General features: G+C 63.2%; 51 protein-coding genes and 4 pseudogenes (1 of these 55 only partly in view). 35 read left to right on the forward strand and 20 right to left on the reverse strand.

The genetic code is table 11. The features are described from left to right. Positions 1–123: 123 nt before the first annotated feature. The 9 genes from ACR9YP_RS01040 (at position 124) to ACR9YP_RS01080 (ending at position 9,288) form a co-directional block, all read left to right on the forward strand. Positions 124–1,140, forward strand: a complete 1,017-nt coding sequence (locus ACR9YP_RS01040) for a TRAP transporter substrate-binding protein (protein ID WP_438104554.1) — start codon at positions 124–126, stop codon at positions 1,138–1,140. A 246-nt stretch (positions 1,141–1,386) separates the two neighbouring features. Then, entirely contained in the window at positions 1,387–1,896 is a 510-nt protein-coding gene (locus tag ACR9YP_RS01045) for a TRAP transporter small permease (protein WP_128936689.1), read from the forward strand. Between the two features lie 2 nt (positions 1,897–1,898). Continuing rightward, positions 1,899–3,218, forward strand: coding sequence for a TRAP transporter large permease (locus tag ACR9YP_RS01050; protein ID WP_091890463.1), 1,320 nt, complete (start codon positions 1,899–1,901; stop codon positions 3,216–3,218). A gap of 215 nt (positions 3,219–3,433) precedes the next feature. Then, a complete protein-coding gene (locus ACR9YP_RS01055) occupies positions 3,434–3,892 on the forward strand; it encodes a DUF3237 domain-containing protein (protein ID WP_438104552.1) in 459 nt (152 codons plus the stop codon). A 244-nt stretch (positions 3,893–4,136) separates the two neighbouring features. Beyond that, entirely contained in the window at positions 4,137–4,946 is an 810-nt protein-coding gene (locus tag ACR9YP_RS01060) for a crotonase/enoyl-CoA hydratase family protein (RefSeq protein ID WP_438104551.1), read from the forward strand. Continuing rightward, the gene (locus tag ACR9YP_RS01065) at positions 4,943–6,826 is read left to right on the forward strand and encodes a feruloyl-CoA synthase (protein WP_474218821.1); all 1,884 of its coding nucleotides are present in this window, start codon (positions 4,943–4,945) and stop codon (positions 6,824–6,826) included. Before ACR9YP_RS01060 ends, ACR9YP_RS01065 begins: the two co-directional genes overlap by 4 nt. A gap of 25 nt (positions 6,827–6,851) precedes the next feature. Then, positions 6,852–7,613, forward strand: a complete 762-nt coding sequence (locus ACR9YP_RS01070; RefSeq protein WP_438104547.1) for an SDR family NAD(P)-dependent oxidoreductase — start codon at positions 6,852–6,854, stop codon at positions 7,611–7,613. Between the two features lie 12 nt (positions 7,614–7,625). Then, positions 7,626–8,045 carry an acyl-CoA thioesterase gene (locus tag ACR9YP_RS01075; RefSeq protein WP_130220568.1) on the forward strand — a complete coding sequence of 140 codons (420 nt, stop codon included), beginning with the start codon at positions 7,626–7,628 and terminating at the stop codon, positions 8,043–8,045. 91 nt (positions 8,046–8,136) lie between these two features. Next, positions 8,137–9,288 (forward strand): ABC transporter substrate-binding protein, encoded by a 1,152-nt coding sequence (locus ACR9YP_RS01080; RefSeq protein WP_438104545.1) that lies wholly within the window; start codon positions 8,137–8,139, stop codon positions 9,286–9,288. Between the two features lie 265 nt (positions 9,289–9,553). Here ACR9YP_RS01080 and ACR9YP_RS01085 read toward each other — a convergent pair whose 3' ends face one another. Both ACR9YP_RS01085 and ACR9YP_RS01090 read right to left on the reverse strand, forming a co-directional pair. After that, positions 9,554–10,282, reverse strand: coding sequence for a glutathione S-transferase family protein (locus ACR9YP_RS01085; RefSeq protein ID WP_438104543.1), 729 nt, complete (start codon positions 10,280–10,282; stop codon positions 9,554–9,556). 36 nt (positions 10,283–10,318) lie between these two features. Next, positions 10,319–10,579 (reverse strand): hypothetical protein, encoded by a 261-nt coding sequence (locus ACR9YP_RS01090; protein ID WP_438104541.1) that lies wholly within the window; start codon positions 10,577–10,579, stop codon positions 10,319–10,321. A 113-nt stretch (positions 10,580–10,692) separates the two neighbouring features. On the opposite strand from ACR9YP_RS01090, the gene ACR9YP_RS01095 reads away from it, so the two are divergent. Together ACR9YP_RS01095 and ACR9YP_RS01100 are read left to right on the forward strand one after the other, a co-directional pair. Further along, positions 10,693–11,391, forward strand: a complete 699-nt coding sequence (locus ACR9YP_RS01095; protein ID WP_091890491.1) for a helix-turn-helix transcriptional regulator — start codon at positions 10,693–10,695, stop codon at positions 11,389–11,391. Between the two features lie 5 nt (positions 11,392–11,396). Continuing rightward, positions 11,397–11,720 carry a YkgJ family cysteine cluster protein gene (locus ACR9YP_RS01100; RefSeq protein WP_370987924.1) on the forward strand — a complete coding sequence of 108 codons (324 nt, stop codon included), beginning with the start codon at positions 11,397–11,399 and terminating at the stop codon, positions 11,718–11,720. On the opposite strand, the gene ACR9YP_RS01105 is transcribed toward ACR9YP_RS01100, so the two are convergent. Then, positions 11,717–12,115, reverse strand: a complete 399-nt coding sequence (locus ACR9YP_RS01105; protein ID WP_176945723.1) for a hypothetical protein — start codon at positions 12,113–12,115, stop codon at positions 11,717–11,719. The genes ACR9YP_RS01100 and ACR9YP_RS01105 overlap by 4 nt on opposite strands. Positions 12,116–12,394: 279 nt before the next feature. Continuing rightward, a complete protein-coding gene (locus tag ACR9YP_RS01110) occupies positions 12,395–12,742 on the reverse strand; it encodes a DUF3307 domain-containing protein (RefSeq protein ID WP_176945729.1) in 348 nt (115 codons plus the stop codon). A 401-nt stretch (positions 12,743–13,143) separates the two neighbouring features. Here ACR9YP_RS01110 and ACR9YP_RS01115 point away from each other — a divergent pair, with 401 nt between their 5' ends. The 4 genes from ACR9YP_RS01115 to ACR9YP_RS01130 all read left to right on the forward strand — a co-directional run bounded on the left by ACR9YP_RS01115 (position 13,144) and on the right by ACR9YP_RS01130 (position 16,978). After that, positions 13,144–14,589 carry a TAXI family TRAP transporter solute-binding subunit gene (locus ACR9YP_RS01115; RefSeq protein ID WP_438104539.1) on the forward strand — a complete coding sequence of 482 codons (1,446 nt, stop codon included), beginning with the start codon at positions 13,144–13,146 and terminating at the stop codon, positions 14,587–14,589. Between the two features lie 125 nt (positions 14,590–14,714). Then, positions 14,715–14,933, forward strand: coding sequence for a hypothetical protein (locus tag ACR9YP_RS01120; RefSeq protein ID WP_128955591.1), 219 nt, complete (start codon positions 14,715–14,717; stop codon positions 14,931–14,933). Between the two features lie 143 nt (positions 14,934–15,076). Beyond that, positions 15,077–16,183 carry a cyclic nucleotide-gated ion channel gene (locus tag ACR9YP_RS01125; RefSeq protein ID WP_438104538.1) on the forward strand — a complete coding sequence of 369 codons (1,107 nt, stop codon included), beginning with the start codon at positions 15,077–15,079 and terminating at the stop codon, positions 16,181–16,183. Between the two features lie 12 nt (positions 16,184–16,195). After that, a complete protein-coding gene (locus tag ACR9YP_RS01130) occupies positions 16,196–16,978 on the forward strand; it encodes an enoyl-CoA hydratase/isomerase family protein (protein ID WP_474218822.1) in 783 nt (260 codons plus the stop codon). A 219-nt stretch (positions 16,979–17,197) separates the two neighbouring features. Here the strand turns inward: ACR9YP_RS01130 and ACR9YP_RS01135 are convergent, their stop codons facing one another. After that, positions 17,198–17,842, reverse strand: coding sequence for a glutathione S-transferase family protein (locus ACR9YP_RS01135; RefSeq protein ID WP_474218823.1), 645 nt, complete (start codon positions 17,840–17,842; stop codon positions 17,198–17,200). An 85-nt stretch (positions 17,843–17,927) separates the two neighbouring features. Here ACR9YP_RS01135 and ACR9YP_RS01140 point away from each other — a divergent pair, with 85 nt between their 5' ends. Both ACR9YP_RS01140 and ACR9YP_RS01145 read left to right on the forward strand, forming a co-directional pair. After that, entirely contained in the window at positions 17,928–18,908 is a 981-nt protein-coding gene (locus tag ACR9YP_RS01140; protein WP_474218824.1) for a helix-turn-helix transcriptional regulator, read from the forward strand. A gap of 136 nt (positions 18,909–19,044) precedes the next feature. Next, positions 19,045–19,293 carry a hypothetical protein gene (locus ACR9YP_RS01145; RefSeq protein ID WP_128936708.1) on the forward strand — a complete coding sequence of 83 codons (249 nt, stop codon included), beginning with the start codon at positions 19,045–19,047 and terminating at the stop codon, positions 19,291–19,293. A 56-nt stretch (positions 19,294–19,349) separates the two neighbouring features. Here the strand turns inward: ACR9YP_RS01145 and ACR9YP_RS01150 are convergent, their stop codons facing one another. The 3 genes from ACR9YP_RS01150 to ACR9YP_RS01160 all read right to left on the reverse strand — a co-directional run bounded on the left by ACR9YP_RS01150 (position 19,350) and on the right by ACR9YP_RS01160 (position 22,267). Then, the gene (locus ACR9YP_RS01150; RefSeq protein WP_438104531.1) at positions 19,350–20,297 is read right to left on the reverse strand and encodes a fatty acid desaturase; all 948 of its coding nucleotides are present in this window, start codon (positions 20,295–20,297) and stop codon (positions 19,350–19,352) included. Between the two features lie 14 nt (positions 20,298–20,311). Next, positions 20,312–21,328: an alpha/beta fold hydrolase gene (locus ACR9YP_RS01155; protein ID WP_438104529.1), complete on the reverse strand. Its 1,017-nt coding sequence runs from the start codon at positions 21,326–21,328 to the stop codon at positions 20,312–20,314. Between the two features lie 135 nt (positions 21,329–21,463). After that, a complete protein-coding gene (locus tag ACR9YP_RS01160; RefSeq protein ID WP_438104528.1) occupies positions 21,464–22,267 on the reverse strand; it encodes an MBL fold metallo-hydrolase in 804 nt (267 codons plus the stop codon). Positions 22,268–22,453: 186 nt separating this feature from the next. On the opposite strand from ACR9YP_RS01160, the gene ACR9YP_RS01165 reads away from it, so the two are divergent. Then, a complete protein-coding gene (locus ACR9YP_RS01165) occupies positions 22,454–23,650 on the forward strand; it encodes an MFS transporter (RefSeq protein WP_438104526.1) in 1,197 nt (398 codons plus the stop codon). A gap of 291 nt (positions 23,651–23,941) precedes the next feature. On the opposite strand, the gene ACR9YP_RS01170 is transcribed toward ACR9YP_RS01165, so the two are convergent. Continuing rightward, positions 23,942–25,555, reverse strand: a complete 1,614-nt coding sequence (locus ACR9YP_RS01170; protein ID WP_438104524.1) for an acyl-CoA synthetase — start codon at positions 25,553–25,555, stop codon at positions 23,942–23,944. A gap of 115 nt (positions 25,556–25,670) precedes the next feature. Beyond that, positions 25,671–26,438, reverse strand: coding sequence for a FadR/GntR family transcriptional regulator (locus ACR9YP_RS01175; RefSeq protein WP_438104523.1), 768 nt, complete (start codon positions 26,436–26,438; stop codon positions 25,671–25,673). 169 nt (positions 26,439–26,607) lie between these two features. Here ACR9YP_RS01175 and ACR9YP_RS01180 point away from each other — a divergent pair, with 169 nt between their 5' ends. From ACR9YP_RS01180 to ACR9YP_RS01195, 4 genes and pseudogenes are all read left to right on the forward strand, one after another. Next, positions 26,608–27,813 carry an ABC transporter substrate-binding protein gene (locus ACR9YP_RS01180; RefSeq protein ID WP_438104521.1) on the forward strand — a complete coding sequence of 402 codons (1,206 nt, stop codon included), beginning with the start codon at positions 26,608–26,610 and terminating at the stop codon, positions 27,811–27,813. A gap of 249 nt (positions 27,814–28,062) precedes the next feature. Next, a pseudogene (locus ACR9YP_RS01185) lies at positions 28,063–29,131 on the forward strand (HlyD family secretion protein). After that, entirely contained in the window at positions 29,128–31,902 is a 2,775-nt protein-coding gene (rbbA, locus tag ACR9YP_RS01190) for a ribosome-associated ATPase/putative transporter RbbA (protein ID WP_474218825.1), read from the forward strand. The pseudogene ACR9YP_RS01185 and the gene rbbA overlap by 4 nt, the downstream one beginning before the upstream one ends. Positions 31,903–31,904: 2 nt before the next feature. Continuing rightward, positions 31,905–33,017 (forward strand): ABC transporter permease, encoded by a 1,113-nt coding sequence (locus ACR9YP_RS01195; RefSeq protein WP_438104516.1) that lies wholly within the window; start codon positions 31,905–31,907, stop codon positions 33,015–33,017. Between the two features lie 16 nt (positions 33,018–33,033). Here the strand turns inward: ACR9YP_RS01195 and ACR9YP_RS01200 are convergent, their stop codons facing one another. The 3 genes from ACR9YP_RS01200 to ACR9YP_RS01210 all read right to left on the reverse strand — a co-directional run bounded on the left by ACR9YP_RS01200 (position 33,034) and on the right by ACR9YP_RS01210 (position 38,159). Further along, on the reverse strand, positions 33,034–33,522 hold the full coding sequence (locus tag ACR9YP_RS01200; protein ID WP_438104515.1) for a DUF2059 domain-containing protein: 489 nt from the start codon (positions 33,520–33,522) through the stop codon (positions 33,034–33,036). Positions 33,523–33,558: 36 nt separating this feature from the next. Continuing rightward, positions 33,559–34,776, reverse strand: coding sequence for an OpgC domain-containing protein (locus ACR9YP_RS01205; RefSeq protein ID WP_370987908.1), 1,218 nt, complete (start codon positions 34,774–34,776; stop codon positions 33,559–33,561). A 326-nt stretch (positions 34,777–35,102) separates the two neighbouring features. Then, positions 35,103–38,159: an ATP-binding protein gene (locus ACR9YP_RS01210; RefSeq protein ID WP_474218826.1), complete on the reverse strand. Its 3,057-nt coding sequence runs from the start codon at positions 38,157–38,159 to the stop codon at positions 35,103–35,105. A 167-nt stretch (positions 38,160–38,326) separates the two neighbouring features. Between ACR9YP_RS01210 and ACR9YP_RS01215 the strand changes: the two are divergent. Beyond that, positions 38,327–38,614, forward strand: a pseudogene (locus ACR9YP_RS01215) (transposase); the annotation flags it as partial. Between the two features lie 143 nt (positions 38,615–38,757). Here ACR9YP_RS01215 and ACR9YP_RS01220 read toward each other — a convergent pair. The 3 genes from ACR9YP_RS01220 to ACR9YP_RS01230 are packed head-to-tail and all read right to left on the reverse strand — an operon-like array spanning position 38,758 to position 41,057. Beyond that, positions 38,758–38,997, reverse strand: a complete 240-nt coding sequence (locus tag ACR9YP_RS01220) for a hypothetical protein (protein ID WP_474218827.1) — start codon at positions 38,995–38,997, stop codon at positions 38,758–38,760. Beyond that, positions 38,994–40,187: an IS91 family transposase gene (locus ACR9YP_RS01225; RefSeq protein WP_474218828.1), complete on the reverse strand. Its 1,194-nt coding sequence runs from the start codon at positions 40,185–40,187 to the stop codon at positions 38,994–38,996. The genes ACR9YP_RS01220 and ACR9YP_RS01225 overlap by 4 nt, the downstream gene beginning before the upstream one ends. Positions 40,188–40,196: 9 nt before the next feature. After that, a complete protein-coding gene (locus tag ACR9YP_RS01230; protein WP_249757261.1) occupies positions 40,197–41,057 on the reverse strand; it encodes a tyrosine-type recombinase/integrase in 861 nt (286 codons plus the stop codon). Between the two features lie 106 nt (positions 41,058–41,163). Here ACR9YP_RS01230 and ACR9YP_RS01235 point away from each other — a divergent pair. From ACR9YP_RS01235 to ACR9YP_RS01290, 12 genes and pseudogenes are all read left to right on the forward strand, one after another. Further along, a pseudogene (locus ACR9YP_RS01235) lies at positions 41,164–41,967 on the forward strand (IS5 family transposase); the annotation flags it as partial. Continuing rightward, on the forward strand, positions 41,967–42,311 hold the full coding sequence (locus tag ACR9YP_RS01240; RefSeq protein WP_474217814.1) for a hypothetical protein: 345 nt from the start codon (positions 41,967–41,969) through the stop codon (positions 42,309–42,311). The pseudogene ACR9YP_RS01235 and the gene ACR9YP_RS01240, both read left to right, overlap by 1 nt. A gap of 195 nt (positions 42,312–42,506) precedes the next feature. Beyond that, positions 42,507–43,001 (forward strand): hypothetical protein, encoded by a 495-nt coding sequence (locus ACR9YP_RS01245; protein WP_474218829.1) that lies wholly within the window; start codon positions 42,507–42,509, stop codon positions 42,999–43,001. Positions 43,002–43,307: 306 nt separating this feature from the next. Next, positions 43,308–43,949 (forward strand): annotated as a pseudogene (locus tag ACR9YP_RS01250) (thermonuclease family protein); the annotation flags it as partial. Between the two features lie 780 nt (positions 43,950–44,729). Beyond that, positions 44,730–45,593, forward strand: a complete 864-nt coding sequence (locus ACR9YP_RS01255; protein WP_370987905.1) for a DUF6662 family protein — start codon at positions 44,730–44,732, stop codon at positions 45,591–45,593. An 18-nt stretch (positions 45,594–45,611) separates the two neighbouring features. Further along, a complete protein-coding gene (locus tag ACR9YP_RS01260) occupies positions 45,612–46,067 on the forward strand; it encodes an FMN-binding protein (RefSeq protein WP_370987904.1) in 456 nt (151 codons plus the stop codon). Positions 46,068–46,069: 2 nt separating this feature from the next. Continuing rightward, positions 46,070–46,885, forward strand: a complete 816-nt coding sequence (locus tag ACR9YP_RS01265) for an FAD:protein FMN transferase (protein ID WP_438104508.1) — start codon at positions 46,070–46,072, stop codon at positions 46,883–46,885. Between the two features lie 51 nt (positions 46,886–46,936). Then, the gene (locus ACR9YP_RS01270; protein WP_438104506.1) at positions 46,937–47,392 is read left to right on the forward strand and encodes a cytochrome b/b6 domain-containing protein; all 456 of its coding nucleotides are present in this window, start codon (positions 46,937–46,939) and stop codon (positions 47,390–47,392) included. A gap of 132 nt (positions 47,393–47,524) precedes the next feature. After that, positions 47,525–47,818 carry a hypothetical protein gene (locus ACR9YP_RS01275; protein WP_370987901.1) on the forward strand — a complete coding sequence of 98 codons (294 nt, stop codon included), beginning with the start codon at positions 47,525–47,527 and terminating at the stop codon, positions 47,816–47,818. Between the two features lie 31 nt (positions 47,819–47,849). Then, a complete protein-coding gene (gene copC, locus ACR9YP_RS01280; protein ID WP_128936731.1) occupies positions 47,850–48,224 on the forward strand; it encodes a copper homeostasis periplasmic binding protein CopC in 375 nt (124 codons plus the stop codon). Between the two features lie 2 nt (positions 48,225–48,226). Further along, on the forward strand, positions 48,227–49,138 hold the full coding sequence (gene copD / locus ACR9YP_RS01285; protein WP_438104503.1) for a copper homeostasis membrane protein CopD: 912 nt from the start codon (positions 48,227–48,229) through the stop codon (positions 49,136–49,138). A gap of 871 nt (positions 49,139–50,009) precedes the next feature. After that, positions 50,010–50,420, forward strand: coding sequence for a hypothetical protein (locus ACR9YP_RS01290; protein ID WP_474218830.1), 411 nt, complete (start codon positions 50,010–50,012; stop codon positions 50,418–50,420). Positions 50,421–50,836: 416 nt separating this feature from the next. Here the strand turns inward: ACR9YP_RS01290 and ACR9YP_RS01295 are convergent, their stop codons facing one another. The 4 genes from ACR9YP_RS01295 to ACR9YP_RS01310 all read right to left on the reverse strand — a co-directional run. Next, the gene (locus ACR9YP_RS01295) at positions 50,837–51,937 is read right to left on the reverse strand and encodes an alpha/beta fold hydrolase (RefSeq protein WP_474220984.1); all 1,101 of its coding nucleotides are present in this window, start codon (positions 51,935–51,937) and stop codon (positions 50,837–50,839) included. Positions 51,938–52,083: 146 nt separating this feature from the next. Next, complete coding sequence (locus ACR9YP_RS01300; protein ID WP_474220986.1) at positions 52,084–52,251, reverse strand: integrase core domain-containing protein; 168 nt, start codon at positions 52,249–52,251, stop codon at positions 52,084–52,086. A 269-nt stretch (positions 52,252–52,520) separates the two neighbouring features. Then, on the reverse strand, positions 52,521–53,699 hold the full coding sequence (locus tag ACR9YP_RS01305; protein WP_474218831.1) for an MFS transporter: 1,179 nt from the start codon (positions 53,697–53,699) through the stop codon (positions 52,521–52,523). Positions 53,700–53,864: 165 nt separating this feature from the next. After that, positions 53,865–56,753 carry the 3' portion of an efflux RND transporter permease subunit gene (locus ACR9YP_RS01310; protein WP_474218832.1) on the reverse strand. Its footprint extends 249 nt past the window's final position, so only the last 2,889 of its 3,138 coding nucleotides appear in the window; its start codon lies off the right edge, out of view; its stop codon occupies positions 53,865–53,867.

Here is a 56,753-nt window from a genome sequence, read left to right on the forward strand (position 1 = left end):
ACATAGATGACGCGAGAGGGGGCGCGCCAGTTCCGGCTTGAACACGCCGGCCAATTAGATAACATGTTAATTAACGAGACCGGGCCATCGAAGCCGGTCGTCGAAAACAGGGAGAGACGCGTGATGAGGAAAGTCTGTCTGGCGTTGCTGCTGGCAGCAAGCGTGACGCCTGCGTTCGCGCAGGACAAGACCTTCGATTTGAAGATCTCGCACTGGGTGCCGGCCTCGCATCCCCTGCAGAAATCGCTGGAAGACTGGGCGGCCGCGGTCGAGAAGGATTCCGGCGGCACCATCAAGGGCAAGGTGTTTCCGGCCCAGCAGCTCGGCAAGGCCTTCGATCATTACGACATGGCGCGCGACGGCATCGCCGACGTCACCTATGTCAATCCCGGTTACCAGCCCGGCCGCTTCCCGATCATCGGCGCCGGCGAATTGCCGTTCCTGATCTCGGATGCCAAGGGCGGCTCGATGGGGCTGGATGCCTGGTACCGCAAATATGCCGAGAAGGAGATGAAGGACATCAAGTACTGCCTCGCCTTCGTCCACTCGCCCTCCTCCTTCCACTCACGTACCAAGAAGATCGTGGTGCCCGAGGACGTGAAGGGCCTGAAGATCCGTCCCGCTCACGCCACCATGGCGAATTTCGTCACCTCGCTCGGCGGCACCAACGTGCAGTCCTCCGCGCCCGAAGTGCGCGACATCATCGAGCGCGGAGTCGCCGACGGCGTCACCTTCCCCTGGGGCTCCCTGGTGCTGTTCGGTATCGACAAGGTGACCAAATACGACATGGAGGCGCCGCTCTACACCACGACCTTCGTGTTCGTGATCAACAAGGACAAGTACAATGCAATGTCCGACAAGCAGAAGGCCGCGATCGACAAGAATTGCACGGTCGAGATGGCCGGCGCGGTCGGCGAGCACTGGGGCAAGTTCGAGGATGCCGGCATCGACAAGGTGAAGGCGGAATCGAGCCACGAGGTCTACAAGCTGACGGCCGAGCAGACCGCGGCCTGGAAGAAGGCCGCCGAGCCGCTGGTCAAGACCTGGAGCGACGGCGCCAAGAAGGCTGGCGCCGATCCGGATGCGGCGCTCGCGGATCTCAAGGCATCGCTGAAGAAGTACAACGCGCTGGCGGAGTAACTCGAAGCTGCGGCCATTCTCCTCCCTCTCCCCGTTCTTACGGGGGCGCGACGAGCTTCGCTCGCGCTGAGAGGGTTGGGGTGAGGGGCTGCTTCCGCAAAGATGGTGACAGATGAACTCGCGGAGAGCCCCCTCACCCGGAATCCGCGCTCACGCGCGAATTCCGGCCTCTCCCCGCACGCGGGGAGAGGCGGAGTGCGCGGCGAGACCGGATCAAAAAATGACATCTCGCGATAGGACACACCCATGAAGCGCGCCTGGATGGACCGCTTTATCGACACGATCGAATGGATCGCGGCCGGCTTCGTCGGCCTCGTCGCGCTCGACATTTTCCTGTCGGTGCTGCTGCGTAACACGCTGAACTATTCGATCCCCGACAGTTTTGACATCGGCCGCATGCTGCTCGGCATCCTCATCTTCTGGGGCATCGCGGCGACGTCTTATCGCGGCACCCACATCACGGTCGACCTCGTCTGGGGCAATGTCGGGCCGCGCTATCAGCGCTGGATCGACGTGTTCGCAACGCTGGTGCTGCTGTTCGTCGTGACCGTTCAGACCTGGACGCTGTTCGACAAGGTGCGCGGCACCTACAATGACAACGTCCAAACCTTCGACATGCATATGCCGACCTGGCCGTTCTTCGCGATCGCCTGGATCGGCGACGTCTCCGCCGTGCTGCTGATCGCGATCCGCACCTACCGGCTGATCTTCCATCCCGAAGAGATGCACGACCCCAAGCTGAAGGCGACGGAGTAATCATGAGCACCGATGCCGTCGCCGTAATCGGCTTCGTTTCCCTGTTTGTGCTGATGCTGCTGCGCGTGCCTGTCGGCATGGCCATGGGCCTCGTCGGCGTGTCCGGCTTCTCCTATCTGGTCGGCGCGACGCCGGCGCTGAAGCTGGTCGGCCAGACCTCGATGCGCACGGTCACTGACTACACCTTCGGCGTCATTCCGATGTTCCTGCTGATGGGCTCGTTCGTCAGCAATTCCGGCATGAGCCGCGAGCTGTTCCGCGCCGCCAACGGCTTTGTCGGCCACCTGCGCGGCGGGCTCGGCATCGCCACCGTCGGTGCCTGCGGCGGCTTTGCCGCGATCTGTGGCTCCTCGGTCGCGACCGCCGCCACCTTCTCCGCCGTCGCCTATCCCGAGATGCGCCGCTTCGGCTATCCGCAATCGTTTGCCACCGGCGTGATCGCGGCAGGCGGCACGCTGGGCGCGATGCTGCCGCCCTCCACCGTGCTCGCGGTCTACGGCATCATCACCGAGCAGGACATCGGAAAACTCTTCATCGCCGGCATCATCCCGGGCCTCTTGGCGATGACCATGTACATGATCACGATCGGCCTGATCGGTTATTTCCGGCCCGACTTCCTGCCCAAGGGCAAGGTGCTGTCGTGGCGCGAGCGCTTTGCTGGTCTGAAGGACATCTGGGCGCCGGTGCTGCTGTTCGTGTTCGTCATCGGCGGCCTCTACGGCCTGCCGTTCCTGCCGCGCTTCACGCCGACTGAGGCCGGCGGCGTCGGCGCCACCGGCGCCTTCATCATCGGCGTGCTGACCGGCCGGCTCGACCGCGAGAAGGTGCTGGCCTCACTGCTGCAGGCGACGCGCACCGCGGCCGCAGTGTTCACCGTGCTGATCGGCGCCCTGATCTTCGGCTACTTCCTGACGGTGACGCAGACACCGCAGAAGGTGACGGAGTTCCTGACGGGCCTCGGCCTCGGTCCCTACGGCGTGCTGGCGCTGATCATGGTGATGTATCTCGTGCTCGGCTGCCTGATGGACGCCATGGCGATGATCATCCTGACCGTACCGATCATCTTCCCCGTGATCATGCATCTCGGCTTCGACCCGATCTGGTTCGGCGTCATCATCGTCATGACCGTCGAGCTCGGCCTGATCCACCCGCCGGTCGGCATGAACGTGTTCGTCATCAAAAGCGTGGTGAAGGACGTCTCGTTCTCGACCATCTTCAAGGGCGTGATCCCGTTCGTGGCGACGGATCTGGTGCGCCTCGTGATCCTGATCGCCTTCCCGCTGCTGGCGACCTGGCTGCCGACGCGCATGATGGCGCATTAGCTGATCGAAGATCGTCACTTACCCTCCCCTGGAGGGGGAGGGTCGATCGCGCAAAGCGCGAGCGGGGTGGGGTGACGGTCTCTCCGCATTGAATACTGCCTGAGCGGAGAGATCACCCCACCCCGTCTCGCAGCGCTCATGCGCTGCGAGCCGACCCTCCCCCTCCAGGGGAGGGTAAAACGCGCCGTTCGTCATAGTCAGTTCAGAGGTAACCGATGACTCCCACCCTCGACACAAAATACGCCTTCACCATCACCGCTCGTATCGGCGACGTCGTCACTGCGGGCGAGACCGGAATCGGCGTGCGCCGCATCATTCCGATCATCGGCGGCGAGGTGACGGGCGCAATCACAGGCAAGGTGCTGCCGTTCGGCGCCGACTTCCAGACCATCCGCCCCAACGAGCTGATCGATCTCGAAGCCAGATACGCCTTCGAGACCGACGACGGCGCGACCGTCTATGTCGAGAACAAGGGCATGCGCTTCGGCCCGGTGGAGCTGCTGCAAAAGCTCAAGCGCGGCGAGCCGGTCGATCCGAAGCTGATCTATTTCCGCACCGTGCCGAGGTTTGAGACCGGGCACCAAAAATACCGCTGGCTGATGGAACATATTTTCATCGGCTCAGCGGCGCGCCATGCAGACCGCGTGGTGATCGATGTGCACCAGGTGATGTGATCCTCGCTACCTCGTCATTGCGAGCGCAGCGAAGCAATCCAGAATCTTTCCGCGGCGGCAGCCTGGATTGCTTCGTCGCAAGAGCTCCTCGCAATGACGAGGATAGGGCTGCGGCAACCTATCACAACGGACTCCCTCGCCGGAGCAGTCCCAACCGGCCCAATGAGCGCCGGAGTTCATATCGCCCCCTCCTTGACTCCGCCAAAATTCGTTATACAACATAACTATTCTGACAAGGACGCAAATGACACAGGGAAACGCCGAGACCGCTAACGCGGGCGCCTCAGGGCTTTTGAGGATCGAGCGGGCGGACCGGGTTCTGACCGTGGGTCTGAACCGGCCGGCCAAGCGCAATGCGCTCAATGATGGCATCATCCTGGAAATCGGCGAGTGTTTTGCGAACCTGCCCGAGGATATCGGCGCGGTCGTCATCCATGGAATCGGCGACCATTTCTCCAGCGGCCTCGACCTGTCCGAGCTGACCGAGCATGATGCGACCGGCGGCCTGCTCCATTCCCAGATGTGGCACCGGGTGTTCGACCGCATCCAGTATAGCCGTGTACCCGTGATCGCCGCGCTCAGAGGCGCCGTGATCGGCGGTGGCCTCGAGCTCGCCTGCGCCGCGCATATCCGCGTCGCCGAGCCCTCGACCTATTTCGCCCTGCCGGAGGGACAGCGCGGCATTTTCGTCGGCGGCGGCGGCTCGGTGCGGCTGCCGCGGCTGATCGGCGTCGCCCGGATGATGGACATGATGCTGACCGGCCGGGTCTATAGCGCGACCGAAGGCGCCTCCTACGGCTTCGCGCAATATGTGACGGAGGCTGGCAACGGGCTCGGCAAGGCGCTGGAGCTCGCGACCAAGGTCGCCGCCAACGCACCGCTGACGAACTTTGCCGTGCTCCAGGCGTTGCCGATGATCGCGGAGGCCAATCCGCAGACCGGCCTGCTCATGGAATCACTGATGGCGACCGTCGCGCAGAGCGATAAAGAGGCAAAGCGCAGGATCCGCGAATTCCTCGAACACAAGACCGCAAAGGTGAAGCCGAAGTCATGAGCGCGCAGCCGTCCTCTTCCAGCATGGAGCGCGGCGCGAGCACTTTTCCGCTGCGGCCCATCTCGTTCGGCGATCCCGTGGTCAACATCGAACGCCGCGACGACGGCACGATTTACCTCAGGCCCAAGCAGCCTCTCGGCGACTATCCCGTCCGCATCACCGACCGCCTGCATCATTGGGCGAACACGACGCCGGATCGCGTCTTCATGGCCGAGCGCGACGGCGGCCGCGGCTGGCGCAAGATCACCTATGCCGAGCAGCTCACCGCGAGCCGGCACATCGCATCAAGCCTGATCGCGCGCGGCCTGTCGGCGGAGCGGCCGGTCGTCATCCTCTCCGGCAATTCGATCGATCACGCCCTGCTCGCGTTCGGCGCGTTCTATGCCGGCATTCCGTTCTGCCCGGTGTCGCCGGCCTACTCGCTGGTGTCGAAGGATTACGGCAAGCTCTCCTATCTGATGAAGCTGCTGACGCCCGGCCTCGTCTTCGCCGAAGACGCCGACAAGTTCGCGGACGCGCTCGCCGCAAACGTTTCGCTCGGCACCGAGATCGCCGCGTCTTTTGGCAAGGTGCCGGGCCGCGACGTCACGCTGCTCGCCGATCTCATGGCAACGCCGATCCGCGGCGATCTCGACGACGTCCACGGCAGGATCGGCCCCGACACGATCGCAAAATTCCTGCTGACATCGGGCTCGACCGGCAATCCCAAGGCCGTCATCAACACCCAGCGCATGATCTGCGCCAACCAAGTGATGCTGCGCGAGACGCTCGCCTTCCTCAAGGACGAGCCGCCGGTCATCATCGACTGGTTGCCGTGGAATCACACTTTTGGCGGCAACCACAATATCGGGCTGACGCTCTACAACGGCGGCTCGATGTATCTGGACGCCGGCAAGCCGGTGCCTGGCGGCATCGAGGAGACGGTGCGCAATCTCCAGGAGATTTCGCCGACGGTCTATTTCAACGTCCCCAAGGGCTATGAGTCGCTGCTGCCGTATTTGCGCGAGGACCAGGGCCTGCGCGCAAAGTTCTTCGATCGGCTGCATGCGATGTTCTTCTCGGGCGCAGCGCTGTCGCCGTTCGTCTGGGACAGTCTCGACGAGCTCGCGGTGAAGGAGAAGGGCTATCGCGTACCGATGCTGACCGGCCTCGGCGCGACCGAGACCGCGCCGTTCTTCATGTCAGTCAATCCGCGCACCAGCCGCTCCGGCCATGTCGGACTGCCGGTGTCAGGCAACGAGGCCAAGCTGGTGCCGAACAACGGCAAGCTCGAGGTCCGCGCCAAGGGGCCGAACGTGATGCCCGGCTACTGGCGCCAGCCCGACATCAGCGCAAAGTCCTTCGACGAGGAAGGCTTTTACAAGATGGGCGACGCGCTCAAGCCCGCCGATCCCGACGATCTCAATGCCGGCTTTGATTTCGACGGGCGCGTCAGCGAGGATTTCAAGCTCGCGAGCGGCACCTGGGTCAGCGTCGGCCCCTTGCGCGCGCGTCTCACTGCTGCCTGCGCCCCACTGGTGCGCGACGTCGTCATCGCCGGCATCAACCGTGACGAGGTCTCCGCACTCGTGGTGCTCGACCTCGACGGTTGCCGCCTGATCAACCCGACGCTGCCGGCCGACGATCTCGTCGTCGCGACGCGCGACCGGCTCGTGCGCGAAGCATTCCGCGAACGCCTGACCGGTTTCCTCAGCTCAGCTACCGGCTCCTCGACGCGGATCACGCGCGCGATCCTGATGGACACGCCGCTGTCGATCGACAAGGGCGAGGTCACCGACAAGGGCTCGATCAACCAGCGCGCGGTGCTGGAACATCGCAACCTCCTGATCGAGGAGCTCTACGCTGCCAATCCGTCGGACCGTGTGATATCGGTCGCGTAAGAAATCATCGCCAAAGGAGAACGCCATGTTGTTGAAGGATCAGGCAGTCATCGTCACCGGCGGCGCATCGGGGCTGGGCGCTGCGACCGCGCGAAAACTGGCGGCGCAGGGCGCCAAGGTCGCGGTGTGCGATCTCAATGCCAAGCTTGCTGAAACCGTTGCCGCCGAGATCAAGGGCGTCGCCGTGACCTGCGACGTCTCCGATGCCGCCTCCGCTGAAGCCGCGATCGCGCAGGCGAGCAAGGCCCACGGCCCGGCGCGCGTGCTGGTCAATTGCGCCGGCATCGGCGTTGCAAAACGCGTCGTCGGCCGCGACGGCCCGATGGCGCTCGCCGATTTCGACAAGGTGATCAAGGTCAATCTGATCGGCACCTTCAACATGCTGCGCCTTGCCGCCGCCGAGATGTCCAAGCTGGAGCCGCAGGCGACCGGCGAGCGCGGCGTCATCATCAACACCGCCTCCGTTGCCGCCTATGACGGCCAGATCGGCCAGTCCGCCTATTCGGCCTCCAAGGGCGGCATCGTCGGCATGACGCTGCCGATAGCGCGCGAGCTCGCGCAATTCGGCGTCCGCGTGCTGACGATCGCGCCGGGCCTGTTCCTGACACCGCTGCTCGCCAACCTGCCGCAGGAAGCGCAGGACTCGCTCGCCGCCGCGATTCCCTTCCCGCGCCGGCTCGGCAATGCCGACGAGTTCGCCGCGCTTGCGCTGCACATGGTCGAGAATGCGTATCTGAACGGCGAAGTGGTGCGCCTCGACGGCTCGCTGCGCATGGCACCGAAGTAAGGCGCGCGACGCATGTTCGTGAACCGGCGCGACGTCCAGATCCAATGGGGTGATTGCGACCCCGCCAACATCGTCTACTACCCGCGCTATTTCGCGATGTTCGACGATTCGACGTCGACCCTGTTCGAGGTCGCCGGATTCTCCAAGCAGGATTTGGTCCGCAAATACGGTCTGGTGGGCATTCCCATGGTCGACACGCGGGCCAAGTTCTACATCCCCTCGACCTATGGCGACTGGATCACCATCGAAACGAAGATTGAGAGCATCAAGCGCTCGAGCTTCGAGGTGAAGCACAACGTCTACAAGGGTGACGCGCTGGCGATCGAAGGATTCGAGACCCGCGTCCTGGTCGGCCGCGATCCCGTTAACCCCGACAAGCTGAAATCGGCACCGTTCCCGGCGGAAATGGTTGCCAAGTTCACGGGGAGTTAGAGCCGGAGCTAAATCGCCGCATCACCAAAAGAGGGGGGCTGAATTACCCCCCGATTTCTGCTTTCAAAGAAAGACGTACAGGGAGGAATAGATGAAACGCTTTTACCTGACCGCCGCCATCACCGCGGCCGCGCTGGCGCTGCCGGCCCTGCCCGCGCTGGCCCAGACCAACGAAATCACCATCGGCATCACCACCACCACGACCGGCCCGGGCGCAGCGCTCGGCATTCCCGAGCGCAACGCGCTGGAATTCGTGCCGAAGGAGATCGGCGGTGTACCGCTGAAGGTGATCGTGCTCGACGACGGCGGCGATCCCACCACCGCGACCACCAACGCCCGCCGCTTCGTGACCGAATCCAAGGCCGACATCATCATGGGCTCGGCGCTGACGCCGCCGACCATCGCGGTCTCCAACGTCGCCAACGAGGCCGGCATTCCGCATTTCGGCCTCGCGCCGTTTCCGATCACGCCGGAGCGCATGAAGTGGTCGGTGGCGATGCCGCAGCCGATCCCGATCGTGGGCAAGGTGCTGTACGATCACATGAAGGCCAAGGGCGTGAAGACCCTCGGCTATATCGGCTATTCCGACTCCTATGGCGACCTCTGGTTCAACGACCTCAAGGCGCAGGCCGTGCCGATGGGCATGACCATCGTCGACGAGGAGCGCTTCGCCCGTCCCGATACCTCGGTGACCGGACAGGTGCTCAAGCTCGTCGCCGCCAATCCCGACGCGATCCTGATCGGCGCCTCCGGCACCGCGGCCGCGCTGCCGCAGACCGAGTTGCGCGAGCGCGGCTATCAAGGCCTGATTTACCAGACCCATGGCGCGGCCAGCATGGACTTCATCCGCATCGCCGGCAAAGCGGCCGAGGGCGTGCTGATGGCCTCGGGCCCGGTGATGGACCCCGAGGATCAGCCGGACACCGCGCTGACCAAGAAGCCGGGCCTCGCACTCAACTCGGCCTATGAAGCCAAGTACGGTCCGAACAGCCGCAGCCAGTTCGCCGGCCATTCCTACGATGCGTTCGAGCTCCTCAAGCGCATCATTCCGGCGGCATTGAAGAAGGCCAAGCCCGGCACGCCGGAATTCCGCGAAGCGATCCGCCAGGCCCTGCTGTCTGAGAAGGAATTGGCGGCAAGCCAGGGCGTCTACAACTTCACCGAAAAGGACCGCTACGGCCTCGACGACCGCTCGCGCATCCTGCTCACGGTGAAGAACGGCAAGTACTCGCTGGTGAAGTAGGCGCAGCGATAGTTCGCAACGAGAAGAGCCGGCCCGATGGGCCGGCTCTTTTGTTTTGCGGTTAGACACGAGCTGCGGCTACGGGCGTTGGTGCGCCCCCTCTCCCGCTTGCGGGAGAGGGTTGGGGTGAGGGTTGCCTCCGCATAATGACTATCTGAGGCCTACGGAAAGTCCCCCAGCGGAGAGAACCCTCACCCGGCGCTGCGCGCCGACCTCTCCCGCAAGCGGGAGAGGTTACAGCGATCGGGCAGATACACCGCGGGCCTCAAGCCGCCTGTCGCAACGGGGTCCAGGCGAACTCCGGATAATATGTATCCATCATGCGGTCGACATAGGCGGTGAGGTTCGGAAATCCCTCGGCGCGCTGGCGCAAGGCCGATTCGAAGAACGGCGTCAGGATCCCCGCGAGTGCGCCGAAGGCGGTGGCATCGACGCCGCAGGGCTTGTTGCCCATCAGATACGACTTGTCGCCGAGCTGCACCGAGAGCGCGAACAGCGAGCGCACGGCGAGATCGACATCGTCGTCGGGCGCGTGGCGGCCGAGACCGGAGAGCAGATAATTCTCGGCGACGCGGAATTGCGCGTCCTCGCGCAGCTTCTCGCGGTTGTGCTCGGGTGCGCCGTCGAAGAAATGCGACGGGCCCTTGGCGAAATTGACCGGATCGACCCAGCGCGCTCCGACCAACGCCCAATAGACGTGATGCTCGATCATGCGCTCGAACGCCCAGGCCTGCGCACGTTCCTGCAACGACAGCCCGGCGTCGAAATCGAAGCCGTAGCGCCGCTCGATATGGGCGCGAATGAAGGTGGAATCGGCCACTGCCTCGCCGCCGTCGTCGATGAAGGGCAGCTGCCCCTTGGGCGAAGCTGGCGGCATCGCGCGCTCCTTCCGGTAGGGCAGCCCCGCCATTTTGAGCTGCACCTCCGTCTTGGTGACGAAGGGGCTGATTTCCGGCAGGCCGAAGCCGGTACCAAAGCCGTAAAGCGTGATCATGAAACCTCTCCTGAACCTGCCGAACGTGGACGGAACCTACCTGCCGGCTGCTGCCACCATGGTGGCAGCAGCCGTGATATCTTCTGCGAAGCGGGCGCCCTGCCAGGCGCGGCTCATGATGTGGCGGGCGAGCGCGTCCGCAGCCTGGATCAGCAAGCGTGCCACCACGCTTGCGAACGCAAATCGGAGATCGACGACCATGAGATCGAGCGAAACGAGGCGGCTAAACGCCCGGGCCTGCCACATCTGGGCGCGCCACAGCGGGCCGGCAGGGCCGAAATGGGTTGGAACGATCATGGACAAATCCTCTTCAGTCGACGTGTTGTCCCGGTATAGAACTCCCCTGCTGCCAACATCCTGTCAGCAGCCGCGCGTCGCCTTTTGAAAAGACCACGAACAAGAGACCCGTCATGAGACGCGCCGACAGGCTGTTTCAGATCATCCAGGTGCTGAGGCGCACGCGTAAACCGCTGACGGCGGACGCGATCGCGGCCGAGCTCGAGACGTCGAAGCGCACCATCTATCGCGACATCGCAACGCTGATCGGCCAGCGCGTGCCGATCCGCGGCGAAGCCGGCATGGGTTACATCCTGGAGAAGGGTTTCGACCTGCCGCCGCTGATGCTGACGCCCGACGAGATCGAGGCGGCGGTGCTAGGCGCGCAATGGGTCGCGGGCCACGCCGATTCCGCGCTGGCACGCGCCGCCGAGGACTTGATGGCCAAGATCGCCGACACCGTCCCCGAGCGCCTGCGTCCCTTCGTGCTGGAGCCGGCGAGCCGCGCGCGGCCGAGCTGGAACAGGGAGCCGGACCGCCTGGACATGGCGCGCACGCGCACCCAGATCCACGAAGGCAAGAAGATCATGCTGCGCTATCGCGATGAGCAGGGCCGCGCCAGCGAACGCATGATCTGGCCGATCTCGGTCGGCTATCTCGAAGCCGTGCGCCTGCTCGCGGCCTGGTGCGAGCTGCGCAGCGACTTCCGCAGCTTCCGCACTGACCGCGTGGTCGAGGCAACCTATCTCGACGAAAAATATCCGGAGCGGCGCGACGTGCTGCGCGCAAGATGGCGGCAGAGCCTGGTCTGGGGTCCGCCAAAGGACACATGACGACGATGGAACAGACCTCGCCGCTCGATCTGTCGAGCTGTTGCCAGAGTTGCGGTGCCTGCTGCGGCTATTCGGCGAACTGGCCGCGCTTCTCGATCGAGAGCGACGACGAGCTTGCAGCGATCCCGGAGGCGCTGGTCAACGCGCGTCAATCCGGCATGCGCTGCGAGGGCGATCGCTGCTCGGCGTTAAAGGGAGAGATCGGCAAGGCGACGGCGTGCGGCATCTATGCCGCGCGGCCGGAGGTGTGCCGCACCTGCATGCCCGGTGACGCCGAATGCGCGATGGCGCGGCGGAAGTTCGGGCTTGCGGTGATAGAGGCCGCTTAGGCCGGAACGGCTTCGCTGATCTCGTCGTCGAGTTCGTCCTCGAGCGGTGCCAGCACCGACAGCGGCTTGGTCGACAGCGTGATCGGCTTGCGCCCGCCCGACAGCGACGGCGAGGATTTCGCGGCGCCTTCGCGCGACAGCGCGTAGAGCGTCGAACCGACGCGGCCACCGTTGTCGATCAGGTCGCGCTCGCTGCAGCTGGCGGCGATCGCGACCGCCAGCGAATGCAGATGGCTGCGGCGATAGCAGAACAGCGCCAGGCGAGCGCGCGCGTCAGGGGAAACACTCTCAACCAGCCTCGGCAGGCCACTCGCGCTGGCGCGATACATCTCGCCAAGGAGCTCGTCGCGAACCGGACAGAAATCGCTTTCAAAGGAATCGCGGCTTGAAAACATTGCAGTTCTCCCTCGTGTGGGGAAGATGCAGCGCAATTCTCTAACGAAAGGTTAACCACGCTGCCCGGTAGTGACCCGGGGTGCTTGCGCTCTGGCCGAGAATCGGAGGCAGAGGAAAGAAGGTTTCCGGTGGCCCTCCTCGAGACGCCCGCCTTTGGCGGGTCCTCAGGATGAGGTCTTGTCCCGCGGCGAGATCCCCGACCCTCATGGTGAGGAGCGCCGCCGCACGGCGCGTCTCGAACCATGCAAGGCCGAGCAGCCGGCCAAACGTGGCTAGGCTCAGTTCGCCGCCATGAAGATGGAGAGGCCGAAGCCGGTAAGGTGATGCAGCGCCTGGTCGACGCCGATCAGGGTCCAGAACCAGGGATGCGCCAGGTCGACACCGAAATTGGCCGAGATGAACCCTTTGGCGCGGTCGATCGTGATGTGGATCGCGAAGTCGATGAACGCCACGAACCAGAATTTCGGCGCCACGATCAGGATCAGCGGCAGCGCAACCGCAAGGTGAACGAGGCAGTGCACCAGAAGCGGCAGGGCCCAGCCGTGCTTCTGGTCCTTGCCATGCGCCATCCAGGCGGTCTGGAGGACGAAATCGGCGATGATGTGCTTGAAGGTGAGCAGCAGCATCCAGCCAATGAGCGCTTCAACCGGAACCGCCGAAGACATGGGTGGAAACGACAAGCCGACGCCCTCATTGAGGTGACAAGAAAAATTGGAGCGTTCAGCGCAACTTCTTCTTGGACCGGTCAAATCGCCGGGACCTCTGATTTATGACATTTCCCGCGGCGGAATGCAGCCGGGGGAACCGGAAAATCGCCAACTGTGGCTAACTGGTGATAGGATGACCAATCGCCGCGGCGGCGTCGAGTAAGGTTACCTTCGGCTCGAAATTTGCATTCCGTGACCTTCGCGCTATCATCGGCGGCAGAGAATATCGTTCTTTTTTCAGGCGTTTACGAATTGCAGGGCGTTCGCTGCGCTTCCCATGCCATGCGCCGCCAGCCAAAGATTAAGGCCAGAGTGCTGCCATGAGTACTGAAGGCCCCACCGCATCACTACCCGAGCCGCCGCCCCGACGCCCCAAGGTGATCAAGACCAACCAGCAGCAGGTCTTCCTCTACGTCGTGCTGACCCTTCTGCTGTCGCTCGCCACCGTCTGGGCCGGGCGCACGCTGGTGCACAATTCGGAAACGCTGACCTTTGCCGTCGGCGGCCCTAACAGCGACGAGGCGCTGTTCGCGGCCAAGCTCGCCGCTCTCCTGAAGAACAACGCCTCGCGTTTCCGGATCAAGATCGTCAACAACGCGGACAACGCCAAGGCGATCGCACAGTTCGACCGCAAGCAGGCCGACCTCGCCGTGCTGCGCACGGACGCCAAAGTGCCGCTGCGGGCGCGCACGCTTGCGATCCTCGAGCACGATCTCGTGCTCCTGCTCGGTCCCGGCAACAAGAAGATCAAGTCGCTCGCCGAGCTGAAGAAGAAGAAGGTCGCGGTCGTCGCCGAGAACGAATCTTCGCTCACGTTCGTCCGCAGTATTCTCGACGTCCCCGACGGTCCCGATGCCGCCAAGATCCAGATGGCACCGCAGGGCGCAACACTCGACAAGCTGTTTGCGCCGGCGAGCGGCTTCAGCGCGGTGATCGCCATCGTCCACGCCTCCAGGGCAGTGCGGGACAAATCCTATGAACAGGTTGCCAAGCGCGGCGGCTTCACGCTCAACGCGATCGACGACGCCAAGACGCTGGCGCGCAAACTCCCGGGCATTTCCGACGAGACGCTGACAGCAGGCACGTTGTCGACGTACCCGCAAATTCCCGACGACGATCTCGACACGATCGGGCTCGAATGGCTCCTGGTCGCACAATCCAGGATGTCCCCAACCACCGCAGGCGAGCTCGCGCGCATCGTCTACGAGAACAAATCCGCGCTCGGGCTCGACAACGGCTTTGCCACCAGGATAGAGCCGGCCTCCGTCGAGAAGGATGCCTTCGTGATGGCGCATCGGGGCGCCGCCGATTACATCAACGACGACACCAAGTCGTTCATGGATAAGTACAGCGACGTGATGTATCTGGGCGCCGCCGCGCTCAGCGTCATCGGGTCGATCTTCGCTGCGATCTACGCCAAGATCACGAGGATCGCGCCGGAAAAGGCCAGCGAGCTTTCCACCGCCATCCTCGACATCGGCGAGCGGATCGAGCACGCCCACTCGCTGGATCAGCTCGAATGTCTCCAGGACGAGCTGGAAGGCATCTTGCGCGGGGCCGTCATTGGACTCAGAGACGGTACGATCAGCACCGACGGGCTCGATACCTTCAAGCTCGGCTACGAGTTCGTCCGCGACGAGATCAGCATGCGCCGCGACTATCTGAAACGTCATGCCAGCGAGAGTGAAAAGGCCGCCCGCGATGCCGGCTCGCCCCTGCAGGACGACAGCAACGTCGTGGTGGTCAAGACCGCCCAGAGCGCCTGATCCGACAGTTTTGATGTCCTCAGGTCGGGGCTGCCGGACGTCTTGGCGGTGGATGGACAGTCGGAACCCAGGAACCGTCCCCACCTACAGCCGTTGGCTCACGGATTGCAGCTGGAGAACGCGCCATGCGTACACTCCTCGTCATCTTCCTGCTGGGAATGCTGGCGGCGGTTGGCTATTTCGCCTATTCCGCCATGGCGGTCGAAGGCGATCCGATCCCGGCGGAAGGTTATTGGGCCCTCGCGCTGGGGGCGGGATTTTCCCTCGTCGTCGGCGTTGGCCTGATGGTTCTGCTGTTTTTCAGCAGCCGCCGCGGCTACGACGAGCCACCGCATTTCAGGTAGCCTCAGCCGGCCGCCTCACCGCCCTCCCCTGTTCGACGACGCTGCGGCCCGCGCCTGTCGTTGACGGCCTCGGCCCGGGCGGGCACTTTGGCCCTGAAGTCCCAACCGGGACCACACGAGCCAGAACCGAGCCGCCTTCCCGCATGTCCAAGCCGTTGATTTCCGCTCTGGCCCAGTTCGCGGCCGCCACGGCCGGCCGCAACATGACCAAGACGGCCTATGTGGCCGTCGGCGTCGGCGTGCTCAGCATGGTGCTGCTGACAGACAACCGGGCCAATGAGGCGCGCGGCTGGGTTAACGGCCTGCTATGGGTCTGCCTCGCCTATTTCGTGTTCGAATGGCTGGTCCGGCTGCGCCACATGGCGCGCCAAGGGCGGCTTTCGCTCTATATGTCCTCCTCCGCCGGCATCGTTGACGCGATCGGCGCGCTGGCCGTGCCGCTCGCGCTGGTTCTCGGCGTCGAGCCGAAGACGGCGTGGCTGCTCAGCGTGCTCTGGGTGCTGAAGGTGGTGCCGGGCATTCCGGGCTTGCGGCAGCTCCGCCGCGTGCTCATGCTGGAATCCGGGCCGCTGGTCAGCGTGCTCGTGATCTTCCTGATGGTGATCTTTCTCGCCTCGGTCGCCGAATATTTCCTGGAGCGGGACGTGCAGCCGCAGACGTTTGGCAGCGTGCCGGCCGCGTTGTGGTGGGCGGTGGTGACCTTGACGACGACGGGCTATGGCGACGTCGTGCCGGTCACGCCGCTCGGACGCATGGTGGCGGCGCTGGTGATGATCTCCGGCCTCGGCGTGTTCGGGCTGTGGACCGGTATTCTGGCGACCGGCTTTGCCGCGGAGACCCGTCGCGACAATTTCCTCAAGACCTGGGAATCCGTCAGCAAGGTGCCGTTCTTCGCTGCGCTTGGGCCTGCGGCCATCGCCGACGTCACCCATATGCTGCGGACCATGGAGCTGCCGGCGCGCACGTTGGTCATCCGCAAGGGGACGCAGGGCGACTGCATGTATTTCATCGCCGCCGGCGAGGTCGAGGTCGACCTGCCCGGCAAGAAGGTGCAGCTCGGTGAAGGCGCCTTTTTCGGCGAGATGGCGCTGCTCGGCAACAACAAGCGCGGTGCCAACGTCTCGACCACGAAAGTGTCGCGGCTCTTGGTGCTCGACCTCGTCGATTTCCGCGTGCTGATGGCGCGGCATCCCGATCTTGCCGAGACCATCGACGCCGAAGCAAAACGGCGCGCGCTCGAGAACAATTAAATGGAGACAAGAATGTCGGACACAGCCGACGCGACCAGCCCCGTACTCGACATCACCGGCGCACGCGCCACCATCCGCCTCAATAGGCCAAAACATCTCAACCGGCTCCAGGCGGAGGATCTCAGCGACCTGGTCAAGTTGTTCGACCGGATCGAGAGCGATCCGGCCATTCGCGTGCTGGTGCTGACCGGCACCGGGCGCGCCTTTTCCGCCGGCTACGATCTCAATTCGGTGGCGGAGCGCGCGGTGAGCGCGAGCGAGCAGCAGAGCGCGGGCTCGGCGTTCGAGGTGGTCGTCAACCGTCTCGAGGATTTGGGCGTGCCGACGATCTGCCGGGTCAACGGCGGCGTCTATGGCGGCTCGACCGACCTCGCGCTGGCCTGCGATTTCCGTATCGGCGTCGACACCGCCGAGATGTTCATGCCGGCGGCACGGCTCGGGCTGCACTATTACCCGAGCGGCATCAAACGCTACGTGACCCGGCTCGGCGTCGACAATGCGAAAAAACTGTTCCTCACCGCCTCGAGGATCAGCGCGCCGGAGATGCTGCGCATCGGCTATCTCACTGCCATGGTGCCGGTGGAATTTTTGGACGAGGAGGTCGACAAGCTCGCTGGCGTCCTCGCCGGCAACGCGCCGCAGGCGATGCGCGGCATGAAGCGTGCCATCAACGAGTTCGCCCGCGGCGAGCTCGACGAAGCCGCCGCCGACCAGCGCCACCGCGACAGCATGCGTGGCGACGAGATCAAGGAAGGCATCAAGGCGTTCGCCGAGAAACGGGCACCGCGGTTTTGAGAGATCGGGGAGGGAGCACGAGGGCGCGCTCCACATTCAGCCGTCGTCCCGGACAAGCGCAACTCAAGCGCGCGCAGATTCGGGACCCATAACCACAGGGAGTGGTAACGATGGCAAGCTGATAACTCCGAGTCTTCGCCACACCAAATCCTGTGGTTATGGGTCCCGGGTCTGCGCTTACGCTTGCCCGGGACGACAGCGGAGATTGAGGCGCGCTGCCTACCCCCCAGCAGCCTTGGCATGCTGCGCCGCCATCTCGGCGTCGGCCGCCGTGATGCGCTGGTACGCAGGCCGTGAGGTGATGCGCTCGGCATAGCGGACGAAAACGTCCCTCTTCGGCACGATGCCGAACATCATGGTCCAGCTGAACGCGACGCCCCACAACACATCCGCCGCCGTCATACGCTCGCCGAGCAGATACGGCCCCCTCGACAGCTGCGCCTCGAGCGCGCCCAGCATGGTGTCATAATCGGCATAGGGCGATTGCGTGATCGGCGCCGGCTCGCGCTGCATGAACTTGTCGATCATGGCCGGCTCGAACGAGGCACCATAATAGGCGATCCAGCGCAGATAAGGACCGCGCAAGGAATCGTTCAGCGCGGGCGTCAGCCCCGCCTGCGGAAACAGGTCGGCGAGATAGATGGTGATCGCGACCTGCTCGGTCACCAGCGCCTCGCCGTGGCGGACCGCCGGCACCTTGCCGAGCGGGTTGATGGCGAGATAAGCGGGCTTGCGCTGCTCGCCGGCCTTCATGTTGAGGACATGGAGATCGTAGGGCGCGCCCAACTCCTCCAGCAGCACCCGCGTGCCGGTGGCGCGGCTCTGCGGCGAATAATACAGCGTGATGCGGTTCGGATCGGTCATGGCGGGTCTCCCATCTGCCCATTTGGCGATGGCATCTGTAGCGGACCATACCTGACATCCTGTGTCAGGTATGGTTTAAGGGATCATGCGCGCGAGCCGAATGCTGTCGATCCTCACCACCCTCCAGGCCAGAGGGCAGGTCACCGCGCCCGAGCTCGCCGCAGCCTGCGAGGTCTCGGTGCGCACGATCTATCGCGACATCGATGCGCTCGCCGCCTCCGGCGTACCTGTCTATGCCGACCGCGGCGCCGAGGGCGGCTATCGCCTGCTCGATGGCTATCGTGTACGGCTGAACGGGCTGTCGCAGAGCGAGGCAGGCGCGCTGTTCCTGGCGGGTTTGCCGGGCCCGGCCGCGGCGCTCGGGCTGGACGCTGCGATGATCGCCGCGCAGAACAAGCTGATGGCCGCGCTGCCTGCGAATCTGCGCGAGGACGCCGGGCGGATGCAGGAACGTTTTCACCTGGATGCGCCGGGCTGGTTCGGCGAGGCCGAGGACCCAAAGCATCTGCGCACCATCGCCGGCGCGGCGTTGCGCGGAACGCTGATCAAGATCCGATACCAGAGCTGGCGCGCAGAGAAACAGCGCCGCGTCGCCCCGCTCGGCCTCGTGCTGAAGGGCGGCAGCTGGTATCTCGCAGGGCAAGTCGACGGCAACGTGCGAACCTATCGCGTCGCGCGGGTGCTCGACTGCACGGCGCTCGACGATCGCTTCGATCGTCCCGCCGATTTCGATCTCGCGGCTTACTGGCAGGCCGCGACACTTCGTCTCGAGGCCGAGATGCATCCCAATGTCGCGGTCGTCCGGCTGTCGCCGTTCGGCGTCAAGCTGCTCGACGCGTTGAGCCAGCCTTACGTCAAGGCACGCACGCAGCTTGAGGAGACCGTCGACGCAGATGGCTGGCGCATCGCCAGGGTCCCGGTCGGCAAGACGTCATGGCATGCCGCGGCCGAACTGTTGCGGCTGGGCCCCGAGGCCGAAGTGCTGGAGCCCGCCGATCTCCGCGACAAGATGATCGAGCTGACGCAGGCGATGGCCGCGCGCTATCGCGTGGCGCGGAAAGCCTGACGGCGGCACATTTTGCCGCGGCCCACGAAACAATCCTGAAACACGATTCTCAGCCATCGCGGTGAACGCATTCGCGTCTCGGTCCGACCGAGATGCAGGGACACAACAATGACCCTGCGCCACATGGAGAATGAAGATGTTTCGTAAGCTTGCACTTGGTCTGATCGCTGCCGGCTCGCTCGGCGTTGCCGCGCTCGCCCCCACCGCCGCCTCGGCCGGCGGCTTCCATCATCACCACTGGGGTCATGGCTGGGGCCCGGGTTGGGGCTTCGGCGGCGTCTATGTCAACACCGGCGTCAGCAACTGCTACCAGGAGCGCCTCGTCCAGACCCGCCACGGCCTGCGCGTCCGCGTCGTGAATGTCTGCGCCTACGGGATCTACTGATATCGCGCCTTCACGACAAAGCTCCGGTCGCACCGCGACCGGAGCTTTGCGTTGAGCTAGCCACTCTGCCGCTGCCGGCGAAACCAGGCCCAGGTCTCGCGCGTCGTTCTGATGTAGCCGCGGCCGCAATGGACGATCTCGCCATCGACGAGCTCGTTCAGCTGCGGCAGCGCATGAAAGGGGATTGACGGATAGGCGTGATGCTCGACATGATAGGGCATGTTCCACGCGAACCATTTGACGATCGCGCCCGTATAGGTCGTGCGGGTATTCTGGAAGGCGCTGCGGGTGCGGTCGCAGCCGGTATGCTCGGCGTAGAGATAGGGCCGCAGGAAGAACTGCCCGATCGCAAGCGGGACGATCCATACCCAGAGCAGCAGCGCCGAGGAGAGCCACAGCGACAGTGCAAGCAACAGCGCATAGAGCGCGACATAGGCGCGCGCCTCGGTCACGATGATGGCGCGCTTGCTCTCGGGGATCCAGGGCACGACGACCTTGCCGCTGACGGCGTGGCCGAGCATCAGCCGCAGACGCCCGGCGACCTGGAGCAGACCGCTATAGGCGATCGCGAGCTGGGTGTCGGAGGTCGCCTTCACGCCAACGATCAGCTCAGGATCCTTGTCCGGATCCTGGGTGTAGCGATGATGATCCCAGTGAAACAGGCAGTAATATTCGTAAGGCAATCCGATGATGAAGGCCGAGAGATAGCCCACAGTGAGATTGAGGCCGCGGCTTTTGAACGCGGTCTTGTGCGCGGTCTCGTGCACCGCCATGAACAAGAACGCCACGAGATAGCCCTGCACCGCCATCAACGGCAGCGCCCAGAGCACGCCATGGCGCGAGGCGACCATCCAGATCAGCGTACCCACCAGTGCGACTGCGCCGTAATGGCCGAGGCTCTGCGCCGCGCCCCTGAGGTCGGAGCGGACCGACAATTGGCGCAGCATCGCCGGTGTCAGCGGTTTCAGGCGATGGCCGGGCTCTGAAACGGTTGTGTCAGTCATGACCGGATGCCTGCCTATCTGATGAGGAGCGCTGCGATCTCGGCCTTGATGAAAGCCTGATCACGCGGATTGTTCACGGGGTTGCCGGCACGATGGCCGTGCTGCGACGGGATCGGATGCAACACCGCGGATTTTGCGCTGGTCAACCGGCCGAGCTCGTCTTCGTTGTCGCGGACGTCGAAATAGCGATCGGTCGCGCCCGGCATCAGCAGCATGTGGGCCTTGATCGCGGCGAGCGCGCGGTCGAAATCGCCACCGAATGCGGCGCAGCGGCTGACGTCACCACTCTGCCAGATCTCGATCTGCGCCAGGAGATCATTGGCATCGCGCCGCGCAAAGGTCGCATCCCAACCACGGACGAGATAATCCTCCAGCGAGGTGGAACCGGCTTCGCGCCAAATCTCGTCGCGATAGAAGCCATGCGACATCGCCCAGCCGGCATAGACGCGTCCCATCGCGCGGTAGCCGGCGATTGGCTTCTCGACGAAGCGGCCGTCGCGGAAGGCGGGATCGGCGGTCAGCGCGGCCTTCACGCTTTCGAGAAAGACATGATTGTAAGGCGCGCAGCGCGCGCTGCCGCAGACGATCGCTGCGCGCTCGACCATATCAGGATGCAGCGCCGCCCAATGATAGGCCTGCATGCCGCCCATCGACCAGCCATAGACCAGCGCGAGCGTCGAGATGCCGAAACGTTCGGTGAGCAGCCGGTGCTGGACCGCGATCGCGTCGTGATAGGTCACCTTCGGGAACGGCACGGCCGTATTCGACGGCGATGACGACAGGCCGTTGCCGAACAGGTTCGGGATGATGATGAAGTAGCGTGTGGGATCGAGCACGCCGTCGGGCCCGATCAGCCATTCGGTGTCGACGTGCTGCGCGCTGAACGAGGTCGGATAGAGGATGACGTTGTCCCTGGCCGGGCTCAGCGTTCCATAGGTCTTGTAGGCGAGCTTCAGCGCGGGAAAGACGGTGCCGGACTGGAGCGTGACGTCGCCGGCCTCGAATATCTCGTAGTCGCGTTGCGCCGTCATGGACCCAACTCCCGCTCACGCACTGCAAGTCGCGCGGCGTTTGGCGATGCATCGATCATGCCGAAATCCGCGCTCAATAATGTACTTATAGTACAGTTATTCGGGCGTAGCAAGCGCTCCCGAACCGGCATGTGGTCAGGCGATGGCCGCCAGATAACGCGCGACCGACGCCTCAAACGCGGCCTTGGCACCTGCGGCGATGTTGCGGTCCCACCAGGCACCATAGATGCGATCGAAAGCGAGCGGCTCCACCGCCGCCGCGATCCGCCGCACCGCGGCGGCGTTGAGCGGCATGTAGTTGGGGTAGGAATACATGAAGCTGACGAAGCGGCGATCCATCGTCACCTGCGCGATATCGCCGGTGAGCAGCGCGCCCCTGCCGTCCGCACCGTGCCGCCAGTGCAGCACGGTGGCGCCGGCGAAATGACCGCCAGTGCGCAGCAACATCACGTCGTCGGAAATGCGATGGTGATCGCCAGCCCAGTGCACGATCGATGCATGTGGCCGCGTCACCCATTGGCGGTCATCAGCGTGCAGATAGACCGGCACGCCGCCGAACGCCTCGCTCCAGTCGGCAAGCGCACCATAATAATGCGGATGCGAGATTGCGATCGCCTTCAGTCCGCCGAGCGAACGCACATGCGCAATCGCCTCCGGCGTTGCCAGCGGTACGCAGTCCCACATCAGGCAGCCGTCGCTGAGCGGCACCAGCAGCGCGCGCTGGCCGATGGCGAAGTCCGGCTCGAGCGAGAGGCCGGTCAGGCCGAGATCGTCCCGCCAGACGACACGGTGGCGCTCTGCCAGCGTCTCGCGCGTCAGGAAAATCTGCCCTTTCCAACCCACATACTGCCGTTCGTCCTCGCAGATGGGACAGGATGCGGGCGGATGTCCGCTGTCCGGAAATTGCGCGCCGCAGGTTTCGCAGGTCCAGAGTGGCATGGCCATGATCCTGATTGAGACTGTCGCAAGTATGACATGACGTCGCGGGCCCTGCGATCACAAGGACGATCGGAACCAACGCGATGAGCGCAGGTTAGGTTCTGGTCCGCCCGGGCACCTATGGGCCCGCAGTCTCCGCCTCATGCGAGATCTCAGTCGATCGGCAGCATTGCGTTCAGCGTCTCGATGACATCGCGCCCTTCACCTCGTATCTGGCCCCTGTTCGCGCTCAACTTCTTCATGGCCGACATGCAGTCGGGCATCGGGCCGTTCGTCGGCGTCTTCCTGCAGGAGCGCGGCTGGGCGAGCGGATTGATCGGCACCGCGATGACGGTCGGCAATGTCGCGGGCATGCTGGTCACGACGCCGATCGGCGGCTTCATCGATTCCAGTCGCAACAAGCGCATGTGGGTCGTCATTCCCGGCATCTGCGTGGTGCTGGCGTCCGCAATCATCCTGATCTCGCAAAACTTCTGGGCCGTCACCTTTTCCCAGATCGCGCAATCGCTGGCGAGTGCCGCGATCGTGCCGGCGGTGACCGGCATCACGCTCGGCATCGCCAAGCAGAAGGGCTTCAACGCACTCAATGGTCGCAACCAGGCGTACAATCACGCCGGCAACATGGTCGGTGCCGCGCTGTCGGGCTATCTTGGCTACAGGTTTGGCTATTTTGCCGTTTTCGTGCTGGCGGCCGTGTTCGGCGCCATCGCGATCGCCTGCGTGCTGATGATCCCCGCCAAGGCGATCGACGATCGCGCCTCGCGCGGCAGCAAGGAGGATGACTCGAAAGCTCCGCCGGATGCGATGACGATGTTGCTCAAGCACAAGCCGCTGCTCGTGCTGGCACTCGCGCTCGCCCTTTTCCATCTCGGCAATGCCGCGATCGTGCCGCTCTATGGACTTGCAGCGGTGGCCGACGCCCAGGCCAATGGCCCGAGCTTCGTCGCGACCACTATCGTGATCGCGCAGGGCGTGATGATCGTGACCTCGCTGATCGCGATGAAGGTCGCGAGCAAGCGCAATTACTGGCCAGTGATCCTGATCTCCTTCATGTTCCTGCCCATCCGCGGCGTGCTTGCCTTCTTCGTCACGGGATGGTGGGGCGTCGTACCGATGCAGGTGCTCGACGGCATCGGCACCGGGCTCCAGACGGTTGCCGTCCCCGGCATGGTCGCGCGCTCGCTCAACGGCACCGGCCGCATCAATCTCGGCCAGGGCGCCGTGATCACGGTGCAGGGCGTCGGCGCGAGCCTCAGTCCGGCGCTCGGCGGCTGGATCGCGCAATGGGTCGGCTACGGTCCGACCTTCCTGCTGCTCGGCGGTTTCGGGCTGGTCTCGATGGCGCTGTGGCTGGCCTTCGGGGCGGCAGTGAAGAAATATTGAGTTCTTCCCCCTCTCCTTGCCCTGCACGGGGAGAGGGCCGGGGTGACGGGCCGCGTCCGTGGAAATGATGCTAGAGGGACTCGCGCAGTTTCCTCCTCCTGTCATTGCGAGCGCAGCGAAGCAATCCAGACTGCCACCGCGGGAAGACTCTGGATTGCTTCGCTGCGCTCGCAATGACGATGTGGATGCCGACTTATTTCAAACCTACGGGAGGGACTCGCGGAGACCTCGCCCGCATCCGCCTTCGCTAAAGCTTCGGCGGGACAGGCGCGGGAGAGGCGAAAAGCGCGTTCACGTTCCAAAATTCTTCTGAATCGCCTTGTCGAGCGTCTCGCCGCCGACGAAGCGCTGACGCAATTCGCGCTTGAGCAGCTTGCCGCTCGGATTCTTCGGCAGGCTATCAACAAAGATGACGCGCTTGGGCACCTTGAAATGCGCCATCTGGCCGGCGCAATGCTTGATGACGGACTCTTCGTCCAGCGTCTCGCCGCTCTTGACCACGACGATCGCGGTCACCGCCTCGATCCAGCGCGGATCAGGCAGGCCGACGACGGCGACTTCGGAGACAGCGGGGATGCGGTAGACCATCTCCTCGACCTCGCGGCTTGCGACGTTCTCGCCGCCGGTCTTGATCATGTCCTTGACGCGATCGACCACGGTGATGTGGCCCTCGTCGTCGACGGTGGCGAGGTCGCCCGAGTGAAACCAGCCGCCCGAAAACGCCGCCGCGGTCTTCACGGGATCGTTGTAATAGCCGGACAACAGATGCGGCGAGCGGTGCACGATCTCGCCGACCTCACCAACCTTGACGTCCTCCATCGCGGTGTTGACCACGCGCGTCTCGACGTTGAGCACCGGCTTGCCGGCCGAGCCGGCCTTGCGCAGCTGGTCCTCGGGGCGCAGCACGGTCGCGAGCGGAGCGATCTCGGTCTGGCCGTAGAAATTCCAGAATTTCACGTTGGGCAGACGGCGTTGCAGCTCGAGCAGCACCTCCACAGGCATGATCGAAGCGCCATAATAGCCTTTCTGCAAGGTCGACAGATCGGTCTTGTCAAAGTTCGGCGAGCGCAGCATCGCGATCCAGATCGTCGGCGGCGCGAAGAACGAGGTGATCCTGTGCGCCTGGATCAGCGCCAGGATGTTGTCGGCGGTCGGCTTGCCCGTGATCACGCCGGAAGCGCCGAGATAGATTTGCGGCCCCAGAAAGACGTCGAGCTGGGCGCAGTGATACAGCGGCAATGCGTGCAGGAACCTGTCGTCCACGCTCATGCCGCCGTCGATGATGCAGCTGACATACTGCCACATCACGGCTTCATGGGTCAGCATCGCGCCCTTGGGCAGCGACTCCGTGCCGCTGGTGTAGACGATCTGTGCGAGATCACGGCTGTCGACGGACGCGCCCAGGAACGAGCCGTCGGCATGCAAGAGATCATCGAAGGTGGTGAGGCCCGAAGGTGCCGTGGCGGGATCCTCTCCCGGCAACCAGATCATCTTCTCGATCGCGCAATCCTTGGCGCTGGCCGCGCGCGCCGGCTCGACGAAATCAGGGCCGGTCGCGAGCAGCTTTGCGCCAGAGCTCTTCAGGATGAAATTGATCTCGTCCGGATTGAGCATGAAGTTGATCGGCACCAGCACGGCGCCGATCCGTGCCACGGCAAAGCGCAGCGCCGCGAAGGCGTGTGAATTGCGCGAGAGCACCGCAAGACGGTCGCCTTTCTTGATGCCGAGGCCGAGCAGGCCGCGGCCGAGCCGGTTGCAGATCGCGTCCATCTCCGCGAATGTCCAGCTCACATCGCCGCAGCTCACCGCGAGCTTATTCGGTGCGCGGCCGCCTGCGCGGCGCAGGAGATCGCCGATGGAATGCTCGCGGGCTTTCGCGATGGTGGCTGCGGTATCGCCGGTCATGTGTCCCTCCGATGTGACGTCTTTGTTTATTGAAGCAGTTTGAATTCTTGAGGCTTGTCTTTATTTTGCGAATGATCTTCTCGGAAGACCGCTTCACACTTTTCCGGATCATGCGCTACCTGCGCCGGGCCGCCTGCGCGTGCTCCATGTACATGTGCTCGACCGAGCGATCGAGCGAAGCGATCTTCTCGAAGCCGCGGCGCCAGTCCTGCAAGTGCCGGCGCGTCCACAGCACGCCGGCCTCGCGGTCGCGGCGACGGATCGCGTCGATCAGATGGCGATGCGCGGCGACGAGACGCGGCCCGCCTTCGGCCACGCCAGTCACGATCATCTCGGTGGTCGGATAGAACAATTGCGCGGCCGGCTCGCGGGCGAGCTGAAGCACCCGGTTCTGCGAGGCCTTGGCAACCAGCACGTGGAATTCGGCATCGCATTCGGCGAGCATCGCGGGATCACCGACCACGGCCTCGCTGCGCGCGAGATTGTCGGTGAGCTCGGCGATGTTGTCTTCCGTCGCCCGCTCCACTGCGCCTTCGATGCTGGCGACTTCCAGCGTCATCGACGCCTCGTAGAGCTCGCGGAAGGTGACCTCATGCAGGACCAGGGCGCGGCTGAGCCGGCTTGCCAGCTTGCTGTAGCGCGGCAGGCAGGCGTGCAGGCGGCGCGAGGAGTCGCGCCGGATCAGCCCGCCCTCCTCCAGCACACGGATGCCCTCGCGAATGGTCGAGCGGTTGACGCCAAACTGGCGGACGAGATCGTGCTCGGTGCCGATGGGATCGCCCGGCTTGATGCGGCCATTGACGATCTCGCGTTCGATGGCGTCGGCGACCTTCTGATAGGCCGGCGCGACATCGAGCGGACGAAAGAGCGGCGCGACAGGCAAGACGGCCTCCAATGTCGATTGTCCGACAAACTATATTGCTTCGCCTAGGGTGCGTCAAACTACGTCACGGAAGTCAGATCCGGAGCAAATTGACTCCGCAGGAACCCAGCTCTAACTTTGTCGGACAAAGGGACAGGATAGTTCCCCATACAAGAGGAAACCGTTATCCATGAGACCTATCGCAGCCCTCATGTCTGCGGCCGGCCTGCTGTCGGCTGTGCTGATCTCTCCCACCTCCGCCCAGCAGGCACCGCTCAAGATCGGCGTGCTCTCCGACTTCTCCTCCGTTTATTCCGACATCGGCGGCATGGGGAATGTCGAGGCCACAAAAATGGCGATCGAGGATTTTGGCGGCCAGATGTTCGGCAAGCCGATCGACATGGTCTCGGCCGACGTACTCAACAAGCCCGACGTTGCCTCCACCATCGCCCGCAAATGGTGGGAGACCGAGGGCGTCGACATGATCATCGACCTGCCGACCTCGGCCACCGCGCTCGCGGTGATGGAGCTGTCGAAGCAGTACGAGAAGATCATGATCGTGACGGACGCGGCCAGCTCCGACATCACCGGAAAATCCTGCTCGCCCTACACCGCGCACTGGACCTACGACACCTATGCCAACGCGCACACCGTCGGCAGCGCCATCGTCAAGAACGGCGGCGATACCTGGTTCTTCCTCACCGCCGACTACCTGTTCGGCCATTCGGTCGAGCGCGACACCGGCGACGTCGTGAAGTCGGCGGGCGGCAAGGTGCTCGGCAGCGTCAAGCATCCGCTCAACACGGCGGACTTCTCGTCATTCCTGCTCCAGGCCCAGGCCTCCAAGGCCAAGATCATCGGGCTCGCCAATGGCGGCGGCGACACCATCAACGCGATCAAGCAGGCCGGCGAGTTCGGCATCGTCGCCGGCGGCCAGAACCTGGCTGCGATCGTGATGTTCATCTCCGACGTGCACAGCCTTGGCCTCAAGCTCGCGCAGGGCTTGATCGTCACCGAGGCCTATTACTGGGACCTCAACGACAAGACCCGCGGCTTCGGCAAGCGCTTCCTGGAACGCGTCAAGCGCATGCCGACGATGAACCAGGCCGCGACCTACAGCGCCACGCTGCATTACCTCAAGGCCGTGCAGGCTGCGGGCACGAAGGACACCAAGACAGTGATGGCCAAGATGCGCGAGCTGCCGGTGCGCGACGCCTTCACCGACAACGGCGTGCTGCGTGAGGACGGCCGCATGGTGCACAGCATGTACCTGTTCCAGGTGAAGAAGCCCGAGGAATCGAAGGGGCCGTGGGACTACTACAAGCTGCTCGCCGAGGTATCCGCCGACCAGGCGTTCCGGCCGTTGAAGGATGGTGGCTGTCCGCTCGTGAAGTGAGGCGGCACGGCTCACTTGTGGGCCGACGACATCTGTTCAGCTAGGCTTGCCTGTCCGCCTGATCAGCCAAGGCGGGCGGGCCGCGGCGACGAGCTGCCCAAAATAGGGACAGGCATACCTCGTTGCCGTCTGATCTGCATCAAGTTGCGATGCAAAAATCGCTGCATGTTGAGCCGGCCCTTCTGCGTGATCAGCGGTGGGGCGTTCGTGTCTCAACATGTGGGCGCCGCTGCGCGGCGTGGTGGACTGATGAACTTCACTTCCGGCCGCGTCATTGCCGCGATCACCATCCTCCTTGCGGGCGGCGGCTATTTCTACTGGCAGCACCGCGACACCAATGCACTTCCCGCGGGTTTCGCCCGCGGCAACGGCCGTATCGAGGCGGTGGAGATCGACATCGCCACCAAGACGCCGGGACGAATCCGCGAGATCCTGGTCAACGAAGGCGACTTCGTGACTGCGGGGCCAAGTTCTGGCGCGGATGGACACCGAGCAATTGCAGGCCCAGCGCCGCCAGGGCGAAGCGCAGCTCCAGCGCGCGTCAATCAATGTCGAGACCGCGAAGAGCCTCGTCAACCAGCGCGAGGCTGAACGCAAGGCTGCGGAGGCCGTTGTCGACCAGCGCGTCGCGCAGCTCGACACCACGAGCCGCAAGCTCGATCGCTCCGAGCAGCTGATCAGGACAAGTGCAGTGTCGCAGCAGGTGCTGGACGACGACCGCTCTGCCAACGCCACGGCGAAGGCGGCGCTTGCCGCTTCGAAGGCCCAGGTCGCAGCATCCGAGGCCGCGATCAGCTCCGCCCGCGCCATGGTGATCGATGCGGGAGCAGCGGTCGACGCGGCAAAGGCCGCGATCGAGAGCATCAACGCCGATATCAATGATAGCGTGCTGAAGGCACCGCGCGACGGCCGCGTGCAGTATCGCGTGTCGCAGCCCGGCGAGGTGCTCGCGGCCGGCGGCCGCGTCCTCAACATGGTCGATCTCGGCGACGTTTACATGACGTTCTTCCTGCCTACGGCGCAGGCCGGCCGCGTCGCGATCGGCGCCGACGTTCGTCTCGTGCTCGATGCCATCCCGCAATATGTGATCCCGGCAAGAGCCACCTTCGTCGCTGACGTCGCGCAATTCACGCCCAAGACGGTCGAGACCGAGGAGGAGCGGCAGAAGCTGATGTTCCGGATCAAGGCGCATATCGCGCCCGAGCTGCTGCGCCAGCATATCGAGCATGTGAAGACCGGCCTGCCCGGGATGGCCTATGTGCAGTTCGATCCAGCCGCGCAATGGCCCGACAATCTCAAGATCAAGCTGACCCGATGAGCGCGACTGCCACAGCCGATGCATTGGCTGCCGTCGGCAGCGTGGTGCATCTGGACGGCGTGGGCCTGAACTACGGCAAGACCCGGGCGCTCGATGCCATTACGCTCGACCTGCCGTCCGCCTGCATGGTCGGACTGATCGGTCCCGACGGCGTCGGCAAATCGAGCCTGCTCGCCCTGATCGCGGGCGCGCGTGCGATCCAGGAAGGACGCATCCATGTGCTCGGCGGTGACATGGCGAGCTCACGGCATCGCCGCACGGTCTGCCCCGATATCGCTTATATGCCGCAGGGCCTCGGCAAGAATCTTTATCCGACGCTGTCGGTGTTCGAGAACATCGACTTCTTCGGCCGCCTGTTCGGACACGACAAGGCGGAACGAAGCAGACGGATCGCGGGCCTGCTGCGCGATACCGGGCTCACCGCCTTCGCCGACCGCCCCGCCGCAAAACTCTCCGGCGGTATGAAGCAGAAGGTGGGCCTGTGCTGCGCTCTGATTCACGATCCCGAGCTTCTGATCCTGGACGAGCCGACCACGGGCGTCGATCCCTTGTCTCGACGTCAATTCTGGGAACTGATCGCCTCGATCCGCGACAGCCGGCCTGGCATGAGCGTGATCGTCTCGACCGCCTATATGGAGGAAGCCGCGCAATTCGACGTCCTGGTCGCGATGAACGCCGGCCGCGTGCTGGCGACGGGAACCCCGGTCGCGCTGAAGGGACAGACCGGCGCCGACACGCTCGATGAGGCGTTCATCCGTCTGTTGCCGGAGGCAGATCGCGGCCATCACACCAGTGTCGTCATCCCTCCACGCAACGACGATCATGACGAAATCGCGATCGAGGCCGACCACCTGACCCGGCGGTTCAACGACTTCGTCGCCGTGGACGACGTCAGCTTCCGCATCAGGAAGGGCGAGATCTTCGGCTTTCTCGGCTCGAACGGGTGCGGCAAGACCACGACCATGAAGATGCTCACCGGCCTCTTGCCCGTCAGCGAAGGCAACGCGCGCCTGTTCGGCAAGGCGATCGATGCCCGCGACATGTCGGTGCGGCGGCGCATCGGCTACATGTCGCAGGGCTTTTCGCTCTATTCGGAGCTGACGGTCACACAAAACCTCGACCTGCATGCGCGGCTGTTCGAGCTGCCGGCGGACACTATTGCCGCGCGCATCGACGAGATGATTATCCGGTTCGATCTCGCCGATGTCGCCGATACTCTGCCCGACGCGCTGCCCCTCGGCTTGCGGCAGCGGCTGTCACTGGCGGTCGCCATGATCCATGCGCCCGATATCCTCATCCTCGACGAGCCGACCTCTGGCGTCGATCCGGTTGCCCGCGACCGCTTCTGGAAGATCCTGGCCGAGCTCTCCCGCGAGGACAACGTCACGATTTTCGTCTCGACCCACTTCATGAACGAGGCCGAGCGCTGCGATCGAATCTCGCTGATGCATGCAGGCAAGGTGCTGACGTCGGACACGCCCGCTGCCATCGTGGCCGCGCGCGGCACCGACACGCTGGAGCAGGCTTTCATCGCCTGTCTGGAGGAAGCGATCGCCGAATCCCGGGACTCGGCCGGCCAGCCGGCAGTCACATCGCCCGTGCCGGCGGCGACGGCCACGGCGCTCCCGCGCAAGCGCAGTGCGACATTCAATCCGACCCGCATGCTCGCCTATTCCCGGCGCGAAGCGCTAGAGCTGCGGCGCGATCCGATCCGCGCCACGCTCGCGATTCTCGGCAGCGTGCTCTTGCTGTTCGTGCTCGGCTACGGCATCAGCTTGGACGTCGAAAACCTGACCTTCGCCGTGCTCGACCGCGACGACAGCGCCATCAGCCGCGACTACAGCCTCCAGATCGCGGGATCGCGCTACTTCACCGAAAAGCCACCGATCAGCGACTATGCCGACCTCGACCGCCGCATGCGCGCCGGCGAGATTGGCCTCGCCATCGAATTGCCGCACGGCTTCGGCCGCGACGTCAGCCGCGGCCACCGTGTCGAGATCGGCGCCTGGGTCGACGGCGCCAACCCGACCCGCGCCGAGACGCTGCGCTCCTACGCCCAAGCGATTCACGCCACCTGGCTGGCGCAGAAGGGCCGCGAACTCTATGGCGAGGCGGCGATCGCCGGCTCCTACCAGCTCCAGCTGCGCTATCGCTACAATCCAGACGTCAGAAGCGTCGTCGCCATGGCACCCGGGATCATCCCGCTGCTGCTGGTCATGATCCCGGCGGTGCTGGCGGCGCTCGCGGTCGTGCGCGAGAAGGAGCTCGGCTCGATCGTCAATTTCTATGTGACGCCGGTGACGCGGCTGGAATTCCTGCTCGGCACGCAGCTGCCTTACGTGCTGCTGGCATTCGGCAACTTCCTCCTGCTCGTCGGCTTTGCGCTCGCCGTTTTCGGCGTGCCCTTCACCGGCAGCTTTGCGACCTATGCGCTCGCCGCCCTGCTCTACGTCACGGCCACAACAGGCCTGGGGCTCGTGATCTCGGCCTTCATGAAAAGCCAGATCGCGGCTCTGTTCGGCACGGTCCTGATCACGCTGATCCCGGCCATCCAATATTCCGGGCTGATCGATCCCGTTTCATCGCTCCAGGGCTTAGGCGCCCTGGTCGGGCGACTCTATCCTACTGCCTATTTCGTCACGATCTCGCGGGGCACCTTCTCCAAGGGCCTGGGGTTCGACACCCTTCACAACGATCTCCTGGCGCTCGCCGTCACGGTTCCGGTGCTGGTGGCGGCCGGGGCTGTGCTGCTGAAGAAACAGGCCCGCTGACCATGCGCTTTGACAACGTGCTCCAGCTCGGCATCAAGGAATTGCGCGGCCTGGTGCGTGACCCCATGCTGCTCGTACTCATCGTCTATTCCTTCACGCTGGCGGTCTATGCCGGAGCAAGAGCGCTGCCGGAGACCCTGAACCGCGCCGCGATCGCCATCGTCGACGAGGATCATTCGCCAGTCTCGACCCGCATCGAGATGGCGTTCACCGTGCCCTATTTCTCCAAGCCGCGCCTGATCTCGCAATACGAGATGGACCGGAGGATGGATGCCGGCCTCGACACCTTCGCGCTGGACATCCCGCCGGACTTCCAGCGCGATCTGCTGGCGCGGAAGTCGCCAGCCATCCAGCTCAACGTCGACGCCACGCGAATCTCGCAAGCGTTCAACGGCGGCGGCTATGTCGAACAGATCGTCAGCGCGGAGGTCGCGGAGTTTCTGGCACACACCCGTGATGCGCAGACGCCGCCGATCGAGCTGGCGCTGCGGGCGCGCTTCAACCCCGAGCTGAAGAAGTCATGGTTCGGCGCCATCGACCAGGTGATCACCTCGGTCACCATGCTCTCGATCATCCTGACCGGCGCAGCGTTGATCCGCGAGCGCGAGCATGGCACGATCGAGCACCTCCTGGTGATGCCGGTTACCCCCTTGGAGATCATGGTGAGCAAGGTCTGGTCGATGGGAGCGGCGGTGTTGGTTGCCTCCGCCCTGTCGATCGGCTTCGTGGTGAAGGGATGGCTGGCGGTCACGATCGACGGCTCGCTGGCGCTGTTCCTGCTCGGCGCGGCGCTGCAGCTGTTCGCCACCACCAGCATGGGCATCTTCCTGGCCACGGTCGCCGGATCGATGCCGCAGTTCGGGCTGCTGCTGATCATGATCCTGCTGCCGCTACAGACGCTTTCAGGCAGCATGACGCCGCGGGAAAGCATGCCGCAATTCGTCCAGGACATCATGCTGGCGGCGCCCAACACGCATTTCGTGATGCTCGCGCAGGCGATCCTGTTCCGCGGCGCCGGCCTCGAGGCGGTGTGGCCGCAGCTCGTCGCGCTCACGCTGATCGGTGGCATCTTCTTCGTGATCGCGCTGCGGCGTTTCCGCGCGTTTCTGGCCTAGCCCGCAGTCGCGCGGTTCAGAGCTTGTGGCCCTTCTGGCGCAGCGCCTCGATCAGGCGCTGCTTCAATTCGTCGGCGGCCTTCAGGCTGACGTCCTGGCCGATCTGGGCGCCAGCCTGCGCCAGCGCGTCCGACTTCGCCAGGAATTTCTGCCCTGCCGGCTGGGCATAGAACGCCTCGATCTGGCGCAGCTCATCCACCGTGAAGCTCGCGGCATAGAGCGCGGCGACCTGGTCGATGATCGATGCCAGGAACGGGGCGTAGATCTCGGAGCCAGGGGCCGTCATCGCGTCATAGTCGCGCTCGATCTCCGGCCTGTCCTGGGCGACCACGGGCCTCAGCTTGAGCAGGAGCTGCGGCAGCAGCGTGCGGTACTGATCCGCGATCTTCAAGGCGACCACGAGCTTGCGCGCTGCGGTCATCGCCTCGGGTGACGGCGCCTGGGCCGACGCCCCGCAGACGAGGAGCAGGAAGATTCCGGCGATTGTCGACAAACGTCTGGACATGGACCCTCCGTGAGAATGCAAGGCGGCGCGGTGCGTTCAGCGGCTCGCAGGCGCGGCGGCAGCGCTCACGGCCGGCGCGTTGTCCAATGCGGTGTCGGCCTCCTCGACCTCCGTCACCTTCACGAACAGTTTCGGCACGCGTTCAGCCCGGCCGAGCAGCCAGGCCGCGCCGACCATGATGACGATGCCGACGGTGGAGACGGCGAGCTGCTCCCAGACGCCCTTGGTGTATTGCGTCAGGATCCAGTGCGCCGAGAACGACAGGAACACGCCGAGGCAGAAGATCGGCAGCGAATGCTGGCCGCAGAGGATGACGGGCCGCAGCCATGTTGAATGCAGCGCCCGCCATTTGCGCGAGAGGAAATGAGTCACCCAGATCGCCAGTGCCAGGAAATGCGTGAAGCGCAGCATGTCGAGATCGGTCTTGTCGATCGGGTAGATCGCCTTGATCATCGATTTCGGGATCAGCGCCTCGAGCGCAGGGACGTGCCAGGTCATCACGATCAGCAGCGCGAAGATCAGCCAGACTGCGGCCAGCCCCATCGCCGCCTTCGACCACACCCATGTCGCGATCTTGTCGATCTGGCCGATGCCGCACCAGGCCGCGAACACGAACATCAGCTGCCAGCAGAACGGATTGAAATACCAGGTCGTACCGGGCGGATAGGACGCGATGTTCCAGTCGAACCAGCGCGACAGCACGTAGAGCACGACGGAGCCGGCGAGCGTCAGGTTCGGTCGGCGCACCAGGCACCACACGATGAAGGGCGAGGCGAGCACCAGCGTGATGTAGAGCGGCAGCACGTCGAGATTGACCGGCTTGTATTTCAGGAGGATCGCCTGCCCGATCAGCTCGTCCGGATGCGCCAGGAAATTGAACACGTTGAACTCGTGCTCGTACATCGGATTGTCGAAGCGACGCACGGTGCGCGCGATCTGCGCCGTGAACAGCAGGAACAGCATGATGTGGGCGACATACAGCTCGGCCGCGCGCCGCCACAGCCGCTTGGCCGCGGCGAGAAACCAGCCGCCCGCGACGATCGGTCCATAGATCCAGCCGACCAGATAGCCGGAGATGAAGACGAAGAACTCGGCGGCGTCGCTGAAGCCGTAGTTGCGCAGCGTCAGCCAGGCCACGACGTCGTGCGGGATGTGATCGAGGAAGATCATCCACAGACCGATGCCGCGGAACAGATCGAGCCGCAGGTCGCGCTCGACCGGCGCCAAAAGTGCTGACTGGTCCCGTGTAATCATGGCCCGCCTCGTTCGGTGGGCGTCGCGCCATCGCGGCGCCGGAGAATCGGATGCTAGAAATTGAAACCAAAAGTCACCTGGCCCTGCGGCTAGTACCAACGGTAGCCGACCTTGCTGCGCGCGCAAGAGACTTTGTCATCGGGCGGAGACGCGGGCATGCCGTCCTCTGCACTGGACGATGACGGAGCCTGCAAAAATGTGAAAAAACAACCCCATGCACAGTAGAAGCGTCGTGCTAAGCCTTTGTATCAATTGCAATATTTAATTGACCCGTCGGGCAGAAAAACCGACACGACAGTACCATCGCACGCCCAACAGATGAGGGTTCAGGTGAGCTCATCGCCTTGGGCAAGCATCTCGCCTAGCATCGCCTCGGCCTTGTGCCGGAGCGGCAGCGCGCCGCTCTCGGAGGCGATCGCGATGGCGGCGCGCAAGGAAGCGAGCATGGCCGCTCTGCTTTCGGTGCTGGACGCCGGCGTCACCACGGCTTCGCCAAACAGGGCCTCCGCCTCAAGGCCCGAAAACCCCTGCTGGCGCGCCGTGTTGCGCGCCTCGCGCAGCATGTTCTGCGCACCCCTGACATCGCCGAGGCGGTAGGTAGCCAGCGCCAGGTAGATCGAGCTGCGCAGCACCGCCGAGGTATAGCCGACCGCCTTCGCCTCCTCGCGCGCCTCGGTCAGCATGCCCCGCGCCCGCTCGAACAGGCCCTGGTCCAGATAGGCCATGCCGAGATGGCAGGCGAGCACCGGCACGAACAGCCGGATGCCGTGCTTCTGCGCGAGGACAAAGCCGCCCTCGAGGATGGAAGCGGCCGCCGCCGGATCGTTCTGCCCCAGCTTCAGCCATCCGCCGCTATAGGCGGCCGCGACGCGGTCGTAGGGGCGGCCGGTCTCCTCGGCGATCGCGGCGGCCTGTTGCTGGAGCTGCTCGGCGACGTCGAGCTCGCCCATCACGGTGTGGGTGAGGCTCTTCATCATGCAACAGAGGAGAAGGGTATATTTCGGGGGCGTGCCGATCGGTGGGCTGGCATCCGGCCCCTGCAACTGGGTACGGACGCGCGCAAACGCCTGCTCGGCCCCCTGATAGCGTCCGGCGAGAAAATAAGCCTGCCCGAGACCGTATTCGGCGGCATTCAGCCAACCCAGATTGCCCCACTCCTTCGCAAGGACGATTACATCCTCGCTTATCGCAACCGCCTCGGCAGGGGTACCGTAGAAGTTTTGAGCGGCAGCAGCGACCGTCATCGCGGCAACTTTGCGCTCGATATCATCGATTGCGCTGGCCCGCCGCTCGGCCTCCTTTCCATGATCCAGCCAGTCGGATACCTGTCCGGATGCCATGAACGCCAAACGCGCCTCTAGCCGGAGGTCGATGGCATTTGCCTCCCGTGAACGGGTGAGATCCGTTCTGTCCAGAGAGTTCATCGCGATCACGAAATAATTGGCGGCATCGGTAAACGCCGAGCGCGCCAAACATTTTTGCGCGGCTTCCCTGCCGTGGCGAAACGCCTTCCGCCAATCCTTCGCCCGCGTCGCGTGATAGCAGAGCGTGTCCGGGCCATCGGCCCATGCCTGGTCGCTCTCAAGGGCGGCAAGTATGCTGGCATGGATGCTTTCGCGCACCTTTTCGACCATCGAATCGTAGGTCACCTGCCTGACCATCTCGTGGCGAAATTCGAGCGAATCCTCCAACTCACTGTCGATCTTGACCAGCAGTTCGGCCCGGTCGAGTGCGGCGAGGCAATCCTGCAGGACGTCTTCCGGCAAGGCTGCCACTTTCCGCAACGTGGCCTGGTTGGCCCGGGATCCAAGCGCCGCGGCGATCTGAAGAAGTGACCTTTCCTGTCGAGACACGCGATCGAGCCGTGCCGCGATCACACCTTGAATGCTGCTGGGGATGCCGAGCTCGTCCACAGGACGCGCAAGGGAAAGGTCACCCCACTGGCCAAGAAGCAGGCCGCTGTCCTTCAGATTGCGGCAGACCTCCTCGATGAACAGCGGAACGTTGGCGGTATGAGAGATGATCCGATTCTTCAGGTCCGCATTCGAGGTGGCGGGGCCAAGCATCTCCGCAAGCATGGCTAGGCCCGAATCGTCGTCGAGAGGCCGCATCGCCACGATCTCCGCGTGACAACTTGAGATCCACACCGGCATTCCGTTGGGCCGCGTTGTCAGCAGCACAAGCAAATCGGGGCTTTGCAGTCCGGAAAGGGTGGCCACAATCGTGTCGCTGGCCCGATCGATCCAGTGCAGATCTTCGATCAGGAGGACCGTGCGCTGGCGACGAGCGATGCTCTCGACGATCGCGCAGCTCGCGTCTGCAATCGCGCGACCGCGCGCGTGAGGCTCCAATTCGTCCCACTGCGGATCGGATATCGGTAAGTCCAGGACCGCGTCGATGGCTCGTTGCTGCACCACCGGCAACGCGTCTCTGGGATCGACCGTTCTGGTCTGGTCCCTCGCAGCTGCATCAAAGACCGACAGCAACAGGCGCTTGAGGGCGCTGTAGGGGGCACCCTGGAGATTCGGGCTGCACTCGGTATCGATCAACCGCCAGCCACCGGCTCGAAGGTCCTGGGCGAACTCATGTGCGAGCCGCGACTTTCCAATGCCGGCGTCGCCCATCAGCAGAACGGTCTGTCGGCTTGTCGCAACCTTCTCCGCAGCGCGCCACAGCAGCGCCCGCTCCGTCGTGCGATCGACGAACCGCGAGACGCTGCGGGCGCGCCGCACTCGCCAGCTCGAAAGATCACTCGCGCCCAGAAGCCGGTAAACCGGAAGCGGCTCATTGAATCCGCGCAACGCCTTGCGACCGAGAAAGTCGAAACGGACGTGCCCTTCCGCAAGCTTCTGACAGGCCTCGGACACGAATATCTGGTTCGCCTCGGCTGCCGATTCCAGCCTCGCAGCGAGGTGCTGCGCGACGCCGCCGATCTCGTAAACCTTGGAAAACTCGCTCGCGACCATGTAGGTGACGACATGACCGGAGTGCAGACCGACCCGAACCTGAAGTCTGGGATCACCAAGGCCGACGACGCGCCGGACCAGTTCGATCGCGGCGTGGCAGGCGAGCGGAGCGTGATTGTCGTCGGCGATCGGTGCACCGAATACAGCGGCCAGCCCGTCCCCCAACTCCTTGCTGACGATGCCGCCGAACTGGCGCACCGCGCCTCGCATGGCTGCAAGTGCTGGCTCAAGCCGCGAGACGGCCTCTTCCGGCTCCAGCTCGGCGACCAAGCCTGTCGAATCGATCACATCGGCGCGGAGAATAGTTACGAACCTGCGCTCGCTCTCAGGATCTTCCCGCCGATGGACCATGGCACCGCATTTCGGACACCGACCATCATCCGAATCGATCGTCGACTGACACGTCAAACAGTGCATCCGAGTGCCTTCAATGTCCCGGGAAGATAGCCGGCCATCCCCGGCGAGCGTTTAGATTACCAGTCGAAGACTTGTTATCAATGAGCCCTAGCAGGCTGTTGAAAAAGGCGCTCGCCGCCGACCGGCGACCGTGATTCATTGGCTCCGACGAGATTCGGAGGTGGTGCGTGCGCGGCGGCGACAATCGAACGGGCGAGCTGTTCAGCTACGTCGACCTGGAGGCGCGGGTGCGTCGTGATCATCCGCTGCGAACGATCCGGACGATGGTGAACGAGGCACTGTCGGCGCTGGAGCGGGAGTTTGCCGCGCTCTATTCGCCGATTGGGCGGCCGTCGATCCCGCCGGAGAAGCTGCTGCGGGCGATGCTGTTGCAGGCGTTTTATTCGATCCGCTCCGAGCGGCTTCTGATGGAGCGGCTGGAATACGACCTGCTGTTCCGCTGGTTCGTCGGAATACTGGAGGGTTCAAATAGGTCCAATACTGGAGGGTTCAAATAGGTCCCGCGTCGCAGATCTCGCCGCAAGTCCAGCGCGGGACCTATTTGAAGCTGGATTGAACGAAGCCGCGTCTTGTGAGCGAGGACCTATGGGGGCTCGATCTAGGCGCCGGTAGGCGCGATTGACCCGATGTCGGGCCCGCGAGCGAGTGTGGCCGCAGATTGCCGCTGATGTTGGCAGCAGAGGATGCCGGCGTCGATAGCGTCGAACGGCGCGTCAAGCCCAAGCGGCTGACTATCGCCCGTTCGCCGCGCGTTCTGAGCGTGCTTGATCGTTCCGACGGAGAACGTCGGCATGGCGATGCCTGCAGTGGGAGCGAACAAGTCGAGGTAGTCGGTCATGATGTATCGCAGCGAGGTGCTGCGCGTCGCGGCGTTTGCGCACGCGGCACAGGCCCAATCTCGACCATGCGGCCTCCGCAGATGGGGCACAAGTCGAGGCGGTGACCAATGAGGATGGCGCAGCGCTCACGATAGTCGACAGCTTCGGCAGGCGGAGGTGGTTGCGGCGCCTTTAGCGCCGCTCGGATGCGCGCGAGTTTGGCGACGCGGCAGGCGTTCGCCAGGAAGCCAAAATGACGGATGCGGCGAAACCCCTTCGGCAATACGTGGAGCAGAAAGCGACGGATGAACTCGTCAGTCTCGAGCGTCATCACTTTGGATTTGTTGCCGGCGCGATAATCCTTCCACCGGAAGCGGACGTGGCCCTGCTCACAGGTGATGAGCCGGCCGTTGGCGATCGCAACGCGATGGGTGTAGCGCCCGAGATACGCCAGAACCTGTTCTGGTCCGCCGAAGGGACGCTTGGCGTAGACGACCCACTTGACCTTGCGGAGGGCGTTTAGATGGCGGGCGAATGCAGCCGCTTCACTCAGGTGGTCGAGGTGGCCGAAGAACTGGAGCTTGGTGCTATCGAACGCCGCCTGGAGGCGCTCCAGGAATAGCCGACGATACAATCGTGACAGGACGCGAACGGGAAGGAAGAAGCCGGAGCGGCAGCCAACCCAGCTTCCATCAGGGGCAATCCCGCCGCCCGGCACGAGGCAATGGGCATGCGGATGATGCGTCAGGGTCTGCCCCCAGGTGTGGAGAATGGCGATCATCCCAGTCTCGGCACCGAGATGCTTCGGGTCGGCGCTGATGAGACGGATCGTCTCGGCCGCCGTCTTGAGCAGGATGTCGTAGACCACCGCCTTGTTCTGCAGCGCGATAGCGGCTACTGGCGCCGGCACGGTGAAGACAACATGGAAATAGGGGACCGGCAGCAGATCGGCTTGGCGATCGGCGAGCCATTGGGCGCGCGCGAGGCCTTGGCACTTTGGACAGTGCCGATCGCGACAGCTGTTGTACGCGACGCGAACCAGGCCGCAGTCGTCGCACCGCTCGACATGGCCGCCGAGCGTCGCTGTGCGGCACGCCTCGATGGCTGCCATCACACGGCGCTGGTCGGATGTGAGCCGAGAGCCCTGCGCGGTACGGAACGCAGCGCCGTGGCGGCGGAAGATGTCCGCCACCTCAAGCACGGGGCGCATATGCGCGGCTTAGTGGGGTGGGATCACCGTGATGGAGAGCCCATCGAATGGGCTGGTCGTGCGAGCGAGCAGATTGGTCGCAACCTGCGCGTAGCGGGCGGTCGATCCGAGGTCGGCATGTCCGAGCAAGACCTGAATGATGCGGATGTCGATCCCGCTTTCCAGGAGATGAGTCGCAAAGGAGTGCCGGAGCGTGTGGACAGTGATCGGCTTGGCAATCCGAGCGCGTCGGCGGGCGGCGCGGCAGGCCGCCTGGACGCAGCGGACGCTGACATGTTCGCTTGGGTCTTGGCCTGGAAATAGCCACAGCCCCGGCCGTGTTCGCGTCCAGTACGCACGCAGAATATCCAGCAGCCGAGGAGAAAGCATCGCGTAACGATCTCTGCCGCCCTTGCCGTTCTCGATGTGGATCAACATTCGCTTGCTGTCGATCGAGCTCACCTTCAGGCGTACGACCTCGCTAACCCGTAAGCCAGCCGCATAAGCCGTCGCCAGCACGACGCGGTTGCGCACCCCTGTAACCGCGTCCAGAAAGCGCTCGATCTCTTCGGCACTAAGCACGAGGGGGAGCTTGTCGGGCTTCTGGCCGCCGATGATCCGCTCGAATGCCTCCGTCTGCCCGAGTGTGATGCCGTAGAAGAACCGCAGCGCGCAGGCCACCTGATTGATGTGGGACCACGAACGCTTTTGGCCGATGAGGTGCAGTTGGTAGGCACGGACCTGCTCGAAACTCAACCGGTCCGGGGCGTCGCCGAAATGGCGGCTAAACTTTGCGATCGCATAGATATAGGATTGCTGAGTCGACGGCGACAGATTGCGGACCGTCATGTCCTCGATCATACGCTGCCGAAGAGGGCTCATCGTAGCCATCTGGGTCTCCTGTCTTGAGAGGGGTGGTGCGAAGACCAACATCCTCTCAGACAGGACACCTCAGTACAGCAGGCTTGCCTCCACTCCCGCGTAGCGGGTTCGTTCAATCGGCGTTGACGACGCCGCCTGGGACCATTCGGTGTTCTCGAAGAACCGCGACCGGCTGCTGGAAGGCGACATCGCGGCCAAGTTCCTGGCGGCGGTGCTGGCACAGCTCAAGGTGAAGAAGCTTCTATCGAGCGATCACTTCTCGGTTGATGGCACGCTGATCGAGGCCTGGGCCTCGATGAAGAGCGTCAAGCCCAAGGACGGCTCGGACGAGCCGCCGGCGCAAGGCGGGCGCAATGCCGATGCGGACTTCCATGGCCAGAAACGCTCGAACGACACCCATACGTCGACCACCGATCCGGACGCCAGGCTCTACCGCAAGGGCAAAGGCAAGGAGACGAAACTGTGCTTCATCGGGCACGGGCTGATGGAGAACCGCCACGGCCTGCTGGTCGACGCCTGCCTGACGCAGGCCGACGGGCATGCCGAGCGGGTGGCCGCGCTGCACATGATCGAACCTCGTGCCGACCGGCCGACAGCGATCACGCTTGGCGCCGACAAAGCCTACGATGCAGAAGACTTCGTCAACGAACTGCGCTCGATGAACGTGACGCCGCATGTTGCACAGAACACCAGCGGCCGTAGTTCTGCGATTGACGGACGAACGACCCGGCACGGCGGCTATGCCGTCAGTCAGCGCATCCGCAAACGGATCGAGGAGGCCTTCGGCTGGATCAAGACGGTCGCCGGGCAAGAGAAGACCCGCTTCCGTGGCCGTGATCGCGTCGCATGGGCCTTTACCTTCGCTGCCACCGCCTACAATCTGGTGCGGCTGCCCAAGCTGATCGCGGAGACCGGCTGATGGCCAAGGTGCCCGGCTTCGCCAAGGCCTTTGTCGGCCGCTGGCGCATCGTCGAAATGGACAACTGGGACAGCGACTTCCTCGATCTTGTCGAAGAGGCGCATCTCACCTTCCAGGGCAAATCCAATGGCGAAATCGCCTTTGGGGCTCTCAAGGGCTTCCTGAACGTGCGCTACGGCACCCGCGACGGATCGGCCTGCGCGGAGTTCTCATGGGAAGGGCACGACGAGAATGATCCCGTCTGCGGTCGCGGATGGGTCATGATCGGCACTGCAGGCAGGCTCGTCGGCCAGTTCTACATCCACAATGGCGAGGAGTCAGGCTTCGTTTGCGAACGCGGCTGAGTTCTTCAACAGCCTGCTAGGGCATTGCGACTCGGCTGCCTTGCTGGACGAAGCACAGCCCCCGATGGTACTTTGCCAGAGTCGATCAGTAATGAAGCAAGAGTTTTTGCTGCGCCAGGGCACCGCTGGAGCGGCGAGTATTGCAGCATCACATAATTTTCGCGGGGCAGCGACGTCATAAACGGGAATGGGGCGATGGGCACTAGAACCTACAACGACAAGCCGTTCAAAGATTTGATGAATGACAATTATTTCCCTCTGGAAAACATGCAGAGGAGCGTGGACCTTCTCAAGGCCTCGCCGGACATCCACCTGCCGACCCTTGAGTACGGCCAGTACCATTTGATCCTGACGCCGGCCGGCAGATGGCCGGAGGGGAGCGCAGCGTATTGGCACAAGGAGAAAGGCCGGGCCCGCGTCGATCTCAGTACCCAGCCGAACTGCACGCCGCTGTCCAACGACGAGCCCGGCGTCATCCCTCTGACCCGATGCGATCTGCTCGATGCCAGCGTCCGGAAATGCTTCAATTCCGAGCCGCCGATCCCGATGAAGACCGACATCATCACCCACGCGGCCAGCGACGCCTATGCCCACCGACACGAGATTCGGCTGGAGTGGGAATACGGCAATGGCGAGGACAAGGCTCCGACGCTGCTCTATCTGACGATGGTCTGTCCGTACAGATCGTGATCTTCAGAAGCGTTCTTAGTTCAAGAACCCATTGCCGCCCCCGCGCGACAGGCGCGGGCGCGACTTGTTGCGACCGATGCCATCCGCCTAGAGGCTGCCGTCCGTCGCTCTGCCTCTTCGAACTCATCCCCCGCGAGAACCGCGTTGTCAGCCTCGTGTAAGTCGAGAGCTGTCGCCGCGACCGCGTCGCGCCTGTCCCACCTGCCGCCATGGGACTGTCGCACGAAGATGATCTGTTGCTCCTCATTGTGCGCGCGAATCGCTTCCTCAGAAGTCGATGGTCGCGCGCGGTGACAGGAGCGGCCGATGCCCGTTGGACTGCTGGAGGTCGAAGGCACGATCGATGTCGGCCAGTTCTGGCCGGAAGGGCGGTCGGACGCCGACACCACCAAGGTGGTGGTGATCATCGCGCCGGACGCGATCCGCTTCCGCAAGAACGACTCTTCGCCATTCCAGCCGACCCATGTCTTCGAGGGCGCCAAGGTCAAGGGCCGGACCGCAACGGCGCCGATCAGGAACGGCAAGCTCACCGTCCGCCTGCAGGGCATCGACGCGCCGGAGCTGCACTATCAGCCGTCGCCACTCTCGACCGCCGAGAAGAAGGGGCTGACGGAGGCCAAGAAGCAGGCCTATCACGAGGTCACCCATTCCTACCGGCAATTCCTCGGCGCCACCGCGAGCAAGGCGCTGCATGATTTCCTTGGCAGTGCCGGCGAAGCTACGCTCCCCTGCCGGGTGTTCACCCATGTCGATGCGCCGAACGAGGTATTCGACACCTATGGAAGGCTGGTCGGCGACATCGAGGTGACGGTCGGAGGCGAGACAATCGACATCAACCACTGGCTGGTCGAACAGGGCTTTGCCTATCCGACATTCTACTCCTCGATGAACGAGGAGGAGATCAAGGCTTTCCTCGCGCTCGCCAAGACCGCGCGAACCAAGAAGCTGCTGGTCTGGAAGCATCTCGCCAAGACGATTGGCGCCTTCGACTTCGACCTGCGCGAGCCCAGGGCTGGCGAGACCGCCGTGCTCGCGACCGACAAGGGCCCGGTGATCCCGCCAAAACTCTATCGCCGCTACACCAACTGGTCGGCGCGCAAGAAGGCGAAGGTGACGAGCCGGACCTTCCAGAAGTTTTTGAGCGAAGGCTCCGGCGGCAAGCCCGACACCTGCTACGAGATCGACGACTTCCTGGCCAACGGCGTGCACTCGGCAACGCCACGGAATTTTGCGGAGTTCGTCGAGGGCGGGAAGACGATCAAGTTTCAGCCGGAGGGGCTGGTGTTTGGGGAGGCACCGTCGACGTTGGTGGGGGCGGATGGGAAGGTGGTTACGAAATTCTGAGGCGCAGGAGCCACCAAACAGAAGTGGCCCGCTTCACGCGGCGTCTTGCGAAGACGTCGGCACGTCGTGCCCCCTGACGACAAGTACAACAGATCCGACCCTCGATTAGAATTTGTCAAAACTAGAATCGCTCCAACCAAAAATCGGGAAGAAAGCGCATAGAGAGTAAGCTGTTCTTACTGCTCACTTACTTATTCTTCCCGAAGCCTTGCGAAATGACGCCGAGCATCCCGCGAGTGAAGGCGCTGGACGAGTTTAGATCGATTCCGAGCTGAGGCGTATTGTCACACCTTCGTGTGTCACTGTAGGCCGAGTCCCACAGGCTTTTCTTTGAAGGGGACGACAGTGAAGCGTTTGGTGGGACCGATATGCGCGGCAGCTGTGATGCTGACCGCTTTTCAGGCGCGTGCAGGGGAATCACCGTTCGGCTGGATCTACACCGCCGATGTGCATCCGCAGGGCACGTTTGAATACGAACACAAATCGTTCATGCAGGCCGGGCAGTCGCAGGGGCAGTATTTTTTCATGCAGAACAAGGAGGAGATCGAATACGGCCTCACCAACCAGCTGCAGATTTCCGGCTATTTCAACTGGAGTTATGCCAACGCCTTCCGCAACGGCTTCGACGGGACTACGGGCGGACCGGGCGTGACTCAGTTTCTCGATGCTTCCTTCGACCCGTACTCGCGTTACGAGAAGACGCGCTTCGATTCGGTTTCCTTCGAGGCGATCTACCAGGTTCTCAATCCCGTGACCGATCCGATCGGGCTTGCGCTCTACATCGAGCCGGAGATCGGGCCGAAAGAAAAGGAGCTGGAATGGCGGGTGATCTTGCAGAAGAACTTCCTGGACGATCGCCTTATTGCCGCGATCAATATCATGGGCAAGCATGAGCGCGAGGTCTACGCCGACGGCTCGATCGAAAGAGCTTCGCCGATCGACGTGACCTTCGGCATGTCCTATCTGGTGATGCCGAACTGGATGATCGGCTTCGAGACTCGCATCCACAACGAGTTCACCGGCTACTGGTTCAACAATCCCGAACATTCCGCGTTCTTTGCCGGACCCGTCATCCACTACGGCCAGAAGGAATTCTGGTGGACGCTGGCCTGGCGGCACCAACTGCCGATGGTGATCACCTACAACGAGGACCAGGCATCGGTGGTGAAGCACGGACGCATCTACGGCGACGAGCACGCGCGCGATGAGGTGATGTTCCGCCTCGGCGTGCCGTTCGCTGTGAAATGACGTTTCGAGGCAGGCAGTATGAAGTGGACACCACTCCTCACCGCGCCGGCAGCGATCGTTCTGATCGCGCCGGCTGGCGCCACCGTGTATATGAGTGAACAGCAGGCGATGCAGGCGATCTTTCCCGGCGCATCGTTCTCCCCCGGCGGCAGGGCGGGAGTTTTCCGCGCCTCCTCGGGCGGGATCGTCGTGATCGACCGCGTGCTCGGCAAGCACGAATACATTAAATATGCCGTCGGCATTACCGCCGGCGGCACGGTCAAGCATATCGAAATCCTCGAATACAACGAATCCTATGGCTACGAGGTTCGCGAGGCCTCGTGGCGCTCGCAATTCATAGGCAAGAGCGCGAGCTCGCCGCTGCAGCTCAATATCGATATCAAGAACATCAGCGGCGCGACCTTGTCGTGCAAGCACATTACCGATGGCGTGAGACGTGTTGTCGGGCAGTACCAGAGTCTGAGGGGGCAGTAGCCATGAGGCGCGCACGACCGCTGCTGGGCACGATCGTGGAGATCGAGGTCGACGGCATCGCGCAAGCCGACGCTGAACGAGCGATTGCCCGCGCCTTCGAGGCGGTATTGCTGGTTCAGCGTCTGATGAGCTTCCACGATGCAGGTAGCGACATCGGACGCATCAACCGCACGGCGTTCCGAAAGCCCGTGACAGTCCATCCCTGGACGGCGCGGGTTCTGCGTCACGCGGCAGCGTTTCATGCAGCAAGCAACGGCCTGTTCGACTGCGCGGTCGGCTTCGAGCTGATGCGCCGCGAGTTGCTGCCGTCCAACGACCTCGACCATGTCTGTAAGGGCGACTTCAGCGCAGTCCGCCTGTCGGAAGATCGGTCCGTGCGTCTGGCGGCAGCGGTGGCGATCGACCTTGGCGGAATCGCCAAGGGCTACGCGGTGGATCGCGCCGTCGCCTCGCTTCGCGCTGCGGGCGTCCGATGCGCGACCGTCAACGCCGGCGGCGATCTGCGCGTCATGGGCGAGATCGACCAGCCGATCCATGTGCACGTTCCAGGCCGGGGCTTGCTGCAGGCCGGACTTTTGCGCAACGGCGCCATCGCGACCTCCTCCTCCTTCGCCACTGTCGGCCGGAACGGAGCGCTGGAATCGCCGGACTCCACAACCGACAGACGAGCCTATTCGGTCGTCGCACCAAGCTGCATCGTCGCGGACGCTTTGACAAAGATTCTGGTCCAGAGCGGCGAGCCGCAGCATCCCTGCTTCGGTCGCTTCGGCGCGACGGCTTTCATCAGCGGCGGTGATCTCCAGTCGATGGCGGCCTGATCCATGCGCCTCGGCTTTGTTCAAAAGAGCGCTGTCTGGACCGCAACCGCGGTGGTCGCGCTGACCGGCGCCGCCTGGTTCGTTCTGCACGACCTCATCGACGCCGAGCCCGGTGAATCCGAACGATTGCTATTGATGCTCCACGGCATCTCGGCCTATGCAGTTTTGATCGCAATCGGCTCGCTGCTGCCGTTGCACGTGCGGTCGGGCTGGCACCGGCGCCGCAAGCGATGGACCGGCGGCACCACGCTGGCCATGCTTGCCTTGCTCGCCATGACAGGTCTCGTGCTCTATTACGGGGGCGAACAAACGCGGGAGCCGGCCCGGTGGATCCACATCGCCATCGGGATTGCATGCATGGCGTTGTTTCCTATCCATGCACTCCTTGCGGCAACGGCCAGGCGCAGCGCGGACAGCGCGATATCATCTCGGGATGGCGCGGCGGAGAGCGAGAGTCGCGTCGCATCCGCAACCACTGGCCGACGCACCGAAGCGCTTTCGCAGTGAATTCCATTCGATTTGGAACCCAGAACCCTGTCTCTTTCCCGTCAAACTTGGTTCAGCATTCATTCAAGCGCGAATGCCTATTTTTCCCGGAATAGGTTCCTCGTATCGCCTCTTAGAATTGGGAGAGTTGTCATGAAACTGAAGAGTGCACTTCTGGCCACTGCATTTTCCTTTACAGCACTTTCCACAGTACCGGCGCTTGCCCATGACGAGTGGTACAATGGACACCGCGCATTTCATGACGAGCTAGGCGAAGCCCATGAACGGGCCCACGAGGAAGGGTTTGAGAGCCGTGCCGAGCATCGCGCCTATCACCGCGCCCTCCGTGACTTGCACGGGGGCTATCATGAGGATCGCGGCGACTACAGCTATTATCGGCCACGCTACAATTATTACTATCCCAATTACCGCAGTTGGGGATGGTAGCCACGTAGCTTCGAGGCGAGGAGAATGAAATATGCGCGCTAGACTTTTAGCCATCAGCGCGGGCATCGGCCTCGCCCTTGCTGCGACCGAAGCAATGGCTCATCCTAAGCTCACATCCTCTGCTCCACCGTCGGATGGCATAGAGCGCGCCGCGCCCACGACCAAGGAAATCCGCCTGAACTTCTCGGAAGGAGTTATTGCCAAATTTTCAGGCCTGGAGTTGCGGGACGAGAGTGGCAAGTCGATTGCTACAGGTACCCCGGCGGTCGACCTGAAGGACAAGAAGCAGCTTGTGGTGCCTCTCGATGCGCCATTGCCGGCGGGTAAGTACCGGGTGATATGGCACGCGGTCTCTGAGGACACCCATCGCGTCAAGGGCGAATACACCTTCACTATCGGCAACTAGTCGTGGAGCTATGGCTCGTCCTCGTCCGCTTCGTGCATTACGCGACGTCCCTCGTCCTATTTGGCTTAGTGCTGTTTCCTTTCTACGCCTATCCGCGAGCGGCAAGTCGCGACGGGGGCACCAGCGGGCTGGCAATCTCGCTGTCGGTTTCACTTCTCATCCTTGCCAGCGGCATTTTGTGGTTCATCGGCGTGACGATCAGCATGACTGGAGGGGGCGCGAATTGGGAAACGGCCCGGTTCGTGCTGACGGATACGTCCTTTGGAGCCGTCGCATTCCTGCGTCTCGGAGCGGCGATTGCGGCGATAGGTACTACCCTTACATTGCTCGTGAGAGGTCCGTCGAAGAAGCTTGAGCTGCTCCTCCTCGCAATATGCGCAATTCTGCTGGGCAGTTTGGCGGGCGTCGGGCACACGCAAATCGAAGATAGCGAAGCTAGAGCAGTGCACACCCTGTCGGACTCTCTCCATCTTGTTGGAGCAGGTGCATGGCTTGGCGGACTCGTTGGTTTGCTTGACCTCGTGGTCGCGTCCTTTCGCGGTAACAAAGAAGCCGAGCGCGATGCTTGCGAAGCTGCGTTGCGTTTTTCGGTTATGGGCTATGCCGCCGTCGCTATCTTGGTCGTATCCGGTCTAATCAACTCCTGGTTCCTTGTGGGCTCGTTCACGAACCTGATCACGACAACGTACGGCCAATTGCTTCTGCTAAAGCTTCTACTCTTTTCCGCCATGGTTGCGTTTGCCGGTTTCAATCGCTTCTTCGTCGTCCCCACCCTGCTGGAGTCAAGTACAGCGGACACGAAACGCGGCCTTCGCAAACTCCTGATCAACGCGGTTGCGGAACAGAGCCTTGGTCTAGCTATCATCCTGATCGTTAGCTTTCTGGGCGTCACTGAACCTGCTGCCACCTCATAGCCCTTCACGCACCGACGGCGTATGGCAGGCCCCCGATTCCGAGCGCGAAAGACAATGCACATTTGCTGCAGCACAAGAGTTGATCCCATTGTGAGGGCGCCGCCTTCCGCGATGCATCGGCATCTCGCTCGACCGACTCTTAAATCGATCGTGCGCGGCGGGCTTAGCCATCGTTTTCAAGGAACGGTTTGCCGGCCAAAGTCTGAATTACAGTGAGAGTGCACTTAATTGAGCCTGAGATCGAGATCGCCGCGAAGCCTCACCAAACCGGCCGAGTTCGGCACGGGCTCGTCGCCGCGCTGCTGAACGACCTGAGCGGGAGGTACTGGCCGTTGATGGCGATCGTCCCCAAAACAAAAACGGCCCGCTTCAAGCGGGCCATTTTCATATCGGATCCGGTCAATCCGAATTTGGTTGCGGGGAGGCGCAACCACCGATACCGACACTCGGTTCAAGTCGCGATTTGATCCCTGTGTCGCGAACGCAAGTGATTCGGTCGCATTTGTTCACGCTCGTTCGGCTCAATTCGTTGCGGTTTCCTAGACGAGAACGAGGTCCTTTAGCAGGCTGCGGAAAAAGTATCGCGGATCGGCTGTGATTGTGATTCCCTTGTCCTGTTGAATCGGGGCGGAGGGTAGCTGATGCGCGGGCAAGATGAGGCGTCAGAGTGCCTGTTTTCGTATGTGAGCTGCTCGGCGCAGGTTCCCAAAGATCACCCCTGCGGAGCATTAGCAGGATGGTGAACAAAGAAGCTCGTTTGAATTCCGGACCCGTTTGATTCCAATGCTGACATCTGCAGCAGGAAAGATCTACGCAGCGTGCCTCCCTTCGCCGCAAACAACGCCGCCTCATTCAAAAGGAATGGAACGGCGTGTTCGGTAGCAAGCCCGAAATCGAGAAGTTTAGAGAGGACGCCAAGCGCGAGCTAAAGCGCAAAAGTTATACCACCATAATCCGCTCGGATCTGGTCGGATACGTATCGATCGCTGCGCCTGTCACCGATTGGAACGACGACGTTCGCTTTACGCTGAGTCTGGCTGGGACGCGCGCGACCATGAATCTGGAGCCGACGAGTGATCAGGTGAAAGCGCTACTGGATAGTGCTGATCGAGCGACGCAAGCCATAGGCGGCTGCACCGGTCGTGCAAAATCGCAGATTTGGTGGCGAGGGCCCGCTACATTGCTAGACCCACTATTTCGGAAGCCCTATTTTCCTACCGGAGGGCACATCAGCGGCGCGTTGGTAGATGAACGCGACACCGAACCATCGGCGACTCGGTGATTGTTTGGCCGACATCCTGCGCGACGGAGGCTCATCATGGATGAGAACCGCTACCGCGGCACGCTCGGCCGCTCCATCGCAAAGATGTCGCCTAGGGTAGCGTAGTCCATGTACCCAGGCGACTGATTGGCTGCGCAAGTCGCATGTCGACGCGACCATCGACGATCACGTCGTCGCCGATGTAGATAAGCTACTTCTCTAGATCCAATCTGCCTAGAATTTCTCCGATCGTAGAGGCGGCGGCATTTTCGTAACTGGAATTCGAGCGACATGCTGGATTCTATCACTGAAGCGGGAACCTGCGGGCGGAACGTGTCAATCGACGATGTCGACACGGCGCATCCGAACGAGGCTGCGGTTTGGCCCTGAGGGTCTGCTCTAAACTCGATGCAGACATAATAGCAGCATAGCCGCCGCTAATTGGCCGCTGGGGGCGGGTCACCCAGCCAGCGCATGAAATCGCCGACGTGCTGCCCCCAAAGATCCGGCCGAGTCATAGTGAAATGGCCGGGCGATGAGTCCGTCCCAGGCTCAACAACAAAGCGGCCCTGTTCGAGCTTCGGAACCGTGGTCTGGAGAACCTGTAGGCGATCAGGGTTGAACTCATCGTCGGAGAAATTGAGCGCGAAAAGCTTCGTCTTGATCTTGGCAAGGCCCGGTTGCGGATCGTAGCTGAAGGACGACTTAAGCGAATAGAGGATATCGTTTGCGTCTACGTGCTCAGCGCTCAGGCGGTTGCCATCGAGGAATTTCGTCGCCGACTCGCTATTGGGCAACTCATGCTGGAGAGCGGAAACGCTGTCGATCATCATCCGAAGGATATTGTAACCGACGACCCAGCCGCGCGGTGTAGTCGTATAGTCTCCGCTCTTCCAATCGGGATCAGAACGAACAGCATCAATCACCATCCGCCGCCATAGCAGGTTGCGCCCGGAGACCGGTATCGGCAGAGACACCACCGGCATCACGCCATCCATCATGCCGGGATAGGCCTCCGCCCACTGCCACGCATTCATACCGCCCATCGATATGCCGAGAATGGCGTGGAGATGCTTGATGCCGAGGGTCTCCGTGACAAGCCTGTGCTGGAGATCGACGATATCGCCGTAGCCGTAGTTGGGGAATTTGGCTTTCAGGCCGTCGCTCGGCTTGCTGGATTGCCCGTGGCCTACGCTATCAGGAAAAATCAAGTAGTAGCGGCTGGCGTCGAGCGGCCGCCCCGGATCAAACAACGCCCGAGTGAAAGTCGGACTTAAAAGAACGCGACTATCTGCGCCGGTCCAGTGCAGCACCAGCACGGCATTGTCGATGTCGCCTTGAGAGTTCCGATGTGGCTTGCCGAGGGTCGCATAGTGGATCTTCACGCGGTCCAACTTTTCTCCGTCTCTGAAGGTATAATTTTCAAAGTGAGCATCCGACTGACCGGCCGCCGCATTCGCCTGTTGCTCCCTAGGGGACGGAACCGCAGGCGACGCAGACTGGGCAAATGTCGAGCCCGACGACAACGTCCCGGACACCAAGAAACCGAGAACAGCAGTTGCAACAACACGTGTTGGCTTCATAAGAATCTTTCTATTGCGGGCTATGCGCAGTACTTTGGATTACGATCATAATACTAATTGTGCGCTACTTTCGTAGCTGCTCCCAGATATTTGATCTTCGCTCAAGCTCGGATAGTGTTGTAGATCCTCCATTTTTCGATGATCTGGCGAGCCTCATTGAGATTGGCAAACAGGTGCTCGTTGAGACACTTGTCGCGCAGGCCGTTGAAGCTTTCGACAATAGTATTCTGGCTCCGACAAAAATCTCTTTTCGCCTCATCGACAGCAATACCTTAGGCGCAGTTTCGCGGCGTAGCGCGAGCGGCTCGGGATCGGGCTGTCGTCGACGATGTGCGCGAAGAGCGACTTCGCTCTACGGATTGACACTAAGGAAAAAGCTAAATCCGAAGGCCGGCTCGTCATCGATGCTCTGATTAAGCTGGCGCAGGCGCGCCGCGAGGAGCGCAATGCCGCGGCCCACTGAGCGATATTGGCAAACAGCGGGGGTCGTGAATTTGAAGCAGTTTCTGCGGCCGCGAAGCCCCCTTTAAAGACCCCATCAACCGGCAATTTTAACCAATTTGAGCCGTTCCCGCCGCTCCCGGACCAAAAGCACCATCAGCGAGGCGATGACGCCGAGGCCGCCGACCCAGCCAAGATCAGCGGTAGCCAGTGTCGTCAGCACAATGCCTCCCAGCGCACCGCCGAAGGCAAAGCCCAGATACATGAAGGAGGCGTTGAGAGAGAGGGCGATCGTCGCCGCCTGTGGCACACTCCGCATGATGCTCGCGATCTGGGCGGGATAGAAGCACCATCCGGAGATGCCCCAGAGGAAGATCGGCAGCAGCACGAGATAGCGTGCGTGATCGGAGCCGGCAACGAGCTTCAGCGTGACCGAGAAAAGCATCAGGGCGATCGCGCCACTGGCGAGGCCGAGAATGGAGGTAGGGGCCGTGCCGAGTCGGTCGGCCAGATGTCCGCCCAGCATGTTGCCGATCGCGGCGGCCGAGCCGAACACGAGCAAAGCGAGGCTGATCTCGCTTGGGCTGAAGCCGATCGCCCGCAGCGGGACGGCGAGATAGGTGAAGACGCTGATGCCGCCGGTGGCCCAGAGCGTCGTGGTGACGAGCGCATAGAGCACGTCCGGCTGCCTCGCGACAGCGAGGCGTTCGCGGAAGGTCGCGGTGCCCGCGGGCAGGCCGCGCGGCAGCCGCAGCAACAGGCCGGTGAGCGCGATGGCGCCGAGTGCGGCGACCAGGATGAAGGTGGCGCGCCAGGCGATCTGATTGCCGATCCAGGTGCCTATCGGAACCCCGAGCACGGTCGCAACCGTCAGGCCAGAGGTCACCAGCGCCACTGCGCGGCCACGCCGTTCCGGCGGCGCAATCGCGACCGCCACCCCGAGTGCGGTCGGTGTGCAAAGACCCGCGCCCAACGCCATCAGGATGCGGGACGCCATCAAGACCGGGAAGCCGGGCGCGGCGACCGCCAGCAGGTTGCCGAGGATGAAGCAGGACAGGGCGAGCGTCAGCACCGTCTTGCGGTCGATATTGTTGAAGGTCACTGCCAGGATGGGGGAGCCGATGGCGTAGGCCAGCGCGTAAGCCGTGACCAGTTGGCCAGCGGCCGGGGCCGAAATCTGCAGATCGGCCGAGATTGCTGGAAGCAGTCCAGCGATCACAAATGCTTCGGTCCCGATCGCGAAGGCCGCCAGGGCCAGCCAGAACACCACGGTCATGTCGTCCTCCAAAGCCCAAATCAGATTAGAAGCGGGTTCAATGATTGTTGAACTATCGAGATCGCTGCCTAAAAAGGAACAGCCGCTCGGCCACCTTGAGGATACGATCCCGGGTATCGCCTTCGATATGTTCTGCAATCAGTGTCATCTGTCAGGACCCGTCAATCAGCGTTGCTTCTCAGCAAGCGGAATTGCGTGCTGGTCATCGTTCCCAAGCTGCGGCGCCGCCGGCTGCTCGGGAGTGCCGGCCTCGTCCAGGCTCTTCCTGAACCAGAGTGCATAGAGGCCCGGCAGGTACAACAGCGTCAGGAAGGTCGCGACGAACAAGCCGCCCATGATGGTGATCGCCATCGGGCCCCAGAAGGCCGAGCGCGACAGCGGGATCATGGCGAGGATTGCGGCGAGCGCAGTCAGCACCACCGGGCGGGCGCGGCGGACGGTGGCCTCCACGATGGCTTCGCGCCGGGTCAGGCCGTGCGAGACGTCGGTCTCGATCTGGTCGACCAGGATGACCGTGTTGCGCATGATCATGCCGGCAAGGGCGATCAGGCCGAGGAGCGCCACGAAGCCGAAGGGCGCGTTGGCGACGTTGAGCCCGAGGGAAGCGCCCACGATGCCGAGCGGGGCGGTCAGGAACACCAGGATCAGGCGCGAGAAGTTCTGAAGCTGGATCATCAGCAGCGTCAACATCACCATGACCATCAACGGGAAGAGGATGAAGATCGAGGCGTTGCCCTTGGCGGATTCCTCGAACGCGCCGCCCGGTTCGATGCGGTAGGCAGGCTCGAGATTGTCCTGGATAGGCTTCAGCTTGGGCGCGATCTGGCTGGTGACATCTGGCGCCTGCACGCCGTCGATGACGTCGGAGCGAACCGTGATCGCCATGTCGCGATTGCGCCGCCACAGGATCGGCTCCTCGTGCGAATACTCGATCTTGGCGATCTGCTGGAGCGGCACGGCGACGCCGTTCTTCGAGGTGATGGTGAGGTCGCCGACATGGGCGAGATCGAGCCGCTCGGAGGGAATTGCGCGGGCAACCACGCCGACCTTCTCGATGCCGTCACGGACCGTCGTCACCTGCGCGCCGGAGATCAGCATCGACAGCGCCTGCGAGACGTCCTGCGGGGTCAGGCCCATGGCGCGGGCGCGGTCCTGGTCGACGACGAGCTTGAGGTAGGGCGACTGCTCGTTCCAGTCGAGCTGGACGTCCTTGACGTTCTTGTTCTCGCGCATGACGTCGCGAACCTGATAGGCGATCTCGCGCACCTTGTTGGCGTCGGGGCCGATCACGCGGAACTGCACGGGGAAACCGACCGGCGGACCGAAATTGAAGCGGTCGACGCGCACGCGCGCCTCGTTGAGCGCGCCACCCGCAACGGCACTCTCGATCTTCGCCTTGATGCGCTCGCGCGCCTCGACGCCCTTGGCGACGATCACGATCTCGGCGAACGCCTCGTTCGGCAGCTGCGGGTTGAGGCCGAGCCAGAAGCGCGGCGAACCCTGCCCGACATAGGCCGTGTAAGTCGAGATGTCCTGGTCGCCCTTCAACAGCTTCTCCGCCTCCTTCACCGATCTCTCGGTGACGTTGAAGGCGGTGCCTTCCGGCAGGCGCAGCTGCAGGAACAGCTCGGGCCGCTCCGACAGCGGGAAGAACTGCTGCTGGACATGGCCGAAACTAACGATCGCTGCCGCGAAAACACCGACTGTCGCGACCACCACGGTGATGCGATGGTTGACGCACCACTGCACGATGGCGCGCAAGCCCTTGTACATGCGGGTCTCATAGACCGCGTGCGGATCGTGGTTGGCGTTTACCTTGATGTTCGGCAGCAGCTTGACGCCGATATAGGGCGTGAAGATCACCGCGACGAACCAGGAGGCGATTAACGCGATCGCCACGATCCAGAAGATGCCGCCGGCATATTCGCCGACCGCCGAATTGGCAAAGCCGATGGGAAGGAAGCCAGCGGCCGTGACCAGCGTTCCCGTGAGCATCGGAAACGCAGTCGATTCCCAGGCAAAGGACGCCGCACGCATGCGGTCCCAGCCCTGCTCCATCTTCACCACCATCATCTCGACCGCGATGATGGCGTCGTCGACGAGCAGGCCGAGCGCGATGATCAGCGCGCCGAGTGTGATGCGGTGCAGGTCGAGCGACATCGTGTTCATGACGATGAAGACGATGCCGAGCACCAGGGGCACGGACAGCGCGACCACGATGCCGGTGCGCCAACCCAGCGCCAGGAACGAGACGAACAGCACGATGACGAGTGCTTCCATGAAGGAATGCACGAACTCGCCGACCGCGTGCTCGACCACCTTGGGCTGATCGGCAATCAGCGAGACGTCGACGCCCTGCGGGACGGCCTTCATGAATTCGGCGGTCGCCTTCTCGACGTCCTTGCCGAGCTCGAGGATGTTGGCGCCCTTGGCGGTGACGAGGCCGATGCCGATCGCGGCCTTGCCTTCCTGGCGGACGACGAAGCTCGGGGGATCGACATAGCCGTGGGTGACGGTGGCGATGTCCCCTAAGCGGAACACGCGACCGTTGCTCTCGACGGGGGTTTCGGCGACGGCCTTGGCGCCGTCGAGCGCACCGGTGACGCGCAGCGGCACACGCTGCGACGAGGTCTCGACCGTACCGGCCGGCGTCACGTTGTTCTGCTTGGCGAGCGAATCGAACAGCGCCTGCGGGGTGATGCCGAGTGTGGCGAGCTTCGCATGCGAAAACTCGACGTAGATGCGCTCATCCTGGTTGCCGTACATGTCGACCTTGGTCACACCAGGCACTTTGAGAAGACGCTGACGGAATCCTTCCGCGACCTTCTTGAGCTCGGCGTAATCGGCGCCGTCGCCGGTCATCATATAGAGGATGGAATCGACGTCGGAGAACTCGTCATTGACGACGGGTCCCAGGATCCCCGAGGGCAACTGGCCCTGTACGTCGATCACCTTCTTACGCAGGAGATAAAAGAGATAGGGCACGTCCTTCGACGGCGTATCGTCGCGGAAGGTGACCTGGAGCGCGGCGAAGCCGGGCTTGGAGTAGGTCTG

The organism is Bradyrhizobium sp. BR14999 (genome assembly GCF_056106085.1).

Excerpts from the sequence above, each read along its gene's own strand:
- ACR9YP_RS01135 (WP_474218823.1), bottom strand. The coding sequence starts at position 17,842 with ATGACCGATCCGAACCGCATCACGCTGTATTATTCGCCGCAGAGCCGC.
- ACR9YP_RS01130 (WP_474218822.1), top strand. The coding sequence starts at position 16,196 with ATGTCGGACACAGCCGACGCGACCAGCCCCGTACTCGACATCACCGGC.
- ACR9YP_RS01080 (WP_438104545.1), top strand. The coding sequence starts at position 8,137 with ATGAAACGCTTTTACCTGACCGCCGCCATCACCGCGGCCGCGCTGGCG.
- ACR9YP_RS01075 (WP_130220568.1), top strand. The coding sequence starts at position 7,626 with ATGTTCGTGAACCGGCGCGACGTCCAGATCCAATGGGGTGATTGCGAC.
- ACR9YP_RS01055 (WP_438104552.1), top strand. The coding sequence starts at position 3,434 with ATGACTCCCACCCTCGACACAAAATACGCCTTCACCATCACCGCTCGT.
- ACR9YP_RS01230 (WP_249757261.1), bottom strand. The coding sequence starts at position 41,057 with ATGGCTACGATGAGCCCTCTTCGGCAGCGTATGATCGAGGACATGACG.
- ACR9YP_RS01110 (WP_176945729.1), bottom strand. The coding sequence starts at position 12,742 with ATGCTGCTGCTCACCTTCAAGCACATCATCGCCGATTTCGTCCTCCAG.
- ACR9YP_RS01140 (WP_474218824.1), top strand. The coding sequence starts at position 17,928 with ATGCGCGCGAGCCGAATGCTGTCGATCCTCACCACCCTCCAGGCCAGA.
- copC (WP_128936731.1), top strand. The coding sequence starts at position 47,850 with ATGCGCGCTAGACTTTTAGCCATCAGCGCGGGCATCGGCCTCGCCCTT.
- ACR9YP_RS01125 (WP_438104538.1), top strand. The coding sequence starts at position 15,077 with ATGTCCAAGCCGTTGATTTCCGCTCTGGCCCAGTTCGCGGCCGCCACG.
- ACR9YP_RS01165 (WP_438104526.1), top strand. The coding sequence starts at position 22,454 with ATGACATCGCGCCCTTCACCTCGTATCTGGCCCCTGTTCGCGCTCAAC.
- ACR9YP_RS01105 (WP_176945723.1), bottom strand. The coding sequence starts at position 12,115 with ATGTTTTCAAGCCGCGATTCCTTTGAAAGCGATTTCTGTCCGGTTCGC.
- ACR9YP_RS01040 (WP_438104554.1), top strand. The coding sequence starts at position 124 with ATGAGGAAAGTCTGTCTGGCGTTGCTGCTGGCAGCAAGCGTGACGCCT.
- ACR9YP_RS01170 (WP_438104524.1), bottom strand. The coding sequence starts at position 25,555 with ATGACCGGCGATACCGCAGCCACCATCGCGAAAGCCCGCGAGCATTCC.
- ACR9YP_RS01150 (WP_438104531.1), bottom strand. The coding sequence starts at position 20,297 with ATGACTGACACAACCGTTTCAGAGCCCGGCCATCGCCTGAAACCGCTG.
- ACR9YP_RS01205 (WP_370987908.1), bottom strand. The coding sequence starts at position 34,776 with ATGATTACACGGGACCAGTCAGCACTTTTGGCGCCGGTCGAGCGCGAC.
- ACR9YP_RS01240 (WP_474217814.1), top strand. The coding sequence starts at position 41,967 with ATGGCCAAGGTGCCCGGCTTCGCCAAGGCCTTTGTCGGCCGCTGGCGC.
- ACR9YP_RS01180 (WP_438104521.1), top strand. The coding sequence starts at position 26,608 with ATGAGACCTATCGCAGCCCTCATGTCTGCGGCCGGCCTGCTGTCGGCT.
- ACR9YP_RS01070 (WP_438104547.1), top strand. The coding sequence starts at position 6,852 with ATGTTGTTGAAGGATCAGGCAGTCATCGTCACCGGCGGCGCATCGGGG.
- ACR9YP_RS01210 (WP_474218826.1), bottom strand. The coding sequence starts at position 38,159 with ATGCACTGTTTGACGTGTCAGTCGACGATCGATTCGGATGATGGTCGG.
- ACR9YP_RS01060 (WP_438104551.1), top strand. The coding sequence starts at position 4,137 with ATGACACAGGGAAACGCCGAGACCGCTAACGCGGGCGCCTCAGGGCTT.
- ACR9YP_RS01085 (WP_438104543.1), bottom strand. The coding sequence starts at position 10,282 with ATGATCACGCTTTACGGCTTTGGTACCGGCTTCGGCCTGCCGGAAATC.
- ACR9YP_RS01090 (WP_438104541.1), bottom strand. The coding sequence starts at position 10,579 with ATGATCGTTCCAACCCATTTCGGCCCTGCCGGCCCGCTGTGGCGCGCC.
- ACR9YP_RS01120 (WP_128955591.1), top strand. The coding sequence starts at position 14,715 with ATGCGTACACTCCTCGTCATCTTCCTGCTGGGAATGCTGGCGGCGGTT.
- ACR9YP_RS01305 (WP_474218831.1), bottom strand. The coding sequence starts at position 53,699 with ATGACCGTGGTGTTCTGGCTGGCCCTGGCGGCCTTCGCGATCGGGACC.
- ACR9YP_RS01115 (WP_438104539.1), top strand. The coding sequence starts at position 13,144 with ATGAGTACTGAAGGCCCCACCGCATCACTACCCGAGCCGCCGCCCCGA.
- ACR9YP_RS01045 (WP_128936689.1), top strand. The coding sequence starts at position 1,387 with ATGAAGCGCGCCTGGATGGACCGCTTTATCGACACGATCGAATGGATC.
- ACR9YP_RS01145 (WP_128936708.1), top strand. The coding sequence starts at position 19,045 with ATGTTTCGTAAGCTTGCACTTGGTCTGATCGCTGCCGGCTCGCTCGGC.
- ACR9YP_RS01065 (WP_474218821.1), top strand. The coding sequence starts at position 4,943 with ATGAGCGCGCAGCCGTCCTCTTCCAGCATGGAGCGCGGCGCGAGCACT.
- ACR9YP_RS01095 (WP_091890491.1), top strand. The coding sequence starts at position 10,693 with ATGAGACGCGCCGACAGGCTGTTTCAGATCATCCAGGTGCTGAGGCGC.
- ACR9YP_RS01245 (WP_474218829.1), top strand. The coding sequence starts at position 42,507 with ATGGGCACTAGAACCTACAACGACAAGCCGTTCAAAGATTTGATGAAT.
- ACR9YP_RS01225 (WP_474218828.1), bottom strand. The coding sequence starts at position 40,187 with ATGCGCCCCGTGCTTGAGGTGGCGGACATCTTCCGCCGCCACGGCGCT.
- ACR9YP_RS01160 (WP_438104528.1), bottom strand. The coding sequence starts at position 22,267 with ATGCCACTCTGGACCTGCGAAACCTGCGGCGCGCAATTTCCGGACAGC.
- rbbA (WP_474218825.1), top strand. The coding sequence starts at position 29,128 with ATGAGCGCGACTGCCACAGCCGATGCATTGGCTGCCGTCGGCAGCGTG.
- ACR9YP_RS01255 (WP_370987905.1), top strand. The coding sequence starts at position 44,730 with ATGCTGACCGCTTTTCAGGCGCGTGCAGGGGAATCACCGTTCGGCTGG.
- ACR9YP_RS01195 (WP_438104516.1), top strand. The coding sequence starts at position 31,905 with ATGCGCTTTGACAACGTGCTCCAGCTCGGCATCAAGGAATTGCGCGGC.
- ACR9YP_RS01050 (WP_091890463.1), top strand. The coding sequence starts at position 1,899 with ATGAGCACCGATGCCGTCGCCGTAATCGGCTTCGTTTCCCTGTTTGTG.
- ACR9YP_RS01260 (WP_370987904.1), top strand. The coding sequence starts at position 45,612 with ATGAAGTGGACACCACTCCTCACCGCGCCGGCAGCGATCGTTCTGATC.
- ACR9YP_RS01220 (WP_474218827.1), bottom strand. The coding sequence starts at position 38,997 with ATGACCGACTACCTCGACTTGTTCGCTCCCACTGCAGGCATCGCCATG.
- ACR9YP_RS01155 (WP_438104529.1), bottom strand. The coding sequence starts at position 21,328 with ATGACGGCGCAACGCGACTACGAGATATTCGAGGCCGGCGACGTCACG.
- ACR9YP_RS01100 (WP_370987924.1), top strand. The coding sequence starts at position 11,397 with ATGGAACAGACCTCGCCGCTCGATCTGTCGAGCTGTTGCCAGAGTTGC.
- ACR9YP_RS01275 (WP_370987901.1), top strand. The coding sequence starts at position 47,525 with ATGAAACTGAAGAGTGCACTTCTGGCCACTGCATTTTCCTTTACAGCA.
- ACR9YP_RS01200 (WP_438104515.1), bottom strand. The coding sequence starts at position 33,522 with ATGTCCAGACGTTTGTCGACAATCGCCGGAATCTTCCTGCTCCTCGTC.
- ACR9YP_RS01265 (WP_438104508.1), top strand. The coding sequence starts at position 46,070 with ATGAGGCGCGCACGACCGCTGCTGGGCACGATCGTGGAGATCGAGGTC.